We start from the raw sequence: 57433 nt of genomic DNA on the forward strand, positions 1-57433 counted from the left end.
ATGGAAACAAATGGTGCTGGAGGTAAGCATTTATACTTAACAAATTTATCAACTACCATGCATAGTTCTTCCTTGAGTACCTCTGGAAAGTTAGTTCAGAATGGTAGAGAAGTATATAAATGGGCAACACGTACACTTCCAAAAGGGATAGAGGAATTACTAAAACAAGCAAGCATGCCACTTGGTGAAATAGACTGGTTTGTGCCTCATAGTGCAAATTTACGAATGATTGAATCCATCTGTGAAAAATCTGGTATTAGCCTAGAGAGAACATTAACTAGTGTTGAATATATGGGAAATACATCTTCAGTTTCTATTCCATTAGCCTTACAGATTGGGATAAATGAAGGAAAGTTAAAAAATGGGGATACCTTATTAATCTATGGATTTGGTGGAGGACTTACACATGCGGGGCATATCATTAAATGGTGTGTAGAATAATTTGCAACCCCTCTCATTTGCCCCTTTTTCATTAGTTTTAAAAACTTAAACAAAGGACCGGTACTCAATATTTTGTTGCAAATGAGTATTCGGTTTTTTTTTAACTTGAAATTACCTGTGTATCATCGTAATTCTCTAATTTAAAAGAAGATAGATGAGTAGGTAATTTTATACAAATGGAAATGATATGATGTATTATTGGATTAAGATATTTATTTAATAGTCATCTAAAAATTTGTTACATTTATTGTTTCTACTATCACTTTATAAAAACCTAAATCGTATGAATCATTTATCATATCCTATTATTATCTATCAATTGAAAAGAGGGTAATGCGATGATGAACTCTTGCTGCAATTGTGATTGTCACAAAAATGTATTTCGTTTAAATAAAGTGTCTTCTTGTCCGATTTGTCTAAGTAGTTCAGTTCAGCCTTCAGTTCCTAACAATTTTACGACAGGAGCAATTTGGAGAAATCCAGCCACAGATAAGATAGTTGTGACTCTTTTAAATAAAACAGACGCACCCCAAACAGTGACAGTATCGGTAGTAGATTGGCAAAATTGTGCCCAAGCAGAGATGCAAAAAGAAGCCTTTTTATGCGGAGAATCTCAGCCTTCACTTTTTAACGGTACACCAACTCCTCTTACCTTTACTATTCCAGCTAAAAAACTTCTCATCGTTCATGCAACTCCGCAAAATGCTTGGCTACCTAATGATCCATGTTATGAAGTGCTTGTTAAACACCCAGGTGATCCTGTCTTTCCATCTGATCCAGTTATTTTTAATACGTGGGGGATTAATATTGATGGGGTGCCTCAAGAAGGAAATACAGTGCTACATCAACAGTTTCATCGAACTTTTTTCACTTGAACGTAGGGAAGTGGAACAACTTCTTATAAGCTAATAAAAATGACTAGAACTCATTTTTAAAGTGAGTGACTAGTCATTTTGTGCTTGAATTTAAGGAAGTAAAAGTAGTGTACGTAGTTAATCTATGATGAAGCTGGGCCTCCACCATTCTACCACCAAATTTGTAGGATAAACTTGTTGCTTTACAATATAAAAAATCATTCATGTAACTCTCACTCATTTTATATATAATTTAAAATATGGCTCATCCCAAAAGTTGTGGATGACATTTTAAAATATATGAGCTGTATATCAGTTGATTGTAGTGGAGACTGGGCGACTCCTTGGGATCAGCGTCAGAGATGAGACCCTGGGCGAGCAACGCAGTGAAGCGGCTCCATCGGACGCCCCAGGAAGCTCTGCTCTGCGCGAAAGCGAAGCGTCAGCAGCAACGCTGCCCAGTCGGAACGGAAATCAACCACACGTTTTGGCGAATAGCCTAAAATATAACATATATGGAAGTGGAGTGAAGAAGATGTTTCCTATTTTAGATACTGAACGTTTAGTGTTAAGAGAACTCACTGAAAATGACGCGCAAGATGTTTTCAATTGCTTCTCTAATCCTGATGTATTACGTCACTATGGCCAGAAACCATTAACAAGTTTAGATCAGGTTAAGCAAATAATAATTAATTTTTCAAAGAATTATGATGAAAAACGCGGTATTAAATGGGGAATTGCATTAAAAGGACAGAAAAGTATTATTGGTACTATTGGTTTTCAAGAGTGGTCCACTGAACATAAAAGAGCTGACATTAGTTATGCACTTTTTCCTGAGAACTGGGGAAAAGGGTATGCAAAGGAAGCTGTTCATAGAGTCATATCATTTGGCTTTCAAGAGATGGATTTACTGCGTATAGGGGCAATTGTTTTTACCGAAAATGATGCTTCAAATAAGCTATTAGAAAAATTAGGCTTTGAAAAAGAAGGGGTATTAAGAAATTATATGCACCAAAACGGTGTTCCATTTGATACGAATATTTTTTCTTTAATAAAGTAAAAACATAAAGGTCCAGGTACTCAAAATGATTGAGAATCTGGACTTTTTGTCTTCCATCTTTTTTAACTATATGGCTGGAACTTAATAGATTTTGCTTGATACATTTTGTCACGATATTCATAAACAATAACAATTTCCCCAATAAAACTGACAGGAGATACTTGTCCACTTACCTTTGCAATAAGTTGATTGTCTTGTACTTCGTAATGAATTATATTTCCGAAGGCGATATCATCAAATAAGTTTGAAGGCAGTATATCTAAAGGTGGTATATCAACTGTATAAGTTATATCACCAACTTTGATTTCGGCTGTAGTAGTCGTTAAACTTGTTTTTACGTTTTTATAGATAATTGCCATAGGATTATCAACAAGAACGTCCATCAATCCGTGTGTATCTCTATAAACATGAACCTCTTCATCTAATAAACCTGTGCCATATCCTTTTGTCAAAATAATGATTAATTCTTTTTCTCCATCTTTATTGATGTCTTCGTAATGTATTTGCGGGGCGTATGCGGGGTTAGTAACGTTTATCCAAAAAGGTCTGAAGTAAGTTTCCCCTTTAAAATCAATTTTAAAATCTTGATATAGGTCCCCTATTTTCTTTGCATACAAAGTTATTTTTTCATTGCTTAATTTTGAAACTAATTCATACTCTTCATTTTTTGCTTCTGCGATAGTAACAACAATAAGAAAAATGGTAAGCAGTAAAATAATGTATTTTTTCATAAGCAACACCTCGTTTTAGTGTTCCTTACTATAGCCTCTTTATGCTGATGGTTGAACTTATGAGCAAATATTTAGTCATCGTATTGTTAAATTTGAAAATTAATCTTCAAACAACAAAGCTTCTGCAATCTGCTATAAAATATGTAATTGCAATTGTCCATATTTAGAATGAAAAAATGAATAGGGTCACCCGGAGGAAAGTGACCCTTATTAGTAAATTTTGAAGGTGAAGGGGTAAATTATTATTACCCTTCTAAAATATGGGCAACAGAGATACTGGCGTTGGTGATAATTAATATTTCATGAAACTTGCGCCGACAATAATCAATAGAATGAATAGAACAACAATTAAGGCAAATCTTGAACTAGAACCACTACCATAACCTGAATAGTCCATACCTACTTCCCTCCTTTCTATAATCTATAATATGTATAGTTGTAAAAAGGATGGAAGGTAATCATCTAATCAATTAGAATAAAAAAAGGCCACCCTGAACAAGTGACCCCGAAATGAGGAAGTATTAGTAAAAATAACTTGCCCTTACTATTACAACATGTTTTACACATAAATGATCATATTGAAGGCTTTAACTTTATCCATAATGAAGATTTTGAATAAAAGCTAAAGCCTTTTATCAAAAAAATGTTAATTTAGTACAAGAAAGTAGCGCCGACAATAATTAGTAGGATGAATAGAACAACAATTAGTACGAATGTTGAACTAGAGCCACCACCATAATTAGAGCATCCCATAAAATATTCCTCCTTTCTACCACTTATAATATGTATAGTTGTGGAAAGAGGGGGAGTTAATCATCCAATCAATTGAATTTCCCTCCGAAAAAAATTAAATCAATCATATATTTTTTCTTTTCTCATTAAATTCACATCCTAAGGTTCAATACATACGTTTTAAATATTTAGGAATTACACAATAAATAACAGATAACTTTAGTTTGTTATCTGTTATTATTTCTTCATTCATTTTTGAGAGGGATCTACCATGTCACCTGAAAAATTATTCTCAAGATTCTCTTTTGTTTCAGCATTGACGGTTTTTTCTTTTGCTTCTGCTTGTTCACTAGCTGGAGCTTCATCTTTAGAAGAACATGCTGTTAATAGTAGAGCTGCCATTGCTCCGATATACAAAAAATTTTTCATTCCTGTAACCTCCGTTATTGTTAATTCGTTACGTTTAGATTGCGCACATTTCACTTGAAATATGACTGAAATGGCAATGATAAAATTTTGTTTTGTAACAAAAAATGAATAATTGTCGTTAAACAATAAAAGGGGGAAATAGGCATGAAGAGAATTGTAGGGTTCGTCACAATTTGCGGATTGGTATTAGTAGGTTGTTCATATAAAGAATCCAACGACATAATAAAACAGGATAATAGTCCGAAATTTGTTGGAGATGTTTTAGCCAAGGAAACTGAGTGGAAAGAAAGTGAGTATTTTACATCTGGAAATTTAAATTTGATTGGTGAACCGCAATTATTAGGATTTACGAATAGTAAAGAAGAAAAAATAATTGCTGGCAAAGCAGGGAAATATGCCTGGCACTTTTGGGGAGAAAGCATCAAAACAGGAGACTTCCTTAGCGTAAAAGGGACTCACCAATTAACGCAAAAAGAAATTGAATTGGTTACAAATGCTAAGTTACTTGGGCCAAACAGTGGGGCAGATAACCATGCTCCAACCAATATGACTTTTCCAAAGGGCGGTATGTGGAAGCTTGATGCTTATATTGATGGGAAGTTGTTTGGTAGCGTTTTTGTAAAAGTGGAAAATTAAATACATAACCACATTAAGCAATTGAAACATACCATGCTATCAATCGAGAGAGCCTGGTAGCTCACTATTAATGACAATAGACAATTTATAAATTGTTATTAGAAATATTATGGAAGCTGACAAGCATTGGACAAGCTTTATCAACGAAAGAGGAATCACTGCTCATGTATTCGTTCCAGAAGATGGTGAGGAATACAATAACTGTAGCTAAATCCTGTAAAGTAAATATAGGATGTTCTTTTTATAGAAAAACAGACAACATCATTAGTTATCTGTTTTTCTGGTTTGTTTAGTTATTAATTTCTAAGCGCATTTTACAACTCATTTCTTTATATCCATGTTTTTCATACAAAGTAAAAGCGCCATTATTTTCTGCCAGAACGCTTAACTCCAAATAATCTAATTTACGTTCTTCTGCCCATTTCTTTGCCTCTTGTAGCAAAAGTGAACCAATGCCCTTGCTCTGGTATTGACCTGCAACAATTACATCCATAATATATGCATAATTATGCTGGACAATACAAGAATAAGGAGGAGTAGTTAATTCTTGAATTAACAAAAAGCCGGCAATACTGTTATCTATTTCAGCAACAAAAATATCTGATTTTTCTTCTGAAATTGTGTTTGTAAGAAACTTCACATCCTGTTTTGCTGGAGCTATATACTTTGGTTGGAGTTTTGACATTTCTAAAAACAGTTCTTCATATAATATTTCTATTTGCGGGATATCTTCTAATGTTGCAACTTTAATATTCATAAATTCTACCTCCATTCGAATTTCATACCATTCCATTCTACTATATTCTGTAATTTTTATAAATGATATGCAAATTGAACAAAAAACTCGTATAGCTAACACCGTATAAACCGCATAGGAATTCCAATACTAAAGCTGTTTTAAACTTTCAGTATGAGAAAGGAGGAGTTCATCAGTGCGATTTTTAACATGGATAATTTTAGGCGCGGCTACTATTTATGGTGTCCTGAAACGCTTTGGGATATTAAATTCCAACAAAGCACAACAAATGATACCGTCTATGCAGCAAGCTACGACACCAGTACAATTAGTAGCAAACAGTAATCCACTTACCGCAAATACACCAAAACAATAAATAATGCACTATCTAGCTTATAGACAATTAACTGTAAAGGTCTATAAGCTTTTACATAAAAAATGAAAGCTTATTTCCCTCTTTACAAAAGTATCCAGAAAAATGTATAGTTGTGTTAAATATATGGTGAAACGGGGTTTTGATTATTTATGATGAAACTTATTAATGGCTAATAGAATTTTAAATAATTTTAAAGTGCAATAAGACAAATTAAGGTCTATACCTTAATTCTTTTTAGTTCGCCCATTTGCACAATAGCGATTAGAAGTCATCATATCTATTCAGATTATATATTCAATAATTTCTATAAGCCTCTAGTAGGGTCAAGGTAAAATCCGGACATATAGTTCATTTGTGCGGAAGCCGAGGCGACAACGGTAGTTTATCTATGTCCCAGCTACTATTACACTGAGGAGTATTGATCTATATTGAATTTAAATTTGACTATGAGAAGGATTTCTTCTTATAGTTTTTTTTTATGTCTTTTTGGGGGTGTGTAAAATGGTAATGTCTCAATTACTTACTTTGAGTTAACAAAATAGAGAAATGAGGCGTAAATATGACAAATTATCAATTAGTATATGATTACAAAGACAATCAAAAGTATAGAGAAAGTTTCAATGAATTAGCAGAGTTAGTTTTTGGATTAGATTTTAGCCAATGGTATGAAAAAGGCTGCTGGAACGATCAATATATTTGTTATTCATATGTGGATGGTGAAAAAGTAATTGCAAATGCATCAATAAGTAAAATGACTGTTGCTGTAAACAGCGAGGATTATAAAGCCATACAAGTTGGTACAGTAATGACGCATCCAAATTATCGTCATAAAGGTTTAGCAAAAAAATTAATGAATGACATTATTGATAAATATGAGAAACAATATGATTTTATCTATTTATTTGCTAATGAAACAGTCCTAGATTTCTATCCGAAATTTGGGTTTTCACGAGTACAAGAAAGTAGATATTTCTTAAATACTGATGGTTTACAAAAAAAAACAAACAGAACGATCCGAAAATTAAATGTTGAAAATATCAACGACTTATCTTTATTGAAATTGTATGCGAAGGAAAGAATTCCATTGTCGTCGGTTTTAGATGTGAAAGATAATGAAAATCTACTTATGTTCTATTTTCTTATTGCATTTCCTAATTCAATTTATTTTATCGAAGACAAAGACGTTATAGTATTATTCGAAAAAGAGGATGAAGAATTACATCTTTTTGATGTTGTTAGTCGTAGTGAAATTGATGTAATAGAGGTTTTAAGCTACATTACTACATCGGATATAAAAAGAATAATTTTTCACTTTATCCCTGATTGTCAGAATCTAGAGTCTGAAGTAATTGAAACTTAGGACGATGTATTGTTTATTCGGCCGATGATAGAATTCGGGACAGAACGACCTTTATTTCCATTAACATCACATTCGTAAGACCAGTTAAATGTTTGATTACAGTTATATTAAAGAGTTTTTTCTATTATAAGAATATGTGAAAAGGGTGATTCAACTTGATACAAATAAAAAGGATATATAAAGACAATTTCCCACAAGGCAAAAAAATTATTTATCAATACAGCTCTAATAATTATTATGATGTTTCCTATAAAGAGCGAGAAAATGGCTGGGCAATTGATTTTACGTTAAAACATTTCGACACTCCATTTCATAAATATTTAGAAGGAGAAATTTTTGAAGATTATATTGAGGATATTGAATGTTATATTGCTGAGTTTGATGGGAAAGAGGCGGGAATTGTTAGCTTCAGCCACGAGAAATGGAATAATGTGTTAAGAATTAATGATATTCACATTTATCAATCTCATCAACATAAAGGAATTGGTAGCAAGCTGATGGCATTGGTCAAAAAGCGTGCAGTAGAAATAGGTGTGAGGACAATCGTTTTAGAAACACAAACGTCGAATTATCCCGCCATACAATTTTATAGAAAGCATGGATTTCAGCTTATTGGATGTGACCTATTAAGTTACTCAAATAATGACATTGAAAAAAAGGAAGTACGAGTTGAAATGGGACTTGTTCTTGAAACGTAATTATCGAAAAAACATAGATATATTGCAATTCATTTTGACACCTTTCATTTGAAAAGATCAACATGACCTTTTCTACAGAGATAATAAAGCTGTTTAAAAAACGCCAGTCATTTTATTCAACAACCGAGCCAAATCGTGGAATAAAAAAAGGAATATTTGTAAGCGAGACAAAGTTGTTTATTTCCGGGGCAAAACATGAGAAAAGGTGTAATACTACATATCATTTGAATCTTTTTCTTAAAGGGAGATATTTGCGAAATAAAGAATGTGATTGTCCCAATAAGAACGAAATGTCGTTCGTTAGTAAAATGTTGAAGGGAAGAAATTCTTAAAGGAGAGAGAAATGATGGGGTTCGACGAATGTATAAACAAGGATTTTAGTGGGGTCATATCGGTTACTCAAAAAGGTGAAAATATATACCGTAAAGCCTTTGGATACGCCGATTTACCAAATAAAGTATCAAACGAGTTTGATACAAAGTTTGCAACAGCCTCAGCAGGAAAAGTATTTGTTGCCGTAGCCATTTTGCAACTGATTGAACAAAGTCGATTATCTTTTGATAGTTGTATTGGGGACATTTTGAATTTTGATTTAAAGAATATTGATCCTCATATCACTATCAGGCAGTTGCTTAATCATACATCGGGAATACCCAACTATTTTGATGAGTCTGTCATGGAAGATTATGACGAACTGTGGATAGATTATCCCAATTATAAAATACGTACATCGTCGGATATCATTCCATTATTTATTCATAAGCCTATGATGTATCCAGCAGGAGATAGATTTCAATATAATAATACAGGATTTGTTGTTCTTGGTCTTATTGTTGAGGCCATTACTGGCTCTTCGTTCGATGTATATCTTAATGAACATGTTTTTATTCCTTGCGGTATGTTGAATACAGGGTATTATGAACTGGACAGATTGCCTGCTCAATGTGCAAACGGGTATGTATATGATGACAGCAGACAAGAGTTTTATACTAATATTTACAGTGTAGACGTAAAAGGAACAGGTGCAGGGGGAGCATTTACTACAGTTATAGATGTTGAAAAGTTCTGGGTCAGTCTGATGAAGGGGCAATTGATATCGAAGGAAATGTTAAAAGAAATGTTAACTCCTCAAGTGAAAGAAGAATGCTATGGCTATGGGATTTGGCTGGATAAAAAAGAAGAAGGCACGTTTGATTACCACTTTGAAGGATGCGATCCTGGTATAAGTTTTTATAGTTCATACGACAAACAACAAGATTTGCTAATCACATTGGTAAGCAATTTTGGGTGTAACGTATGGAAGGTTTTCAGAGATATCAAAGGTTTGATCAAATGATCATATCGGTTCGCTTTAAGATAATCTTCAACAATTAGACGCTATTGTAACGTAGCGGCAGCGTCTCGAGGCTCGCTCATCGACCATTTCGAATGTATAAAAATGGTTAATCAACACGCATGGTATCTTATATGAAAATAAAACAAGCATAACCCCGACTTAAACTTAGGTCGGGGTTATGCTTTAAAAATGATAACTTTATTGTCTTTCTAAACCTTTTGCAATTACACAAATTTTTTAATATCAAGTATAGTTTGTAAATGTATTCCTTCATGGAAAATCGTTCGAATTAATACTTGCTCAATCGTATTCATTCCCATATCAATAGGAGGAAACTCTACATCTAATCGATCACCATACAATTCTTTTATTTGTATAGGCTGGGCTTTTAATAACTTCTTTAATTCTTCAAATGATGGAGTTTTCTCATTAAAATTAGCTGGAGATGTGCCATAGCCGAACCAAGATTGAAGTGATTCAAGTTCCTTACTTTTTTCGTTTGTTAAAGCCTCAATCCACAAATATTGGTCTAAATAAATATGACCCAAATTCCAGCGAATATTATTATGAAATCCAGATGGAATAGTATGAGCAATATCTTCCGTTACTGTTTCTAATACTTGTAATACTTCACTCCGATAACTATCCAACTGTTGAAATAGAATTTGATGACGTTGCTTCATATAAAATCTCCCCTCCTCTTTTTCATATAATATTGGATAAAATTACTCAAATTCCTTTTTATAGAAATAAAAAAGGGAGAACACGTTTTAAATCGTGTTTTCCCTATATTTATGGACTTTGAGTTTGAAGAGCTAATTTTACGCCTAACCCTATATAAACAAAACCTACAGCCTTTTCAATCCAACGTGAACCACTGCTTGTTGTTTTCGTAAAGATTTTTTCGCCAATGAAGCTTGTAATAATAGCTAACAAAATAGTATACAAAGCACTCATCACAACAAATGTAATCCCTAAAATCAATAATTGTACTGTGACTGATTGGCCATTTTGTTGAACAAATTGTGGTAAAAATGCTAAGAAAAATAATGCCGTCTTTGGATTTAAAATTTCCGCTAAAAATCCTTGTCGGAACGAAGTACTTGCAGGGCTTTGCTCAACAGTTGGCTTTTCTAATTTTTGTGGTTTTGTTAGTAGCATTTGAATACCTAAATAAACAAGGTACGCAACTCCGATATATTTCACTACTTCAAACGCAGTTGCAGAATTCATTAAAATGGCAGATAGACCTAGTACAGCAGCTAACGTATGAACTAAGTCGCCTAGTCCAATACCTAGTGCAGTATAAATACCGTTCTTTTTACCACTTTTCAGCGTTTGCGTAATAGTAATGATCACAGCAGGGCCAGGAATTAAAAATAAGAGAAAAACTATTGCAATAAAAGATAACATGCTTAACCATCCTATTCTAATAAACTAAACACTCAGCTAAGATGAATGCAAAAAATATTATATTCTATCTCTTGTATACCTGTCGATACTGAAAAGTGATGAATTCAACTTATAATGAAAAAACAAGGGGGAATAAGCTCGTCGCATTACGTGTGGTATTTCCGTTCAGACTAGACGCTTCCTTAGGGGTGTACGTTGGAGTCGCTTCACTAGCTCCATGGTCTCATCTGTGATGCTAACCCCTAATGAGTAAGCCTGCCTTCACTCCAAATGTTTTAAAAATGTCATTCACAATTTTGGATGATGAGATAAAAAATAGGGATATTTGTATAATATTGTTTTTTATTTAATAATAGAGAAAGGGTTGAGGTGATAAATTGAAAACTATGAGATGGAATTTATCTTTGGGCATTCAAATTATATTAACTGTTTTTGTTATGATTATTGGTATTTATTGCTTAATAACTAAAGATTTTACTTTATTGCCGCTATCACAGATTTTGTTAGGGTTTACCTTTATTATTATTGGGCTTCGAGAATGGAAAAGAGCAAAAAGAAAGTATGTAAGCATACTCTATTTCGCTGTTGCGATTTTTATATTATTTGTTTATGTAAAATCTTTTATTGCTTATTAGAAACATGTTCATAGGGAGTGGCAACAATGAAGAATGTTATTGAAATCGTTAGAAATGTAGACCAACTAATGATTCCAGAAAATTTTGTTGGGATAGGTTCTACTAGAAAGGTATTTCGTTTTAAACATTGGGTCATAAAAAAGCATTTACACGAAATTGGTTTTATACAAAGTCAAAATGAACAAAAAATTCATCATGCATTAAAAGAGAAAGGATTAGCAGATTCCGTAGCTCCTATTTTGTACTTTGATGAAAAAATCTCAATACAACCATATGTTCAACCATTACCATTAGTTAATGGTGAAACTTTTGACATAGATTTTAATATTGATTTGCGAATATCCGCTAATTTAAAGGCAGCAATCGAAGAAATTGATCGAGTTTATGATGGATTTGACTTTTTGGATAGCAGTAATTATGGCGAAGACAAGCATGGTCAATTGATGTTATTAGATTATGGCATGACGAAAACTTTGTATGAAACAAAATGGGTTCCGCTCGCAGAAGCTGGCGTGTTACCACAAATTTATTTTGAGCCATGTATAAAATGTGGTGTAGAAAAAGAGCTTAGAATGTATGGAGAACATGATACGGATAGAAGATGTTACGAATGTGGAAAAGAGTAGCAGTATTTCTATGATGTTATTTTTTTACAGTCATATCTTAGGGGGTGTGGCTTTTTTATTTTGCACATAAAAAGTTTATTATAGTACCAACTACTAATGTTTAGTGTTAGAATAAGGTGATAAATCCTTTGGAGGTTTTTTAATGTTAGATATTCAGCAAATACAAGAAGTCCTTAGACATCGTTACCCATTTCTTTTAGTGGATAGAGTATTGGAATTAGAGGAAGGTAAGAGAGCTGTAGCAATTAAAAATGTGACGATAAATGAAGAATTTTTTAATGGACATTTTCCTAATTATCCGGTAATGCCTGGCGTGTTAATTGTAGAGGCTTTAGCTCAAGTAAGTGCAATTATTATGCTTACAAAAGAAGGCAATCAGGGGAGACTAGGATTACTAGCAGGTATCGATAACTGTCGTTTTAAAAAACAAGTGAAGCCTGGTGATCAGCTCCGTCTTGAAGTGGAAATTACACGCTTAAAGGGTGCTATTGGTAAAGGGCGAGGAATTGCAACTGTAAACGGAGAAATAGCTTGTGAGACAGAGCTTATTTTTGCATTTGGAAGCTAAGCCAATACGTTTAAAAGTGCTGCAAAAATTCATTGCAGTACTTTTTTTTATGTTTAAAGGATATTAAAAATAGTTGTTGAATAATATAAATAAGTGACTTCGAAATGGAGATGGTTACATGAATTATTCCTTAGCTCTTTATATAGCCACTTGTATCATGCAATTCATCATCCTTACAAATATTACGCTATTAAACAGTCAATGGAATGGCATTATGATGTGGCTATGTACAGGGATTTTTATTTTCTCAACTGCGGTTTTCATCTCAAGCAGATCAAATAAAAGAGGTTCTAATGAAGGAAATCCTAAATAAAAAATAGAGTTGATAATCTCAAAATCAACTCTATTTTTTTGCCCACTTGAATTCTAAAGTAGGACTTACTTCATTTTGTTGTCGTGTTAAATTGTTGGCTCAACACCAAAAGTTGTGGGTGACATTTGTTAAAATGAATGCCATATAGGTTGATTGGAGTGAAGGCTGGACGCCCCCTGGAAGCTTTGCTCTGTGCGAAAGCGAAGCGACAGCAACAAAGCGCCCAGTCGGACCGGAAATCAACTACACGTTATGGTGATGAGCCAAATTGTTTTAAAATAGACATAAAAATCCATAAATAAAAAAATTAAGAGAAACAGATGGATGTATAATTAAACTAAAAAAACGGGGGAGATTTTATATGTCGGAAAGCACACCTTTTATTAAAGATGTTCCTGATGGAGATGTAAAATTTTCAGTTATAATACCTGCTCATAATGAAGAAAATTATTTAGGTAAGTGTCTAGAGTCAATTGCAAAGGCTGCACAACCATATAAAAATCAAGTTGAAGTCATAGTCGTGTTAAATCGGTGTACGGATAGAACGGAAGAAATTGCACAATCCTACAACTGTGTGACATTGAAAAATGAAGATAAAAATCTATCTAAAATTAGAAATGCTGGAGCTGCTTTAGCAAAAGGCAAAATACTGATTACAATTGATGCCGATACTAGAATGACAGAACACCTGTTATCTGATGTTGAAAGATATTTAGCATCCGATCAATACATTGGAGGAGGCGTGAACGGCAATTTTGAACGAATGTCTTTTGGTATAGTTGTTTCTAGCATGCTATTAATAGTTCCTTTACTGTTCAAGTATGGTTTTATCTCTGTAGGGATTTTTTGGTGCTATAAGAAAGACTTTCACGCCATCAAGGGTTTTAACGAAAATATGCTAATGGCAGAAGATGCTGATTTTGCAAAGCGCTTAAAAGAATGGGGTAAGAAAAACGGTAAAAAATTTGGAACGATTAAGAACGGAATGATTACTTCCTGCAGACGATTTGACCATTATGGGGACTGGGTATTACTAAAACGGCCTGGTTTGATTTTAGCTTATCTCAAAGGCAATAATCAAAAGGCTGCGAATGAAGCCTATTATGATGATCAAGCAAGATAGTGTAGTAAAGAATGCTTAATGGCTAGTATCCCAGATTAAAAATCACTAGACTAAAAGAGGTGATAAGCCATCTTTATTACATTTTCGAGTATTATTGGAATTGAAAGGGTGGTGGGGATGAGTAATAGGACAAAGAACATAATTATTTTTCTTCTAGGATTTTTTACGTTTTTTATTTTATCGACTTTATACCGTATCTTTTTCTAAAAGGAGAAAAAATGCGAATTTTCTTTGTTAATTTAATTTAAGGAATTTTATTACAACCCCCTACAACATACCACTTCATACGAAATCCAATCTAGTCTAAATGAAAAATCTCAAAATGCAAGCTGTAAGTTACTTAAGGTGTCATAAAAAATCAGGTGTGTTGATTAACCATTTTTATACATTTTAAAAGGCTGATTTCCGCTACGGGCTACTCGCTTTCCTGCGGGCGAGCGTCGAGCCGCTTCCTCCGCTCCGCTCCGTGCAGGGTCTCGTCTGTCTCGCTTTCCCGCGGGAGTCGAGTAGCCCTACGCTACAATCAGTTAAAATGGAAATATATTAGCAAAATGGTAACAAAAAATCCTTTTATCGCTCAATAATAAACCTATTTTTTCCTAATCAACACGCCTGATAAAAAATATAAAATGGATTTTGTCGAAAATAACATACAACGTTTATTCCTTCATATAATTTTAGTATCTGAAAGTTTGGGTGACTTTGTTCTGACTATCAACAAGTTTTCTAGTCAAAATACGTTCATTAAATCAGGTAAAACAGTATGAGAGGATGAGGGGGTTTGAAACATCCCAGCACAAATATTTTAGAAAATAAAGAAGAATTATTTATACCTGAAAAAGCATTAAATAAAGATTTTTGTGATCGATTAGTAAAAAAAATTCATAAAAATATACTGAATGAAAATATCGCAAACGATGTTTATATGTCATATTTTGTTATTTTTGATCAGCAATATACATTGAAAGAAGTATGGTATTTATTAGATGTTTTGAAATTGCAAGCAAATGAAATTATTAGATCTAAGCCAGTTTATATTACATTAAGTGGTGTGATATTATCATTGATATTAATAATTGCTTCTGCCATTAATACGAAGCTGGTAATTGGGATCTCGTTTGTCCAAATATTTGCCCTAGCAGTTTTGAGTTTTAATGTAGCGATATTGTTTATTTCCTATAAAATAGAAAAAGAATATAAAAAAATATATGAAGTCATTAAGTTAATTGACTATTATTTAATTTTTTATAAAAAGTAGCAAATCAAAATCAAGTATCCGAATTCGCTTCGCTTTCCGCGCAAGACGAGGCGTGAAACTTTACCATTTTTCATGCCTCCAATGGAAAACCTCAACTGGTTCACCGTAGTTCTCCGATTACTTCATTAAGAATACGCTAATTTTCATTTTTTATTCTGACGTAAATTGCAATATCAAGTTAGACACTTTTTTTAACATCTCATGTCCGTATATTTTCTGTTCCTTTTCACCTTCATGTTTATTGTCTGTCGGTCTGCCAATTGGTTAAAACAGGGTTCTGGCGTAACGGAAAGGGCTTGCCCCTTGAAGTGGAGCCAGGTTCCTGTTAAATTGGCGGAAAGACCGATAGACAATAAACTCCCATTAACCCTAGGGTAAGAGTTGGTTGATTCACGTCTTCTTACGCTGATTCTCTTAATCTCTTTAATTCTTCCTCAAACATCTCATGCGGTGTTTTGAATCCATGTATTCGTCGTGGCAAGTGGTTCATTTTATCTTCTACAGATTGGATGTAAGATCTACTGTAGTTCTCTATGGACGTTCCTTTTGGTAACCATCTACGAATCATTCTATTGTGGTTTTCATTTGTTCCTCGCTCCCATGATGAGTAGGGGTGTGTGAAGTAAATCCCCATCAACTCTTGGCATTTTTCCGCAAGCTCTGAAAACTCACTCCCGTTATCTGCTGTAATGGATTTGAATAGTTTAGGTGCTAACTCCCCAAAATTCTTTAGAATGGTTTCAATCGCATAGTTCACGGAATCCGCATCCTTACCGTCCATTTTGAAAATAAATTCTCGACGCGTTTTCCGTTCGATCAGTGTTAATAAAACATCATCTTCTTTGTCTTTTCTACCGATCACTGAATCGATTTCAAAATGACCAAATTCCTCTCGTGTTTCAATGTGCTGTGGGCGTTTTTCAATACTTTCGCCTAAACATTTTATATTTTTTCTAGCCCTACGTACTGTCTTTGTTTTACGCGATGTCTTGGAAACTAAGTCAGAATTTCTAGTTTTCAACAACCTAAGATCTATATACGCATAAAGAGTTTTTGCGCAAACCATTTCTTCACGACGAAACTTACCATCAAGCAATGTACGACCAACAACAGCGTCTGGAGACCACTCCTTTTCCTTCATTAATTGATCTGCGTATTCTAGAAAAGCCGATACTCGCTTCACCTTCAAAGGGTTACGAGAACGAGCCACATTTCGTTCAGTGATTGCTTGACCCGTTGTAGCGAAGTACTTCGTGGTATAGATTCGTTTACTATTTACTATCCTCACTTGTGTAGTAGTTCCACGCTTGATTTCGTTATATATAGTAGCACGACAAACACCCAATCTACGGGCAATCTCAGCTTTTGATAAATTCCCTTCATCAAGGTAAGCTTCTAACTTTCCACGTTGAATTTCAGTAAGTCTGGGTTTCTTTTGAGTTCCTTTTATGTTAAGCTTTTTTTGCATCAAATCGAAAAATCTCCTTTGTATATTGTTGTGTAGGAACTCCAATAATACACGATTTTTCCGATTTGATGCATTTTTTTATACAGTGTCTAATCTGATTTTACAATTCGCCTTTTTTATTCTGAGTAAAAATCAAAAAAAAAAGCATTTTTTTTATAAATCCTCAAATAATAAGTACGAAATATTATTTGGGGAAGTGAAGATTTGAAAAAGTTTTTCCTGTTAGTATTACCTATTTGTCTTTTAACTGTCTCCTTTTTTTATGTAAAAGTCAGCGCAGAAAAATATGAACATAAAGGAAGGAAGTATTATGAAGAAGCAGGGCAAATTGTTTGGGAAGTCAAAACGGATGAAAAGATTATCGCTCTTACCTTTGATGATGGGCCACATCGAAAGTATACATCTCAGATTTTAGATGTATTAGACAAATACAATGCCAAAGCTACTTTTTTTATAGTCGGTCAAAATGTAGATAAAAATGCTGAAGTTATTTCAAGAATGTATAATGATGGTCATGAGCTAGCCAACCATACATTTTCCCATCCTTTAAGGACGAATGTTCCAAACTTACTAAAGGAGATAGAGCAAACGAATAAAATCATTTATAATATCACAGGATTTACTCCTACTTTATTTCGACCTGTTGAAGGGCAGTATTCAGATGCAATGATTGAAGCGATTGCAAAAGAAAAATATAAGGTTGTGATGTGGTCATGGCATTTAGATACTTTAGACTGGAAAAGTCCTGGTACGGATAGAATTGTAAACACTGTGTTAAAAGGTGTGAAAGAAGGGAATATCGTTCTTTTTCATGATGGAGGCGGAAATCGTCAGCAGACTGTCAAAGCATTGGAAAAAATATTGCCTGAGCTTGAAAAGCAAGGATACCGATTTGTCACAGTTTCTGAATTACTTGACGTGCAGAGTAAAAAAGACAAAAACAAATAAGTATCGTAATGTTTTCACTACAACTAATGTGTAGAAATTAAATAATAAAATCAGGCTAAAAAATAGCCTGATTTTTTCATTTTCTAAGAGCAGTAACGCGCCCGGCCTAAAAGGAAATCAGCCCTTTATTATGGTTATGAAATCCATAAAAAGATATAATTACTATAATACATAGGGGGGATTGTCGTTGAGTAAAGTTGAATTGGTTGAATTAAATAATGAACTTTTAGAGGGTATTGGGAGCTATTGTCTTAGAAGTAAGAAGAAATCAACTGGCTACATAAATAAAAATAATTGGCTGAATAATAGATTTGAAGAGGGCTTAAAATATGTCCAAATAATCGACAATAAAAAACAAGTCGGATTTATTGAATATACTGAAGCTGAATATTCATCAAGAGTCGTTCACGCCGATGGTTATTTAGTGATTCATTGTTTGTGGGTAAGTGAAGTTGGAAAAGGTTACGGTACTCGGTTAATCCATAAATGTTTAGAAGACGCAAAAAAGCTAGCAAAAAAAGGTGTTGTTGTTATAACGAATTCCAAAACATCTTGGACGCCAAGTAAAGAGATATTTTTGAAAAACGATTTTCAACTTATTGATTCGGCGCCATATGATTTTGAATTACTTGTCTATCCTTTGACCAACGAAGTCAAACAACCTTATTTCCCAACCGATTGGGAAGAACGATTAAAAAAATTTACTAACTTAACTATTTTGCGTTCATTCCAATGTCCATACGTTGAAATTGCAACTGAAAACATTTTAGCTGGTGCAAATAAATTGAATATACCAGTTGAACTTATTGATTTCCAAGATAGAGAAGAGTTGATGGCATTATCATCAACCCCGTATGGTATTTTTTCTGTCATTTATAAGGGACAGCTTATTTCATTTCATAGGCTAACAGTTCATTCAGTGATAAAAAAATTAAGAGAACTTATTTAAAAAAACTTAGCGCAAATACATTAAAAATACTAGTGAATTCGGATGAAAATAGTGTGGTTATTAATGCTTATAAAAACACAGCGGAAGTTACAAAAGGTGCATAATATAGAGTGAAATCAATTATCTATCTTCGAACTAAAAACGATAAGATAGTTTGATTCTTTACAATGTATTATCAATCATCCTGCTTTTTGGCTATTGAACAAGGAGAAGGGGGGGATCACTTTTGGTAACAATTCGCCAAAAATTAGTAGCAGCTTCGCAAGCAGTTAAACTTACAAATGGTAAAAATAATGCAAAAAAATATATTGTCGTTCATGAAACCGATAATACGAGCATTGGAGCAGATGCGGATGCTCATGCTCGTCTACAGATCAATGGCAACAGCAGGCAAGCTAGCTGGCACTGGCAAGTGGATGATAAGGAGGCTATCCAATCATTTGAACATTTTTGGGAATGCTGGGGAGCAGGAACATATGTCGGAAATAATCAAGGTATTCAAGTGGAAATTTGCGTAAATAGCGATGGTGATTATTTTACAGCTGTGCAAAATGCAGCGAATTTAATCGGAAAAATAATAAAAGATGAAAACATCGCAATTCAGAATATTGTTCAACACAATTATTTTAGTGGGAAAAACTGTCCCCGTAATCTTCGCGCTGGAAAAGTATCGTGGTCTCAATTTATTGAAATGATAAAAAAAGCTGGAGATATTCCGACATCACCAGTAGAAACGTTGAAATATCGTATTATTACGGGAACCTATAGTACCCTTAAGGCAGCAGAAAGTGCTGCACAGGTGATGAAAACAACGTTTGGCTGGCTTGTTTACATTGAGCAAGATGGCACATATTATCGTATTAGAACAGGAACTTTTACTGGGAATAATGCAGCGAAAAATGCTGAAAACAAAATAAAAACTGCAAAATTGGCGCAAGTTACGTATATTATAGATGCATAAGAGAACATTTATCTTCATTCAGCTAATGTTCTCTGTAGCGAAAGCAAAGCGACAGCTACAATTACGCCAAGGCGAAATTTATTTCTATTAATCTGTGAGGATTTTAGTTGACTGCTTCTAGGAAACGGGTAAAATAGAAAAGCAGTACCATTATATACCTATAACTTAGCAGATAACAGAGGTGCCTCAGAAAGTGCTTCTGAAGCACCTTTACCTTAACTAAAATCTAAAGCAATAACTACTACATAGAATACAAAGCGACTAAAGTGAAAAGTTGCTTTAAAATGCTGGATTTTATGAAGATTGTTATAGGATAAGATTTGTCGTGAAATTTTGTCAGTCTTTTTCTTTTCGTCTTCTCTATAACCTGTTAAGATGGTAGTAGTGTGACAACAAGTTAGTGTATATGAGAGTGGTGACAATCAAGATGGATGAACAGAAAAAAGATGGTATAGAACAGCAGCAAGAACAAAAACAAGCTGAAGTAAAACCAGCAGGGAAATTTATACAATTAAATCCGTTTAAATTTATTATGCTAATGTTCTTTACAATCCTTATTACTGCAGGCTTAACGATCTTTGCGTTAACATTCGGTGAAAAGAAAGTAGTTGAAGTGAAAGTACCGAGTGGGCGTGCAGAATTTGCAAAATTATACGAAGCCTATGATTTACTTAAAAACAAGTATTACAAAGATATCGATGATGAAAAAGTGGTCGACGGCGCTATTAACGGCATGTTCGACGCATTAGGAGATCCGTATTCTGATTTTATGGTGAAGGAAGAAGCAGATCAATTTCAGTCTGGTTTGTCTTCTAGTTTCCAAGGAATTGGTGCGGAAATTCAAGAGCGTAATGGCTTTATTACAGTTGTGTCACCTATTAAAAATTCACCTGCTGAAAAGGCTGGATTATTACCGAAAGATATTATTTTAACGGTTGATGGGAAAAGCATTCAAGGATTAAGTGCTTCTGAAGCGGTGGCGCGTATTCGCGGTGAAAAGGGCACGCCTGTAAAATTAACCGTGAAACGGGGAACTAATGCTGAGCCTATTAATATGACGATTGTCCGTGACGAAATTCCGGTTGAAACGGTTTACGGTGAAATGCTTGAAGGGGACATTGCCCATATTCAAATCACGTCATTTAGTGAAAATACAGCAAAAGAATTTGAGAAGATTCTTGCAGATTACGAAGGCAAAGCAAAAGGTATCGTATTAGATTTACGTCAAAATCCTGGCGGTTACCTAGAAGATGCGATAGAGATTTCGAATCTATTCGTTCCAGAAGGTAAACCAATTGTTCAAGTACAACAAAAAGATGAAGAACCGAAAATTACAAATGCAATTGCTGGTAAAAAATATAATCTACCTGTGACAGTTATTGTCGATGGTGGCAGTGCTTCTGCTTCTGAAATTTTAGCTGGTGCATTAAAAGAATCTGTTGGTGCTAAAATTGTTGGAGAAACATCGTTTGGTAAAGGTACAGTGCAAAATGTTGCACCATTAAAAGATGGCTCTAACCTTAAATTCACAACAGCTAAATGGCTAACACCAAATGGTAACTGGATTAATGAAAAGGGCATTGTGCCAGATGTTAAAGTGTCATACCCACCTTATGCATCATTACCATACTTGGATCCATCTATGGAAATGAAATTGGGCGTGCAGTCTAACTCTGTAAAAGCGGCACAGGAGATGCTAGAAGTTCTAGGATACAAGCCTGGTAAAGCAGACGGCGTTTTTGGTCAACCGACTGAAAATGCAGTGAAAAAACTGCAAGCTGCAAATGGTCTTAAAGAAACTGGTGTATTAACTGGTGATACAACGTATGCTTTAATGGATGCGTTACGTGTAAAAATAAAAGCAGATGATCCTCAATTGTTAAAAGCAAAAGAACTGCTTACTGGTACGCCAGCAAAAACTGAGTAAACTACAAACTAACAAAGTAGCTGTCGCAGCAGGCGTTTCTAACGGCCTATTGCGACAGCTTTTTTCGTGGGAGGTAATGATTGTGAAAGACGTATACTTATTTAGTGGCTTTTTAGGAAGCGGTAAAACATCTATGTTAACGGACGTTATTCGACAACTGAAAGAAAAGAATTTAAAGCCCGCTGTCATTATGAATGAGCTTGGAAAGCTGCCATTTGACTCACAAGCTGTGGAAAAGGATATTCCGCTAAAAGAGATGCTAGAAGGCTGTATATGCTGCTCGGGCGCTGAAAAAACGGAGGCGCAAATTCAATCTCTTCTATTAGATAGTGATTTTGATGTCCTAATTATTGAAACAACAGGTGCTGCACACCCTGTAGAAGCACTAGACGCGGTTTATTCACCGTTATTTGCGGAAAAGTTAAATGTCAAAGGAATTGTCACAGTTGCTGATTCAAAGCTGTGGCTAGATCGTGCAACCTTAACCCCGCAAGTGCGCTCCTTATTTATGGAACAAATCCGTCATGCTCATTTATTATTGGCCAATAAAACGGATTTACTAACAGAGGCAGAGCAAGCGCAAGTCGTTTATGAGCTACAAGGTTTTAATCCACATGCTTTTATTTTACAAACAACAAATGGCCGAGTACCGTTACGTTTATTAGAAGATTTAAAGGCAACTGCACAGGTGGATGCTCAAGATATTGTGAAAGCCCCAATAGCATCGTTGCATCTCGGATCACGATTAGTTGAATTTAAGGACGCTGACTTTACACAAGAGCAATTTGAGGATTGGGTACGTACATTACCTGAAACCGTGTATCGAATGAAAGGCTACGTGCCAATTGAAGGTGTAAAAAATCCTATGTTGTTTCAATATGCTTACGGTATGGTCCAATGGCTTCCTGAGTACGTGAAAATGCCTGCAAAACTCGTTATTATTGGTGAGGATGTAGGAAGCTTAAACGTTTTAGGTCATAATTAAAAATTTGCTCATCGCCCAAATTTTTGGATGACATTTGTTAAACCTATACCTTGTATATAAGTTGATTGGAGTGGAGACCGAGCGACTTCTTAGGGATTTAGCGTCACAGATAAGAACCGGGAGCGAGCTTCGTGAGTGAAGCGGTTCATCTGACGCCCCTGGAAGCTTTGCTCTGTGCGACAGCAACAAATGTTTTATCTGTGCGAAAGCGAAGCGACAGCAACAACAAATGTTTTCTGTAGCGAAAGCAAAGCGCTCAGTCGGAACGGAAATCAACCACACGTATTGGTGAAGAGCCTAAAGATTTGCTGAGCTAGTGAATATAGACATTTTAAATCTGCTAATTTCTACTAGTTGGACGAAAGACCTGTTCTGTTGTCTTACTTATAGTAGAAATATTAGCAGATTTTTTTATGTGGAAAAGTAGAATAAAGGAAGCGTGTTTCGATATTTACATATTTTATTTCTCGGATAATCTACTTGAATATTGAAAAAAATTAATAGTTTTTAAGGGGTGTCAACCCTATTTGAAACGTAAGTATTTCATAGACTGGTGAAACTTACTAAAAATTATTGTAAATAAACCTTTATTTGACGCGAATCTAATTCACTGATGGCGTTGTTAGCAGATGCTGGTAAAAAAAATAATGAAATCGTCCTTTACGATTGGTTGCAGAGAAGGAGGAATTGCAAAAATGAAAAAAACACTAACTGCAATTTGTGCAACATTTCTATTAGCAGCTCCAATTCAAATGGCTTCTGCTGCATCTAATACTACAGAGGGGAACTCAGTAAAGGAGACAACAGACTGTAATAAAGTTTATTATTATAAATGGTCAAATCAATGGTCGGATCAATGGTCAAATCAAAAGTGGTATGTAAATCTACCACAAACACAAGTACCATCAAAAGAAACACAAGCACCATCAAAAGAAGTTCAAAAACCAAGTGACAATACACAAACAAAAAATAATAATACACAAACAACTCAAAAAGATAATACATCTCAATCAACAACTACTTCAGATGTGAATGCTTTTGAACAAGAGGTAGTAAAATTAACAAATGCTGAACGTACAAAAGCTGGTTTAGCACCGTTTAAAACAGATGATCAACTGATGGCAGCGGCTCGTGAGAAGTCACAAGATATGCAATCTAAAAACTACTTTTCACATACAAGCCCAACATTCGGTTCACCATTCGATCGTATGAAAGCTTTAGGTATTAGTTATAAGAGTGCAGGTGAAAACATTGCACAGGGTCAACGTACACCTCAAGAAGTAGTACAAGCTTGGATGGATTCACCAGGTCACCGTGCGAATATTTTAAATGAGAAATTTACGCATATCGGTGTGGGTTATGTGAAATCAGGTAACTACTGGACGCAACAATTTATCCAAAAATAATAGTGTAAATTAAATAGCTTCATTGAATAAAAGGATGTCTACTAAGTCATAACGCTTAGTGGACATCCTTTTTAGTTGCGAATAATTTTGACTAAAAACAAGTAAGTACACTACAGGGGATCGTTGAATACAGTAGATATGAAGAAAATGGGCTTCACTATGCGAACTAGCAGATAGTCGAATATTTTACAGTAGCGTTTTTAAAGGCTAACGAACCGAAAATGGAGAGTGATGTATGATATTAATAAAATGTGGAGAATGCGGTAAATTAATAATAGATAGAGCAAAAAGCATGTATAACACTCAAGAAGATAAATTTTACTGTAATGAAGGTTGTGAAAGGAAGGACTTGGAAGATATGGACAGTCAAGTTCCTACTATAAAAAATAATAATAAAGGGCAATTGTATTGGGATATTCAATAGAGTATCAGAGCTAATAGCTTTAATCAATACATGTAGAACTTACCTCATTAGATGATGTTGTTGAAAAAAACTAATGTAACGAGTGATACATCTATAGGGGAATTAATTTTTAACATAGAAGAATAACTACACAATGGGGTAAAGTTGCTAGAACACTCATAGCAGCTTTAGCCCCATTCTTAGAATCATTTTCTCAAGCTACATTAGCAAAATCTACAGTAAATTGATAGAAAAATAAGGTTTTTTTCATATATACATACCCTTCCGTATTTTTTAATATTTCATTATATATTTGGAGTATATAATGTCGTAGTAAATAAAAAGAAATTGACCAATATGTACACACCATTTGACGATTTTACTAGAGGAACTAAGAGCATTAATAGCAGTAGAGATTTACAAGAAAAGACAAAATATATAATCCCAGACGAAAAAGATGAGTCTAGATAATGTAAATGTAAAAGGGATTTATTCAATGCTGATAGATTCTTGAGCGTTTTTTACTTCTATAATGTAAAATAGCAAACTAGAACAATGTCTAGTTTGCTAATTCTACTTTGGACTTGCTTGTAATTCTTTTTTGAACAAGTAACAAACGTATTAATAAAGTAATCGCTCCTGTTGTCAGGCCTGCAACAAGGCCAATCCAGTAACCAAACGGTCCGAAATCTGTATGAGTCGCAAGGGTATATCCGACAGGTAAGCCTATTATCCAGTATGAAATTATGGCCATAATAAAAGTGATCATAACATCCTTATAGCCTCTCAAAGCCCCTTGTACTGGCGCTTGAATAGCATCGGATAACTGGAAAATGGCTGCGAATACTAAAAATTGTACGGCATACTCTATTACTTTGTTATCGGTTGTATACATATTGGCAACGGGTTCTCGAAGTAAAAAAAGGATACAAGCTGAAATAAAGCTAAATATTATCGTAGTACCAACACATAAATAGCTGTAGATTTTAGCATCATGCATACGACCAGCACCGATTTCAAAACCTACTAATATCGTAACGCCCATCGAAATACTAAGTGGTACCATGTACAGTAGGCTGGTGAAATTCAATGCTATTTGATGAGCTGCAATGATTTCTGTACTAAAACTACTCATCATCATAGTGACGGCGGAAAAAATACTCGTTTCTGCAAAGATGGATATTCCAATTGGCACACCAATGATTAATATTTCCTTCCAACGAAGCCATTCTAATTTTGGCCAATCATGGAATATGCGAAAGCGTTCAAAGGGCACGCGTTTTGCAATAATCCAAACTGTGATGAAGAAAATTAGCCAGTAGGTGATCGCCGTTGCAACGCCAGCACCGACCCCACCAAGCTCTGGCGCTCCAAATTTCCCAAAAATGAAAATATAATTTAACACAATGTTAATGGGTGTTGTAAGCAATGTAATAATCATTGTGACGCGTGTTTGTCCGAGCGCATCGATGAAACAGCGCATGACAAAAAATAAAAAGAGCGGCAAAAGACCAGCGCACATCGTATAAATATAGGACTTAGCTATAGTATGTACAGAGGCTTCTAAATTCATATTGCCTAGAATCCAATCAATACCAACGAATAACGCTATAAAAATAAGTACTACAAGAATGATAGCTACATAGATTCCTTGCTGAACTGCCTTCTTAGCTTGTAACTCTTTTTTAGCCCCGACAAGCTGTGAAACAATAGGTGTAATCGCAAGTAGAATTCCAGATAGTCCTGTATAAATAGGCATCCAAATGGAAGAGCCAATCGAGACTCCAGCTAGGTCAGTAGTACCGTAGCGACTCGACATTAAAATATCGAAAAAAGAAATAAAATAAATGGCTACTTGTGTGACTAAAATAGGTAGAATGATTTTTAAAATCAAGCTGTATTTTTCTTTTAACGTAGTTGTTTGTTTCATATTGTCTAACTTCTTTCATTAACATAATTAATTAGTATAGCACATGAAATAGGCGAAAGTGGAAAAATTAAAAGCTTCATCTATATCTTTTCGTCCGCATATAGTAAAATAAAAGACTGTAAACAAAAAGTAGTGACGCTTTTTAAGGAATAGGAGAATTTATGTGAAACAACAAACAATCATTTTAACCGGTGGAGGGACAGCTGGTCATGTATCGCTCAATCAAGCGATACTCCCGTCTTTACTAGAACTAGGTTATGATGTCCACTATATTGGGTCAGACCAGGGCATTGAAAAAGAATTAATAGGCGAGGCATTCCCTAATGTTCCGTTTTACGGTATTTCAAGTGGAAAATTGCGTCGTTATTTCTCAATGAAAAATTTTACTGACCCATTTAAAGTGCTTGCTGGAATTATGCAGGCTTTTCGTATTATCAAAAAAGTGAAGCCGCAAGTTATTTTTTCAAAGGGTGGCTTTGTTTCTGTACCCGTTGTCATGGCTGCGAAACTTGCTGGTGTTCCTGTGGTCATCCATGAATCAGATGTTACACCAGGCTTAGCCAATAAAATTGCGCTACCATTTGCATCACATATCTTTACAATTTTTGAAGAAACATTGCAGCACTTACCGAAAGAAAAGGCAACGTGCACAGGATCCATTATTCGCCAAGAGTTATTTATGGGAAATCGAGCGAAAGGGTTATCCCAATGTAGCTTTACAACATTAAAACCTGTCCTGCTTGTAATGGGAGGGAGTTTAGGTTCAGTTGTCTTGAATGATGCACTTCGTCAAAATTTACCCGAGCTTGTCAAACAATTTCAAATCATTCATTTGTGCGGTAAAGGGAATTATGACAAATCATTCGAGTCTATGCCTGGTTACAAGCAGTTTGAATATGTGACAACAGAATTACCGGATTTATTACATGCGGCAGACTTTATCGTCTCACGTGCAGGTTCCAATTCGATTTTTGAATTTTTAGCACTTCACAAACCAATGTTGTTAGTGCCTTTATCTGCACAAAAAAGTCGCGGCGATCAAATATTAAATGCCAACTTATTTAAAAGACAAGGCTACGCAGAAGTATTACAAGAGGAAGAGTTAACAAAGGAATCCTTTAAAAAATCGGTTCATGTGCTGACAGAGCGCAAAGAAGAAATGGTCGCGACTATGGAAAAAACGCAAAGACCGAAAACGCCAGATGAAATGGCGAAACTGATTTTACAATATAAAAAGTAAGCTCTTTACTTGATATGCTTCAGGCGAGTAGTTACAAAATAGAAGCCTTGCTGCATACAAAACCCGAAAATAAAAGCTATGTGCCTGTCACCATGACAGGACACATAGCTTATTTTTATAAAAAATATCTGGAAATTACATCGCTTGTTCTTCGCCTTCTGCCATTTGATGGGCTGTTGTAAGATAGAACAAGTCTTTTGGAATTTTAAATAAATTAAATTGCGCTTCGCCTCTGTTTACTTGTGCTAATAAAGTCGGGTGATCTTCATTTGCACTAACGACATAAGGTAGCTTTAAGGCTGCGCGTTGTGATTTAATATTTTCAACACGAATACGGAGAAAAACCGTATGGAAATTATAATCGAAAAATAGTTCGTTCAAAAAAAGCATTTTAGCTTTTTGGTTATAACCTAACCCTTGATAAGGGAGTCCAATCCACGTTCCTAAAAAGCCTGCACCATCCTCCACATCATGAATGCTAATGGTGCCGATTGGTTGACCCCAATCATCGGTAATAGTCCTAGAAATAGCGAATCCCTTCGCTTCTTCTTCAATCAGTTGTTTTGTCATAAACCAATATTCATCAGCTGATGTGGCTTTTTGACGGACAAATGGGAAAACAGAAGGGTGTGATAATAGCTCATAAAGCTCTGTACATTCATGTAGGTCTCGATGTTTAAGCATACGAAACGCCTCCTTTACTAGGGTAGTTAAAACAATTCCTTTAAAGCATAAAGAAGAAAACTAAAATTCGTACTGGAATTAAAACCCAAAGAACTAGACGTTACAACTATGATATCCATAATTTCCCGCTGTCTTACTGATTTTTCACCCATACCGAAAAAAGGGTAGTTTTTTTAATATAATATAACAATCATCATGCTTAATGCAATCATTTTTCTCGATAAAACAAAAAATAAGTTCATTAGTCAGAAAATTCCGGAAAGTATATTTTAAACAAAACAATTAAATTTGTTATATTCTAATTTTGGGAGAGTTAAGTCTAAAATATCAATTTTCTATATGAAGATATTCGAATAATGTTTCTTTAGCATCATGCTTTTTCTTCAAAAGAGGTAAAATATCAAATATTACCCTAAAAAGGATATAATTTTTTCGATTCAAAAAGGGTGATTCTTTGATGTTATGTTATAATAGTAGTATTGATTTTTTTTGTATAAACAATCTATAAAAATCCAATTTTAAATATGAACGACTTATGGGGGTGACAGCATGAAATATCTTTTAAGCGAAGATATATTTAATGAATTGTTTATGGGCAAAGATTTTGTCTTTCTAATGAAAAAAGTGGGAGACGATTATCAATATATTCGCTTAAATCAAGCAGCTCGAGCTTTGTTATCGCATGATGCGATTGGGAAAATGCTTTCTACCCTTACCTCAAGTCGTAATTTTCAGATAATTCTAGAAAATTACCATCAAGCAATTGAAAAGCATAGTCAAGTAGATTATGTGGATTATGCTTATTTTCAATCTGAAGTTCGTAAATATGAGACATCTGTTCGTCCGCTTAAAGATAATAATGAAGACTATATTTTAGCCATAACAAAAGAAATTCATTATGATCGAAGCATTGAAGATAAGTTTTTATTTATGCGCTCAATGTTTGATCATGCCTTTTTTTCTACGGTCATCTTATCAGCTGCCGGGGCTATTTATGAAGTGAATTCCTGCTTCATGGAGGACTTTGAATTAAATAATGAATCGGTCAAACACAAATTATTCGTGGATCTACCAATTGTTCCTAAAGATGAGGTAGAAAACATACAAAACTATTTACAAAGGGCAGCGATGGGCGAAAATATTGGAGAAAAACTCATCAAGTTTCATACACTGGATAAAAAAGAGCGCACGTATTTACTTTCACTCGCTCCTGTAATGCAGGGAGATAACTCTTCGGCTATTTTTCTAATCATGCAGGATTTCACACAATTCACTCAACAAAAAGCGGAGTTACGCTCAAAATCTCATGGTTTAGAAGTTTTTAAGGCTGCTCTAAATTCTGCAACATCAATTGCTGTTTTTGATATGGATGGAAAAATTATAGAAGTTAATGATTTATTTTTAAATGCGTCTGGTTTCACTGCAGAAGAACTAATTGGACAATCTTTTAATTTCATTAAACCTATATATCATTCCGTGGACATCATACAATCGATCAATATAACGGTTGGAGCGGGGGATATTTGGCGAGGGGAGTTGTGCTACCGTACAAAATTTCATGCGGATTACTGGGTAGAAGCAGCTATAGTTCCATTAAAAAATGAATTTGGCACGACAGAACAATATTTATCCATTAACTATGATATTACGGACAAGAAAAGAATGTTAACGGAATTGAAAAATATTGAACGAACATTTCGTCTTATTACAGAAAATACAAATGATTTGATTGTCATTACAAACGAAGATGGCATCATTATTTATGCCTCACCATCCTATAAGATTTTCTTAGGCTACGAGAATGTAGATTTACAAGGTCAGTTTTACAGTGACATTGTTGATGACGAAAGTAAGAAGGCTTGGCAAACGTTTCTAAATAATTTTTCAGGTCAAACAGATACACAGTTTGAGCTACTGCTTAAAGCAAAGGATGGTACACCAGTTTGGACTGAAGGAAATGTAACGGTTGTACATGATCCAGAGCGCGAAAAAGTTTCACAAATTATGATGGTGTCCCGTGAAATAACCCATCGTAAGGAGCGGGAAAATAATCTATTATATTTAGCGTATCACGATACGTTAACACAGCTGCCAAATCGTCGGTTTTTACAAAAGGAGTTCCCGAAATTAATGGCAGAAGCGCATGAACAAAATGTGTGTTTAGCTATGCTCTATATCGATGGGGATGACTTTAAGAATGTTAATGATTGTTATGGCCACGATACAGGGGATGATTTTATCCGGAAGTTTGGTCAGGTTTTAATTACTGCTGTACGTAGCCATGATTTAGTTATTCGTATTGGCGGCGATGAATTTATTGTCGTGTTAACGGGTTTAACCCAGGATGATAAGAAAAGACATACACAAATAATGCACATTATTAATCGCATCCGTAATGAACTAGAAAAAGGTTGGACCATCGAAAGTCATCACTTTGCTCCAACTGCCTCCATTGGGATCGCCTATTATCCGGATCACGGTAAAACATTAAATGATTTGCTAGAATTATCCGATCAAGCCTTATATAAAGCGAAGGAATTCGGGAAAAATAATCATTATATTGCGAATGCGCATTAAAAAAAGTCTGTACAAACAAGTAATTGCTTGTGGTACAGACTTTTTGTTTGATGTTATGCTATAACAGTGCTACGGGGAAACCCTCGTAGTTATTTTAGAAAAGAAGGTGATGGAATGCCTAAGATACTTTTGGTAGAAGATGAGAAGCATATCGCTCGCTTTGTGGAGCTAGAATTAAAGTATGAAGGCTATGATGTAATGGTTGCTTTTGATGGTCGTGAAGGACTTGCACTAGCTTCATCTGAAAATTTTGATGTACTGCTATTAGATGTTATGCTTCCGGGGATAAATGGTATAGAAATTTGTCGTCGAATACGTACGCAATCAAAAATACCTATTATACTGTTAACGGCACGAGATGCTGTGATGGATCGTGTAGCTGGCTTAGATGCTGGTGCAGATGACTACATAGTGAAACCATTTGCGATTGAAGAACTACTAGCTAGAATTCGTACTATTTTGCGTCGGGTGACACCTGATGAAAAAAGTGGTGAATCATTACAATTTCGTGATATCGAAATCGATATAGCGGCTTATGAAGTATCGGTACAGGGGGATAAGCTTGATTTAACGAAAACGGAATACGATTTACTTAAACTATTAGTAGAGCATAAAAATAAAGTTTGTACTCGAGAGCTCATTTTAACCTCTGTTTGGGGGTATGATACGGATATAGAGACAAATGTTGTAGATGTATATATCCGCCATTTACGAACAAAACTACCGGGAGATATGAATGCCTATATCGAAACAGTCCGTGGGGTTGGGTACGTGATGCGTGAATGAAAAAATTGAAAGATTATTTAGTCCATCAACCTTTACAAAGAAAATGGATGCTTACATCTAGTGCTGTTATATTTTTTAGCTATACGATTATATGTATTGTCGTTTATCTTTCACTTCATACATGGTTATTACATGATGAGGAAAGTAAAATCAAACGGACTAGCGATGATTTGGTGTCTTTTTTACAATCACAAGGACCCAATCTTACAATTCAGCAAATACAACAAAACACAGGGCTGTTAAATTCTATTGTGGATCGTGATCAAACCGTTAGAGTTTTCAATTTAGATGGTGTAGAGATTTTACGTATTAATAATGCTTCACAGGCTGCACCCCTTACAACGATGAATGAAATTACAGAAGTGTCGATTGATAAAAAGGATGCCTTTGTCATAAATGTACCAATTCAACTTGGGTTCTCTCAAGGTTATATTCAAGTTATTCATCCGTTGTCAGGGTTCCAGTCATTGATGCATTATTTATTAACTGCGATGCTCATAGCAGGTTTAGGCGCATTGTTACTATCAGCTTCGATTGGTTATTATCTTGCCAACTATTTAATGCAACCATTACATGCGTTGCGCTCATCCATGAAAACGGTTATGGATAAAGGATTTAATGAGCCAATTCAATTAACGTACACTTCTCATGATGAGATTGGTGATTTAATGAATATGTATAATGCGATGATGAATGAATTACAAATTTCATTTACAAAACAGCAGCAATTTGTCGCAGATGCTTCTCATGAGCTACGTACGCCAATTCAGGCCATCGAAGGACATCTCTCCCTCTTGAAAAGATGGGGGAAGGATGATCCGGAAATTTTAGAGGAATCTATTGATACTTCACTAACTGAAATTGCACGGATGCGGAAAATGATTGAAGAATTATTAGAGCTTGCCCGCCGTGAAGAAAAAGATACCATGAGTGAGGCAGACGCAGAAGCTGTTATTAAAGGAGTAATAGAAGAAATAAAGCATCTTCATCCAGAAGCTCGAATAACGCTGTCGAAAAATGAAGAAATAGGTCTTTTATTCATCACAGAAAATGCACTCAGTCAAATTGTTCGTAATATAATAGAAAACGCAATTCGTTATTGTGAAATAGTTCCGGACATTCAAATTTCATTATCTGTCTCTGAAAAGGAAGTGCTGCTGAAAATAGAAGATAATGGAATTGGGATAACAGAAGAAAACATTCCTTTTATTTTCGATCGCTTTTATCGGGTTGATGAAGCTAGAAATCGTCAAATAGGTGGAACGGGCTTAGGGCTTAGTATTACAAAAATGTTGCTTGAAAAATATAATAGTACTGTAGAAGTCAAGAGTGAAAAAAATGTTGGAACCGTTTTCTCGATGAAATTCCCGCTAAAATATTGAAGAAAATCCACGCTTTATTTAATTATTTTAGCCTTTACGAAAAAATTTGCTTAATTTTATAAAAAGAGTTGTATTTTTTGTGAAGAGTAGTAAGATTGAGATGGAAAAAACGTTCTTTAAATTATGGATAAGTTGTGTTAAACATCCTTTTAAAGAACGGAGAAATATTATATAATTAATTGTAATTTAATTAATGGAACTGCCGAAAGGCAAAATTTGGAGGTCATTTTTCATGTCGAACAACGTTACAACTGTAAGTTCTCCATGGTCAGCTTTCTCTGGTCCTAACCTAGGATATGTGATGGAGCAATACGACTTATTCTTACAGTCTCCTGAAGAAGTAGAACCGGAGTTAGTATTATTATTCCAACAATTTGGTGCACCAGTAGTAGTAGAAGGTGAAGTAGCTGTAGCTAGTAATGCAGCAGCTCCTGCTGGCGATTACAAAAAAGTGTTAGCAGCTGTGAAACTGGCAGATGCAATTCGTACACATGGTCATTTAGCAGCAGATATTTATCCTTTGAAAAACCGTGAACTACAAACAGCTCAAATTGAAGAAAGCGCGTTCAACCTTAGCGCTGCAGATTTAGCTGAAATTCCTGCAGCTATCTTCTTCAAAGATGTGCCAGCAAACGTGAAAAATGGTAAGGATGCAATAGATTACTTGAAATCTGTTTATACAGATAAAGTAGCATTTGAATATAACCACGTAGTAACAACAGAAGAACGTGATTGGATTCAAGCACAAATTGAATCAGGTTCATTTAAACAAGCATTAGCTTCTGATGAGAAGAAAGCTTTATTAGACCGTTTAACTCGTGTTGAAAATTTCGAGAAATTTATCCATAAAACATTTGTAGGTCAAAAGCGTTTCTCTGGTGAAGGTTTAGATACTCAAATCGTCCTATTCGATGAAATTTTAAAAATATCTGAAGCAAATAACGTAGAAAACGTACGTATCGGAATGGCTCACCGTGGTCGTTTAAACGTGTTAACACATATTTTAAATAAACCTTACGATATGATGTTCTCTGACTTTGCACATGTGTCTAATGACTTATTTTTACCAGAAGATGGTCGCCTTGAAATAACTAAAGGTTGGACAGGTGATGTGAAATACCACATGGGTGCTTCTTACAACCGTGAATCTGGTATGAATGTTAAACTTGCATACAACCCATCTCACTTAGAAGTAGGAAACCCAGTTGTTTTAGGTACTGCTCGTGGAGCACAAGATGATACTTCTAAGCCAGGGCAAGCTATCCATAACCGTACAAAAGGTTTAGGTATCCTAGTGCATGGTGACGCTGCATTCCCAGGTCAAGGTATCGTAACAGAAGTATTAAACTTTGCAAAAACTGAAGGGTTCACAACAGGTGGTACAATCCACGTCATTGCTAACAACATGATTGGATTTACAACAGAACTACAAGACTCACGTTCATCGGTTTACTCTTCTGACCCTGCAAAAGGTTATGAAGTACCGGTAGTACACGTAAATGCAGATAGCCCAGAGGCTGTTGTACTTGTAGGTCGTTTCGCAGCGAGCTACCGTCAAAAATTCGGTAAAGATATCGTTGTAGACTTAATGGGTTACCGTCGTCACGGTCACAATGAAACTGACGATCCAACTGTTACAAACCCTGAAACATACAAATTAGTTGCAAAACATGAACCAGTTCGTGCTTTATATGGTGCACAATTAGCAGCTGAAGGTGTTGTTTCTGCTGATGAAGTAGCAGCTTTAGATACAGCTATTTATGCAGAAATGCAAGCAGCTTATGACCACGTAAAAGAAATGGCAGATAAAGATGAGCACAAACATCTTGAAATGCCAGAAGAATTAAAAGTAGAATTCCCACAAATTGATACAGCAGTTGGTGCGGAACGTCTAGGGAAAATTAACGAAGAGCTTTTAGTATTTAAAGAAAACTTCGAGCCACAGAAAAAACTTGGCAAAATTTTAGAAAAACGCCGTGATGCATTTGCTTCTGCAAAAATCGACTGGGGTCATGCAGAAACATTAGCATATGCAACAATTATTCAAGATGGCACACCAGTACGTTTTACAGGTCAAGATGCACAACGTGGTACGTTCTCTCAACGCCACTTAGTGTTACATGATAAAAACAATGGCGAATTATTTACGCCACTTCACCATATTTCTGGTGCAAATGCTTCATTTACAGTGCACAACTCTCCACTGACAGAAGCAGGGGTAGTAGGCTTTGAATATGGTTATAATTTAGAAAATGACCATGTATTATCAGTTTGGGAAGCTCAATTCGGTGACTTTGCAAACATGGCACAAGTGATGTTCGATAACTTTATTTCAGGTGCACGTGCTAAATGGGGTCAAAAATCTGGTTTAGTAATTCTTTTACCGCATGGTTATGAAGGTCAAGGTCCAGAACACTCTTCTAGCCGTATGGAACGTTATTTACAAATGTCAGCTGAAAATAACTGGTTCGTTGCAAACTGTTCAAACGCAGGCAACTACTACCACTTATTACGTCGTCAAGCAGCATTATTAGGAACAGAAGGTGTTCGTCCGCTTGTAGTGGTATCACCTAAATTCTTACTTCGTCACCCATTAGCTGCTGCTAATGCTGATCAATTAGCAAATGGCTCATTCCAAGAAGTAATTGAGCAACCAGGTCTAGGTTCAAAAGCAGAAGCTGTAGAGCGCGTTGTATTAGGAACAGGTAAAGTAATGATCGACATCGCAGATCGTATTAAAGATGGTGAAGGCTTCGATCACTTACACATTGTTCGTGTAGAACAACTTTACCCATTCCCAAAAGAGCAAGTTGCTGGTATTATTGCTAAGTATCCTAATGTAAAAGAAGTTGTATGGGTACAAGAAGAACCTAAAAACCAAGGTACTTGGAATTATGCATTAGAAACATTATATGATCTTTCTGAAGGTAAAAAGCTACGTTATGTAGGTCGTCCTGCAATGAGCTCTACTTCTGAAGGTGATGCAGATTCTCATAAAGCAGCTCAAGCCGCACTTGTAGAAGAAGCAGTTGCTGAGCCTGTAAAGGTTAAATAAAATCACATATTAATTATTGAGAGCCGGGCTACTTGCTTAGGCAGTAGCCCTTTTATGTGCACACAATGCACGTTAATCAAAGGAGGAAATGAAAGTGGCTGAAATTAAAGTCCCTGAATTAGCAGAATCGATTACAGAAGGTAGTATCGCACAGTGGGTAAAAAAAGTGGGCGATCGCGTTGAAAAAGGTGAATTCATCGTTGAACTTGAAACAGATAAAGTAAACGCTGAAATCATTTCTGAAGAAGCGGGTGTATTAACTCAAATTTTAGCTGAAGAAGGCGATACTGTACTTGTAGGTCAAGTAATCGCAGTTGTAGAAGCTGGCGAAGGTGCAGCAGCAGCTCCAGCTCCAGCAGCAGCTCCAGTTGAAGCAACACCAGCTCCAGCAGCGCCACAAGCAGCTCCAGCTCCTGTTGCAGCAGCTCCAGTTGTAGAAGAAACTTCTGGTGAGCGTGTAATCGCATCTCCAGCAGCACGTAGACTTGCTCGCGAAAAAGGTATTGACCTTGCTGCTGTATCTCCAGTAGATCCACAAGGACGTGTACGTGTACAAGACGTTGCAGCTCATGGTACAGCTCCAGTAGCAGCACCACAAGCAGCTCCAGCAGCACCTAAAGCAGTTGCAGCTGTAGATGAATCACGTGTAACAGTTGAAAAAATGAGCCGTCGTCGCCAAACAATTGCAAAACGCTTACTTGAAGTAAAACAATCTACTGCAATGTTAACAACATTTAACGAAGTAGATATGACAAACGTTATGGCATTACGTTCTCGTAAAAAAGACCAATTCTTCGAGTCAACTGGTTCTAAACTTGGTTTCATGTCATTCTTCACTAAAGCTGTAGTTGCAGCACTTAAAAAATACCCATATGTGAACGCACAAATCGCTGGTGATGAAATTCACTTAAACAACTTCTTCGATATCGGTGTAGCTGTATCAACAGAAGAAGGTTTAGTAGTACCAGTTGTACGTGACGCTGACCGCAAAAACTTTGCTGAAATTGAAGATTCAATTGCAGACCTAGCTAAAAAAGCACGCGATAAAAAATTAGGTTTAGCAGATCTTCAAGGTGGCTCATTCACAATTACAAACGGTGGGGTATTCGGTTCATTAATGTCTACACCTATCATGAATGGTACACAAGCTGGTATCCTAGGTATGCACACGATCAAAAAACGTCCAGTTGAAGTGAATGGTGAAGTAGAAATTCGCCCAATGATGTACTTAGCACTTTCTTATGACCACCGTATTATCGATGGTAAAGATTCTGTAGGCTTCCTTAAAACTGTAAAAGAACTTCTAGAAAACCCAGAAGATTTATTATTAAATTCTTAATTCCTGAGTTTATTAAAACCCTGCGAACATTGTTTCGCAGGGTTTTTTGCTTTTTATGAAAATATTTAAGGATGCGACGGATAGAGCATTCAGAACGACGGAAAGAAGAGCCAGAGCGACGGATAAAGCAATCGAAGCGACTGAAAGAAGAACCAGAGTGACGGATAAAGTAATCGAAGCGACGGATAGGAACCGAAGCGACGGAAAAAAGAGCCGAGCGACGGATAAAGCAATCAAAACGACGGAAAGAAGAGCCAAAGTGACGGATAGGAACTGAAGTGACGGATAGAAGAGTTAAAGTGAAGGATAAAGCAATCGAAGCGACGGATAAAACAATCAAAACGACGGAAAGAAATGCCGGAGCGACGGATAGGAATCAAAACGACGGAAAGAAGAGCCAAAGTGACGGATAAAGCAATCGAAGTGACGGATAGAAGAACCGGAGTGACGGATAGGAACTGAAGCGACGGATAGAAGAGTTGAAGTGACGGATAAAGCAGTCCAAACGACGGAAAGAAAAGCTGGAGCGACGGATAGGAATCAAAGCGACGGATAGAAAAGCTAGAGCGACGGAAAGAAGAGCCAGAGCGACGGATAAAGCAAACGAAGCGACGGATAGGTTCCCCAAACCTTTACGATATGCTTCAGTAAAAAAAAATTATAGTGCAAAGGATATTATCATTACTGATTAATAGTATCTTTTGGATTACAAAATACTAGTTGAGTATTAAATATTTGCGGATTTACTAATAAATAAAATAAATAAAACAGGCGTGTTGATTAGGAGAATAGGTTTATTATTGAGCGATAAAAGGATTTTTTTGTTGCTATTTTGCTTATGCGTTACTATTTTACTATTTTAACTGATTGTAGCTTAGGGCTACTCAACTCCCACAGGAAAGCTAGTAGTCCGTAGCGGAAATTAACCTCTTCTAATTAATTAGAATGTATAATAATGGTTAATCAACGCAACTGAAAAAAACGATTGTCACCTTGGCAATTGTGCGAATGTAATGGATTTAATAAGGTTAAAAACCTAATATTGTAAACAGTCAGAATAATAATAAAATTATCTTGACGATTAACTTACTTTTATTGTAGTATCTATATATCAATTAAATAAACAAACCTCACATTTGTTCTATAGTGAGGTAGAGGCGCGGTATTTATTAGTTCATTGTTGAGTAAAAGCAAGCGAAGACGCAATGGAGAAGGAACTATCGCCGAAGTATAAAAGGAGCTCGTACTTTTATGCTGGGTCTGCAGTGAATAAGTGCAGGACTGTCCTAGTAAATTTCTTTCCAGGTTTACTAGGTTGTGCTATCTCGTAACATGGAAATTATAGTGAGGATTTGGGCAACTATCAATTAAAGGTAAACCTAAGTTCAATGCTTAGGTCTTTTTTTGTATAGTTGTCTTATTTTTTAACAGAAAAGGGGAGTTTTACATGAAAAGGAAATGGTTGTTATTAATGCTATCTGTAATGACTGTAATTGTGTTGGCCGCTTGTGGCGCTAAAGACAAAAAGAATGAGGCAACAGGTGATGCTGGTGCCGATAAAGGTGGAGGTGGTGAATTCCGTGTTGGGATGGAAGCGGGCTATGCTCCATTTAACTGGACGCAGCAAGATGATGCAAATGGCGCAGTAAAAATTGCCGATAATGCTGAATATGCAGGCGGCTATGATGTGCAAATGGCGAAAAAAATCGCTGAAGGCTTAGGAAAAGAATTAGTAATTGTGAAAATGGAGTGGGATGGTTTAGTACCAGCACTGCAATCAAATAAAATTGATGCAATCGTTGCTGGAATGTCACCTACTGATGAGCGTAAGCAAACAATTGATTTCACTGAAAACTACTATACTTCTGATTTTGTTATGGTCATTAAAAAAGGTAGCAAGTATGAAAAGGCAAAATCAATCCAAGATTTTTCAGGAGCTAAAATCACATCTCAATTAAATACATCTAACTATAATGTGATTGATCAGATTAAAGATGTACAAAAAGAAACAGCGATGGATAGTTTCCCAGCAATGCGTGTAGCATTAGAGGCTGGAAAAATTGACGGCTATGTAGCTGAGCGTCCAGAAGGGATTTCCGCTGCTGCAGCGAACGATAAATTCACATATGTAAAGTTTGAAAAAGGATTCAAAACAGATATTTCAAACACATCTATTGCAGTTGGTTTACGTAAAGATGATGCAAATATGGAAAAAATCAATGAAATCCTAAAAGGTATTTCTGAAGATGATCGCCAAAAAATTATGGAAGAAGCAATTCAAAAACAACCAGCAGCACAATAATATAAATGCACGGGCTGCCTGACAGTCCGTGCATTATCATAAGAATCTCTTAAAATAATGATAATGTCATAGCTAAAAGTTTCATAAACTAAAAGAAACAAATGCTCCAATAGAATACTGGAACGAGCAAGCAACACGACGTTGTTAGGAGGAACATCATGAGTCTTGAATGGATTATTTCTATTGTTGAGAACAACTGGCAAATGTTTTTACGAGGTGCGTATTATACATTACTTATTTCAATTAGTAGTACAATTATTGGTGCACTTATCGGATTTTTCATTGGAATTATGCATACCATCAAGGTTCGTAAAAAGGGTGTAAAATTCTATAGTTTAAAGCTCTTTAATTTTTTACTAACATGCTATGTCGAATTCTTCCGTGGTACACCAATGATTGTACAAGCAATGGTTGTATTTTACGGATTAGATATAGCATTTGGCATTGATATGCATTTTATTACAGCAGGTATTTTGGTCGTGTCACTAAACACAGGTGCTTATATGGCGGAAATTGTGCGTGGTGGTATTGTGTCAATTGATAAAGGACAATACGAGGCCGCTTCGGCAATTGGGATGAATCATTTCCAAATTATGCTGCATGTTGTACTACCACAAGTTGCGCGAAATGTATTGCCTGCAACAGGTAATCAATTAATTATGAATATTAAAGATACAGCAGTTTTAAACGTTATCGGGGTTACTGAATTATTCTTCCAAACAAAATCGATTGCAGGTAATAATTTCCGCTATTTTGAATCATTCTTTGTAGCTTGTGTCCTTTATTTCATCATGACATTTACCGCATCAAGAATTTTACTATATGTAGAAAAACGATTGGATGGACCAGATGCCTATCAAAAAGAACAGAAAGAAGCCATATAGGGGGACGGACAAATGACGGTTATTAAAATAGAGCATTTAAGTAAATCATTTGGGCGTAACCAAGTGTTAAAGGATGTAAATTTTCAAGTAGAAAAGGGCGAGGTTGTCTGCCTTATCGGTTCTTCAGGATCTGGTAAATCAACACTACTACGCTGCATTAATTTACTGGAAACGCCAAGTGGTGGTCAAATTATTTACAAAGGTGAAAATATTTTAGACGAAAAGCATAATATTCAAGAATATCGTACACATTTAGGTATGGTATTCCAGCAATTCAACTTATTCAACAATCATAATGTGCTAAAAAATTGCACTGTAGGCCAAATGAAAGTTTTAAAGCGTTCAAAGGCAGAAGCCGAAGAAGTTGCTTTGAAATATTTGCAAATTGTAGGCATGGACCAATATGTCAATGCGAAGCCACGGCAGCTATCTGGCGGTCAAAAACAGCGTGTAGCGATTGCGCGAGCATTATCAATGAATCCAGATGTAATGCTGTTTGATGAACCGACGTCAGCCCTTGACCCAGAAATGGTTGGCGAAGTGTTGAAGGTAATGCGACAGCTAGCGGATGCCGGAAATACGATGTTAATTGTTACACATGAAATGGAGTTTGCCAAAGAGGTAGCGGATCGCGTTGTATTTATGGATAAAGGTGTTATCGTAGAGGAGGGACCACCATCACAGGTTTTAATAAACCCACAGCATGAACGAACAAAAGAGTTTTTAAAACGTACTTTAAAATAAATTCAGCACAACTAAAAAAGTGAGTCCACATAGATGGATTCACTTATTTTCTAGAATTCCACTCTGCATATATAACAAAGCAAATTGCAAATGCTACAGCAAGGATGAAAAACCATTGTGGTACACCACCAAAGCTCATAATAACACCTCGAAGTTAAAATTTAAGTATAGAAATAGATAAGAAAATAGACTTTTACGGAGAAAATATGATCTTCTATGGTTTTTTTCTCCACAAAACATCTAAAATATTATAAAATAAGCAGTAGACATTAGCTTCATGCTAGTAAAGAGAGGTAGAGAGATTATGTTACATTTAAAATGGAAAGATGCACCAACACTACGCGCTGTCACTTGTAAGCATACAAATGCATCAAAATATTTAGTATCAAACGTATTAACAGTAGGGAAACAATATGATGTAAAAAATGAAACAGAAGAATTCGTTTTTATTATTGATAACACTGGTAAAATTGGTGGCTACTATAAAGATTATTTTGAATGAAAATACAAGGGTGGTTCAGATGATTTCTGAACCACCCTTGTTCATTGAAAAAACAGAATCAGTCTCTTGTATAACCCTTTAAATCAGCTACATCTTGTAAATGCTGTTTTTCCTGTTCTGTAGCTGTATGTAAGGCAAAGACATCTTTGATAGCCGTTTGAAGCTCATGCTGTGTTTCTTTGAATTTCGATACTTGCTGTTCAAAAGAGGGGCTTGCAAACCGATCATTCGTGCGAGATAATCGCTCCTCTAGCTGTGCATATTGATGGTCCATGTTCATGGATAACATCATGGCTAATTGATTTTTCCAAAGTGGGATAAGTGTCACAATTGAAAATTCAATTTTCTCTGCTAGCGTTTGATTGGACTGCTGAATCATACGTATTTGTGGCGCAGTTTGTAAGGCAACCTGCTGTGAAACTTGTAAGTCATAAATACGTTGATCTAGTCGTTCGATTTGAGCGGCAAAGTCATTCAGCTGTTGGACATCAAGTGGTTGATTCGTTGCCTGTACACTAGTTACCTTTGCAGGAAGCTCGACTTCGATTGCTTGCTGCTTCTTCATTTGCCCTGCTGCAATAGCAGTCGCTAACTCCTCAAAGAATCCTCTATTATGTGAATAAAGTTCTTCAAGCATTTCTACATCTTTAATCATTTGAAGCTGTGAACGTTCAAGTTGAACACCAATTCGTTCTACTTGGATACTAATACGTTCAAACTCCGTTAATGTTTGCTTAATAGGTCGTTCTGTTTTACCAAACATTTTTTTAAAAAAAGACTGTTTTTTTGGCTCTAACGCGTTAGGGTCAACACGGTCTAATGTTTGCATTAATGAATCTAACATTTGGCCAACTTTTGAGACGTCTTTCTGTTTTACTTGTGCAAGCATTCGATCAGCAAATTGCGAAAGAGCACGCTGTGAATCTTGCCCTAAAGACAGTACTGATTCGAAGTTTGTCAGGTCAAGTTGACTAGCATATAGAAGTGCACGACTTTGTGCAAGAGGCGATAGCGTTTCATACGTCGCCATCGCCTCGGTATTTGTAGTTTCTAAATAAGATTGCACTAGGGGAGAAAGACCTTGTATTGTATTAAGTTGAAATGCGTGATCATTTGCTGTCACTTATCATCGCCTCTCCATTCCAATTGTTCTCTTCGTCTATTATTGGAACGATTCGCAAATTCGATTTCCATTTGAAGATGGTCGATATCATTAGAAAGCGCATCCTTTAAATCAATTTGAATCGTATCATTTAAGTCTGTCAGTGTTTCTCGTGTTTTTGATAATGTAATCTGGATTTCCTTATCCTTTACAGGCTGTTTCGATAACATTGTATATTTATCCGTTAATTCGACAGCGGAAGGTAGGTGTGCGTAAAAAAATTGTTCAACATTATAAAATTTGCGCGGATCTGTTTTAACAATTTTCACGATATTTTTGGAAATACGTGTCATTTCGAGTAATTGCTTAAATGCTGAAACCGAACGTACACGTAAGTAGTTTTGACTTAATGTTTGAATGTTTTTATTTGCTGCTGTAAGTTGTGTTTCAATAAGTTTGTATTCTTCTTTTGTTATACCTGCAATTTGCATGACTTTCTTTTTCTGTCTATGTTTCAACAACGCTGTACTTGGCGCGTAAGTTCCAGCAAACAATAAACCACCAAGGAAGAATCCTGGATCTGCGGCTATGGCTGCGATAGAAACAGTTGATAGCGAAATAAAGAAGCTAGCGGTATGTCTAGAGAAAAACTGTCCGACACTGAGCATGTTTCTTCCTCCTAGCATTTAAATATGTCTATATTCTTATACGAAATAATCGACATAAAGTTTCAATGAAAAAATAATCCTTACATAAATTTTACTGCTATTTGTAAAGTTTCTCAATGATAATACATAAAAACGAGCAAATCCGTTGCTTTATAATAGAGAAAAGGGGCAAAAAAAATAGAAGTTAGACTAAATAATGTCCGATATGGCTGTTTCCTTTTTACTCGGATGTGTGTTGAAAGCCTAATTTATCAGGGGTTATTGTTTTTCATCTTTCATTATATTGTATTCAATCTTAACGTAATTCGCGAATTTTTGTATTGTTGTTAATTTATTTTTTATTGCTCTAATACCTAATAGATTTAATGTTATTATTATTGTTTTTTCTTCTGTTATTAATTCCTCGCCATTAAATTTCAATGATTTTCTGGTGACTCAATTTTAACATTCATCGTTGATTTTCAGTTAGTTAGCTCAAGTAGTCATTTAATAGCCGCTAACTAATTAAATTGTGTATATTGATTGTTGCTTTTATCACACAAAAATACATTGGGAGAATACTATATTTTTGGTATATAATACTAATGTATTGTGTTTTCTAAAAAAAGCTGAGGTGGAGAATAATGAAAAAATTTTTTACTGTGTTATTAGCAGCATTAGTAATAGCAGTAATAAATCCAACAAAATCAGATGCGAAAGTAATGTATGATGGAGCAGAAGTTGTAAAAGGTCAAACAGGAAAAATGACCTTTAAAAAAGACATAAAAGTATATAAGAAAAATCCAGATGGTACGTTTGATTCTTTAGTGGTTAAGCGAAATAACTTCTTTAAAACGTATGATATTGAAAAATATGATGGCAAAACTTTCTACCAGATGGGGCAATATCGTGTACAAGCAACCGATTTAGTGGTTTTCAAAGAAATATCAATCGATATTCGTTCATCTTTTTATGACAATCCCACCTATGTCATGATTAATCATCAGGGTGTGAAAATGCCAGGTCAATACAATGACATCGGATATGGTCAACCTTTAATAGTTGGAAAACGAAAAGATGTTTGCACTGGTCCAACATCAAGCTTAGTTTCTATTGAGAAAGGCAAAATATTTTACCATTATTGTAGTGGAGATATTGAAGGAGAGGATGTAATTGATACCGCCATTGTTGATGGGACTGATGTTCGTATTTTTGAAACTATAAATAAAGGTTCTTATGTATTAATAGAAGATACAGAACTTTTAAGTGCTCCAAAGAAGGGAGCACCTAGTTATACAAAAATGTTGAAGGGAACTATCTTCCAGTTATCAGGGATTGAGATCAATGGTTATGTTGAGGTGGGTCTCGATAAATATTATTTCAATTACATTCCAGCAAATCTACTGAAGCCAGTGAATGGCGAGTAAGGAACTAGGATTCAAACCTTATAAAGAGAAAATGCTTGCGTTCTGAGCTATCAGCGAATAAGTTTTCAAGAATATCCACATAAGAAAAGTCCTCAACTCGCACTATTTTGGTGGGAGTTGTGTTTTTCTAATCAATAGGTTTTGAAATTAATGGTCATTAATTTGAAACAGGGTGATTGGATGCCCTCGTATCGAAGAAAAAGGGGGCGTCCAGCCTCTGAAGAAAAACATGGCATCAACACTAATCGAACGTCGTGGAGGCACTGGAAGCACGCTAAAAAACCGAATTAAAAGATATAATTTCAGGTGTGTTGATTATCCATTTTTATACACCCCAAGAGGCTGATTTCCGCTACGGGCTACTCGCTTTCCTGCGGGCGAGCGTCGAGCAGCTTCCTCCGCTACGCTCCGTGAAGGTTCTCGTCTGTCTCGCTTTCGCGCGGGAGTCGAGTAGCCCTATGCTACAATCAGTTAAAATGGAAATTTATTGGCAAAACAGTGACAAAAAAACCTTTTATCGTTCAATAATAAACCTATTTTTTCCTAATCAACACGCCTAATATAATTTATCTGAAGTAGTTAGCTATTAAGTGAACTAATTTTTTGATGTAATAGAAAATCATGTTAAAATATTTATAGATTATTAACGTCAATTGGAGGAGCGGTGACTTGAAGAAGAAAGTAATAATTATTGTTTCTTTTTTGGTTGTAATTATATTGTTGCATTCAACACCAAGTATGGCATTAAGAACACATGTGTTTTTTATGGGTTATCCAAAAGCCGCAATTTCTTCAGGAATTATTGAAGATAAAGAACATAATGAAGTAGATAAAGATAAATTTGCTGAATTAAATGCCAAAGCATACACTCTAACAAATCCTCCAGTGGAAAAAGCTACTCAGGGCGAATTAAGAAACTTTCTTGTGAGGAAATTTGGATTTTTACATTTTGCAGAATACTTAGGTGATACTTAATAACCATTGTCAGTCAAACAGTGACTTAAGTTCATTAGGTAAATAAATTCTTACACAAAAAACACTCAGATTACTGAGCGTTTTTTTGTGCCGTTTATGTTGCTAATTTACTGTTAGGTTATAAATCAATACTGAAGTGTCTTACATGCTCCAACGATTGCATACAGTGTTTGGAAGCATACATTTGAAAGGATGTGGGGGCAAATGAAAGTAACGGTTAAAGAATGGCGTGTAATGTCTGATCGCAACAAACAATTACTTTTAAATGCGGTAGCAACTAAATAAAACATAGATGAAAAGAGGAATGAGAACATGCAGCAATAAACATAACACGTATTTGAAAAAAACAAGTAGTGCTAGAAAGTAATAACAATGTTTATAGTTTATCTGCACAAATAGTTCAATTAAGAGTTGTCCAACAGGCAACATCTCATTTAATGGATAAAATTGATGAAATCACTCTTAAAGTTGCTATCCCTCTATATGGCTACCCGACCTGGATTCGAATCACATGAATACGATCATTTAAATGGCGTGTTAATTTCTCAGATTGGAAAATGTATTGAGCAAAAAATCGTCCAATATAACGAAGAAGGGTAAAAGAGGTTTGGACATAAGTATATCTTCAAAGTAAAATTAAAAAATTTCACATCAGAAAAGCGCGAGAAATCAACGTTTCTAAAATTGATTTCTCGCGCTTTTTTAGGTTTTGCTCAGTTATGTCCCAGTCTCTTTTGTCTTTTGATTATGAAAAGAGGAATTATACATAACGATCCAAGGAAAATGAACAGAATTAAGGTGTTGATTGGATTATCTTTTAAAATTGTATCTTCTTTGTGTTTTTTTTCAAATTCTTTTACCTCTTCCGTTGTATTTACTTTTTTGTTTGGAACAAATTCATTTTTATTTACATCATAGTAGTAGAATCCGTGTTTGTTAAAGGTGAAAAAGTCATCTATAAGCGTTTTATATGAACTTGAAATCATCACTAAGTTCACTTTTTCTACATCTTGCAGCGTTGTTGCTTTTTTCAATCCTTCTTCAATAAAGGCTACTTGTTCCATTTTCATTTTTTCTTCAAATTCTTTTGTTTTTTGCTCTAATAATGATTTATCTTCTCTTGCTGTTTTAATCAGCACCGTTTTTGTTTCTTTTGTGCTAATATTTTGGCGGAGTCGTTTTTGTAATTATGAACTTCATTTTTGATTTTATTATTTACTGAATTCAGGTGCTCTTCTATAACGATTGTTGTTGCCATGCTAGCAGATGTAAAAACGATACTCAATATACACACTGACAGTCCGATCACACTTAATTTTTGTATAAATTTCATTTAAATCACTCCATTTTTTAGGCTCATCACCAAAGCGTGTGGTTGATTTCCGTTCCGGCTGGGCTGCTTTCCTGGGGACGTCTGATGAGCCGCTTTGTTGCTGCCGCTACGTTAACACTACGCTTTCGCACAGAAAACATCCGCTTCGCTCCAGGGTCTCATCTGTGCCGCTGATCTCCAAGGAGTCGCCAATCCAATCAACCTATATGGCATACGTTTTAACAAATGCCATCCACAACTTTTGGTGATGAGCCATTTTTTCTATTATTATCCATACGACGCTTTTTACATTTCTTCTTTTCTATTCAATTTTTTTCTATTTTATGAATGGTCAAGGAACTATATGAATAATAAAAAATATAATAAGGGAGGTTAAAATGAAAGAATATTTCTTAACCGAAGAACAACTAAAATGATTAAAAGAGGACGAATTCAAATACATTAAGACAAAAAATAATTTGGCATGAGAACAGTGGAATGGCGTATCCATCCACTTTAGAAATTCAAATCGTTGTAAGAATAGCAGCAAAGCGCATCATGTCAGGTGGTCTTAATTCGAAAACAAGCCAAACTTATGTGATTGAAGACATCAGGAATTAGTCTTATAAAAAACTAAAACCCCAAATAGGTTTACTTTTTCTAAAAGTGCTGTCTATTCGGGGTTCAGTTTATTTCCCTTTATAACTTTCCCTGCTTACTTAGTCTGTGTGTGCTACTGCGCTGATTTCGATCAGTTGCTCTGGAGATGCCAAATAATTCACGCCAATGAGGCTACCCGCTGGCCGATGCTGTTCCATGTATTCCTTGAAAAGTCGGATGACTGGCTCGGTGTGTTCTTTTGCATTTGTTAAATAGATTTCCATATAAGCGAGGTTGGACTTCGTTGCTCCAAACCCTTCCAGAACACTATCTAGATTTTCAAGAGTTTGTCGTGTCTGTGCTTCGATATCGCCATCACCAACGAGCGCACCCTCCGTATCGTGGGAAAATTGCCCCGAAATGTAGATAGTGCCGTTGACACTGTATCCTTGGGAAATACCGTGATCCCAAAGATCATGATTGTAGATTTTAACATTAGTCATTTTTTTCTCTCCTTTACTTCAAAGTAATGTCAGTATAAAATGAACGCAAACAAAAAAATAGTACGCACTTTTTTGAAAGGTACTACCAGAAAGGATAGTGTAAATATGGGTATGGCTGACTATAAAGAGAAGGGGAATATTCAAGAAACACCTTTTGGATATACATTGTCAGTGATCGGTGGTAAATGGAAAATGCTTATTATTTATATTCTTGCAGAGAACCAAACAGTTCGGTTTAATGATTTGAAAAGAAAAATAGGAGCTATTACCTTTAAAATATTAAGTTCACAACTTAAAGAATTGGAAGCAGATGGGATGGTTAGTCGTAAAGAGTATCCTCAAATTCCCCCTAAAGTTGAGTACAGTCTCACGCATAAAGCAGAAACTCTATTACCTGTTTTGGAGCAGTTATGTGAGTGGGGAGAAAAAAACTCTAATAATTAAGTGCTTTCTGTATAACTGATGTAATAAATAAACGTTCCATATTGTTCAGTAATTAAATAAATCATAAGCCTTTCACAATCATTTGTGTGGGGCTTTTATATTGAATTCTTTAGGATATAGGCGGAATTAAAGATAATACAATTTGATATTGAAACTATTAAATCGATGGTCTCTATTTGATTAAAATATTGGCTCTTCACCAAAACGTGTGGTTGATTTCCGTTCCGACTGGACGCTTTGCTTTCGCTACAAAAAACATTTGTTGTTGCTGTCGCTACGCTTTCGCACAGAGCAAAGCTTCCTAGGGGCGTCCGATGAGCCGCTTCACTCGCGTTGCTCGCTCCGGGGTCTCATCTGTGACGCTGATCCCCCAAGGAGTCGCCCAGTTGGAACGAAGATCAACTTATATATACAGGACATATATCAGGCGTGTTGATTAGGAAAAAATAGGTTTAATATTGCGCGGTAAATGGATTTTTTTGTTACTATTTTGCTGATATATTTCTATTTTAACTGATTGTAGCGTAGGGCTACTCGACTCCCGCGGGAAAGCGAGACAGACGAGACCCTGCACGGAGCGAAGCGGAGGAAGCGGCTCGGCGCTCGCCCGCAGGAAAGCGAGTAGCCCGTAGCGGAAATCAGCCTCTTCGAATGTATAAAAATGGTTAATCAACACACCTGGACATATATTTTAAAAAATGTCACCCGCAACTTTCGGTGATGGGCCATATAAAAAACAGACAACCAATATTAGCTATCAGTTTTTTAATTGGCATCCTATCTTAAAAGCCGTATTTGTAGGAGCGTATAGTAAGGCTGTTGAGCGTTTAAATAGCAAGTCGACTAAATCATTATCTGTGGAGGACAAAACACACAGAGAACGTCCAGTACCTTTCTACAATTGGTTAAAAGAACGTGATAGCCTTCCACAATCAATTAGTAGTAGACTATATAATTTAGAGAACTGGGTAGAATGGTAGGTGGGAGAAATAATGTTATGGAAAAACACTATACTTTTGTAGGGTTTTTGACATCTGTTGGTAGAATATTAAGTTATTGGTATATAATACTATGATATTATGTTTTCTAATATAAAACTGTATAGGGGGGAATAATGAAAAAAATATTTACTGTGTTACTAGCAGCATTCGTATTTGCAGTAGTAAATCCAACAAAATCAGAAGCGAAAGTGATGTATGATGGAGCAGAAGTTGTCAAAGGGCAAACAGGAAAAATGACCTTTAAAAAGACATAAAAGTATATAAGAAAAATCCAAATGGTACGTTTGATTCATTAATGGTTAAGCGAAATAATTTCTTTAAAACGTATGATATTGAAAAATATGATGGCAAAACTTTCTACCAGATGGGGCAATATCGTGTACAAGCAACCGATTTAGTGGTTTTCAAAGAAGTACCAATAAAAATTCGGGCATCTTTCTATAATGATCCATCTTATATTGTTATTAATCGTGATGGTATTTATAATATGGGATATTACGGTTCGTACTTCAAAGAAATTGGTGAATTTGGTCGTGTTGATTTCTTGGATACAAATAACGGACAACTGCTGAGGTATTGCGTGAGCGAAGAAATTGAAGGGAAATGGTGTGATAAGTATCCTGGTACAGATCTTAAAATCACAGAGACAATATATAGAAAAATAACACGTTTTGAGTTAACAAAGGATGCAGAAGGGAAATCCCGTCCATTAAAAGAATCTAAAACTGAAAAAATTATGGAAAAGGGAAGCATTGTTATTTCATGGAGTAATGAAATTAATGGTTATATATACGTATCCAATGAGTTAGAAGAAAGATTCGAAAGTGATGTTTGGATTCCGGTGAATTCACTAAAGCCAGTTGGAGATAAGAGATAGATTAAGAATTATATAAAGCCCTCTTATTTATTTGATAAGGGGGCTATTTTTTATGGTTGATTGACATGTGGATAGGATGTTTGTCTATGTCTTGGGCTTAGCTGAATAAAATATATAAAGACCATTGTGGAAGGCAAAATAAAAAGGACTGTGGAATTAATCCCAATCCTAATTAAACTTGCCCCCAGCAACGTCTTTTTTTATAAACCGTATTCATTCAATGTTGAAAATAGCCAAAAACCTTGAAATACATAGCTATAATAACACTACAAAAAAAGAAGAGCCAGACTAAACAATGTCTGACTCCATACGTACATAACCTTTTAACTCATCGTAAAGCTCTAACGTAAATGAGTTGGAATCTGCTTGAGGGCTAACTCCTTTTTGAACAAATACTAGGAATTCATCAATCGCTTTTTTGGCACCTTCTACTTCAACCTCAATTTGATCTTCAGCATTTAGTTTGCAATATCCTTTTAATCCTAGTTCGATCGCTTTTTGTTTAATGAAAAAACGGTAGCCAGTTCCATAAACATCTCCGAAAAATTTAATTAATGCTCGCTTCTTCAAGCTAAAACCTCCTACTAGATAAGAGTGAAGAAATCACCCTGTACTTAGTGCATAACACGTTCTTTTTCTAAGAATAAAATTAAATTATTGATAAAGTAGAGAACTTGCTTAGAAGCTTGGTCTACTTCTTTTAAATGAATTTCTGCCTGTTGAATTTTACCAGCCTTGTGAGCCTCTGCTGCTAATTTTGCAGATTCGTGAACACGTTTATGATAAGCGTCTAATTCACGATAGTCTTGTAAGTGTCCGAAACGTTCTACAGAGCGTTGAGATGAATACCATTTACCAAGACGACATTCTTTATGAGAAGATACATCACTTGGCTCTACGTGTTCAAGGCCAAGGAACATATTATAAATTCGCCATTTCCATAAAATATGATCAGCCTTTGATAATTGTAAAAGTGCGATAGATGATAGCTGAACATTATTATTCGCAATAATATCATTGCGGAAACGATTAATTTCCTTCCCTAATAAGTGAATATCGCTAGAAGTGTTATGGCTATAGTCACGAATATCATCCTGAAGGCTAGAAATTTCAATCATTCTTGCTGAAACTTCGTCTATCGCTGCTGCTTGTTCTTGTGAGATTGCTGCTGTATTTGTGACATCCATATTAATACCTTCAATGGCACTAACAATTGCGTTTAATAATGGTAACGATTCTTTAGCCTCCACGGTTGCTTCTTTAATAATCTCTGTTGTTTCTGTAATGGAGTTTGATACATCATTCGAATAACTTTGTAAATGATGGACATTTGTAGTTACCTCACTAAGTGCCGATACAGTTCCCTCAGCAAGTTTACGAACTTCCTGTGCAACTACAGCAAAACCTTTGCCATGTTCACCTGCACGAGCAGCCTCAATAGAAGCGTTCAAAGCAAGTAAATTCGTTTGATCAGCAATTTGGTTAATTAACGTTACAACATGTTCAATATCATTCACACGCTTTTGTAATTCTGAAAAGGACTCAACAATACTTGTAAATGTCTCTTCTGTTTTAAAGATTTCAGATAGGGCATGTTCAATTGCATTTTTACCTTGTACAGCGTGATCTACAGATTCAGTTGTTTTTTCAGAAATACGTGAAGACATTTTAGCAACTTCATTAATAGAAGCAGCAATTTCTTCCGTTGCGGCAGTAGAGGATTGTATTTCTTCATTTTGTTTATCTAAATTAAATACTAAATCTTTCATATACATGATTTTAGCGTTAACATCCATTAAGGAAGAAACTTCAGCAACGACATTTTCAATAATTCGTTCCGTTAATACTTCAACAAGTAATTCCTGATCGACATTGACAGCTGATTGGAAAGATTTCATATATTCAAAAGCTTTATAGGGTTTTAAACCGAAATTATGTAATATGTATGTAGTAATGTAAAATGCAAATTGATTGAATACGACAATTAGTTTACCAGGCTCGTATTGATTTTTTCGGAATAAGTTGAAAAATTTAACGGTTTCATCCACATAGTCATCATTACGAGTACCTAAGAAAAATTGCGTTAAGTATCGATTAATATATTCTTCACTAATCGTTAGCTTAGAGGTTGGGGAAATTTCACTTAGATAATTATGAAAAATTGCATTCATAGAAGGTGTGATATCTTTTAACTTATTGTAGAGAGTTTTTAAATTTTCCTCATCTTGAGAATTAAAATGGTTAAATGCTAGTGTTTTATTGAAACGGCCTGTTGCATTTAAATTTGTGCCACGCTTTAATAATTCCTCGAGCTCGGCTTTAGGTCGAATACTTGAAAACATAAAAAAATACCTCCCGAAAATAATGAATAATAAGGCAATAATAGCATATTTCGGGGTGTTTTAATAGACATTTCAGGTGTCTTTGCTAAAATGAAAATATCTTATTACAGCAGGGAATGTGGCAAATATGTATACAATTATTTACATGAAAGCTGATTATGAGCCTTGGTGGAAATTCGAAGGCTGGGAGACTTTTATTCAAACAAATGAAACATTTGAAACGGTAGAGCAATTTGAGTTGGCATTACAAAGTAAGTTACAGCACTTCCGATTAACATATGACAATGAGGCAACTAAAGAAGGGAGATTTTGGGCCTTTTGGTCAGAGGATGAAAGTGTTTTTTGCGAAGCCTGTGATGATGATGTGCAAATATATCACGGTATTATCGCTACCAAATCTGAGGAATTGAAATAAAATTTTGAAATTATTAAAAAAAACATTTTTCTTTATTTGACAAAATTATGAATGATGGTTATACTTAGGTTAACAATTTAATTGCTTCACCGGAAACATGAATTCACATATTACAAAAAGTGATCGCGTTAGTTCGGTACTCTTTGTAATATGTGAATTTTTTTCAATCGCTGAAGAAATTACATATTGTTCACTTTTATTTTTTGGAGGTTTTTTTAAATGAAACAAGGTACAGTAAAATGGTTTAACTCAGAAAAAGGTTTTGGATTCATCGAAGTTGAAGGTGAAAACGACGTATTCGTACACTTCTCAGCTATCCAAGGCGAAGGTTTCAAAACTCTTGACGAAGGTCAAAAAGTGGAATTCGAAGTTGTAGATGGCAACCGCGGACCACAAGCTGCTAACGTAACTAAACTTTAATTCTCAGTAATTAAAATTACTTTCGTTAAACCTAAGACATCCTATTTATTTAGGATGTCTTTTTTTGCATTCTTTGAACGTTAAAGGATTAGAAATCTCTAATTTTGGTTAAAAGTATAAAGATGTCGTTCACCGGATGTGTGAGAAGAGCCGCATTATGCTCGTAGAAACAAAAGAGATTCGAACAAATGGAAAGAACATTAAAGGGAAGAGAAGTAGCAAGTATGTTTGAGGAAGCCTCGTATTGTGCCTTACCGTAATATTTGATGTAGAATCAAGGAAGTAAAGGAGGATTAACACATGAATACATCTACAGAAATTCCTAGTGAACAGGAACAGCAAGATTTCTATAAAAAGCTACGTGCTAAATTGGAATCTTTTCTCACATCAAAATCGGGGAAGAAAAGTAAATTCACTCAATATTTAATGTTTGTGCCGGATTTATTTCACTTATTAATAAAACTCTTACAGATCCTAAAATCGATAAGAAAAGTCGTACTTTAATAGGTGCTTCAATAGCATATTTTATAATGCCAATTGATTTTTTACCAGAAGGGTTTCTAGGCTTTGGTGGATATTTAGATGATCTTGTTATTGCAACCTTCGTTGTTGATACCGTTATGAATAAATTAGGATCAGACGTTATTGAAAAGCACTGGACTGGAGACGACAAACTTTTAAACGTCCTTCAAAAAATTGCTGAAGTCAGTGATAAGGTTACAAATAAAATCCCGGTAAAATCAGTTTTAGCCCAATTTATTAAACATGAAAGCAAAGGTGACAAATAATTTTATTATGTAAACTAAAATAAAGCTGCTCGTCCGCTCTAAGTAGAGGACAAGCGCTTTTTTTATTTTAATATCCGATTTAAAACTTGAACAGGAACAAACAAGCCGACACGCCCATATGGCTCTTTTTTCATCGTTGCAAAGACGATTCCGATAACCTCACCATCAGCATTTATGACGGGGCTCCCACTATTTCCTCGATACACAGGGGCATCCATCATCATAACAGGTTCCTGCCAATCCTCAAGATATGTTGATTCAAGCAAAGTTCCTTCATTAGCAATGCCCGTAAAGGCTAGTGGATTGCCAATGAAATAGACATGCTCATTTTTACTATAGCTAGGATCTTCTGCGAGTGGAAGGGATGGTAGCTCATCACCGGATACTCGCAACAACGCTAAATCAACATCTGGGAAGCTTTGTAGTAATTCAGCTTCCATTAATCCCTCATCAGGAAAAATGACTAATAATTTTTGACCATCTTCTACAACGTGTGCATTCGTAACGATAAGTCCATCTGGAGAAATGGCAAATCCAGTGCCTTTACTAGAGCCTGTAGAGACCTCAACCACAGCCTTTTTATATGTTTTTATATCTTCTTGCGCTGATAGTCGTGCAGACACCTTTAAAAATTCAATAGCTGGGATAGAGTAAATTTGAAAGATAAGTGCAAATGTATTCAAAAATAACACAAATGCCATACTCCAGACAATCCACTTTACAATCGGTTTTTGCTTCTTTGGCTTTTTATCTTGCTGACGTTCTTCTTGTTCTTGTGCTAACGCCTTTTGCTGTTCAGCGAGGACAAGCTCAATGAATTCTTCTTCCGACAATTCTTCATCTGTTGTTGATCTATGTATATCATTCATAAAACTACCTCCTAACTCAAAATGAAAGACGCCCAAGCAGGACGCCGTGAAGTAATTCTTATTCAATTTTTTGTAGGGTCGAGGTAATGACAAAAGGTTCCTTATTAGTTGTTGTCACCATCGTGTCCTCTATACGGATAAGACCAATACTTCTTGCAAAATATTTCGTCGTCGTCATTGTATCCTCTGAGCGTGTTAGCTGTATAACATCATGATACATAGTTGTCCCAGTAGTGATAGAAGCCGTCGTCGATTGAATAGTCCAACCATTAAAGCTATTTCCTACTTTTAAAGGTTTTTGTAAAATTGTTTCAATAACTGGAAAGGTGGCAGCTTCTTGTGCTGTAGGGAGGCTGGGTTTAGCATTTACAGCTTCCTTATAGACAAGCTCAATCGCTAAATCTGAAATCCGGTACACCTTTAAAAGTGTGACACCGCCGTTATCTTCCACTTGCGCGATATGATGTGCATCGATATAAGTTGTGTGGAGTGTGAAACTAGCAAATTCATTGCCTTCACCTTGAAAAGAAGCAGTTGAACCATCCGGTGGGAAAAAGGATGCGAGTTCACTTTCGTTTGTTGGTTGTTCAACAGGGTGTTTGACTTCAGTTGTATTGTCCACACCTGGCACTGTTCGGTTTTCTTCACTACAGCCAAAAAGCAATATTGCAAGAGAAAGTATGACTACATTAAGTCTCATATACAAACTCCTTCAGCTATTTTCTATCATTATACGCGAAGTCCATAGGTTATACGAATGTTATGAAAACCAGTTTTCTAGAAAGGTAATCTGTTTATCGGTCGCATCGACGCGAACTCGTAAGCCGATGGGCATGGCATGAAGTGGATGCGTGTGGCAGCAATCGACATCAGCGATAATAGGGATAGCACATCCATCGAGCTGCTCAAGCAACACATCATAAGGCTTTCTGCCAGAACCTAAATCATCATATTGTTCATGTTTACCTAAAATAATCGCAGAAGCTTTGTCAAATAGGCCGTGTAGTTTTAACATCGCAAAGTTTTTCTCAACAACAGCAATGGTTTTGGATGTATCTTCAAGTAGTAAAATGTCTCCCTCATTAATGTGAGGGAAATAAGGTGTTCCAATAAAGCCGTACATCGTATTAATATTTCCACCTATTAAACGACCTTCAGCTATACCAGGTTGTACAGTAATCCATGAATTGTGATGCTGCGTTTTTTCAGTCGTTTTTTCTAACCAATTTAGGCGATCATCTGTCCAAATAGGTGGGATTGGCATGTTGTAGGGAATCGATAATGAATGTAAAAACAAATCTTTAAAATATTGCTCTGTATAATGGACAAAAGGCGGAAATTCACCAAAGGTAGAAGCAACAGAAGGTCCATAAAAGACAGGAACTCCAGTCTTTGCATACATGGCAAGAAGTATAGCGGTAACATCAGATAACCCAACAAGTATTTTGGGGTCCTGCTGAAAGGCTTGGTAGTCTAGATATGGCAGCATACTATTGGCGTTCGTACCACCCATTGTTGGTAAGATCATTTTGATGTTGGGATCACGCAGTAGGGCATTAAGTTCTTCTGCTCGTTCTTTCGGTGTACCGGAGCGGTAAAAGTCTTGTTTTCCAGTTAACGAACCTTCTTTTATTGTAAAGCCGAGTGCTTGCAGACGTTCTTTGCCTCGTTCATAGCGAGCTTTTGCAGTAACTGTAGCTGGTTTGGAAGGCGAATAAATACCAATTGTATCGCCTTTTTTTAATGGGGAAAACATAAAATACCTCTTTCTATTTAATATCAAATGCTATTATACATGATTTTACAATTTAAAGAGTCGTATACTTGATTTCATGAAAGTCATGTAAAAAGTAACTGAATTGAATAGGTATAACAGAATAAAAGATAATAATATTATGTAAACTAAATGCCAGA

At 35.5% G+C, this 57433-nt stretch carries 63 protein-coding genes, 1 pseudogene and 1 riboswitch (1 of these 65 only partly in view); of the genes and pseudogenes, 43 read left to right on the forward strand and 21 right to left on the reverse strand.

Annotated elements, in window-relative coordinates; genetic code table 11:
• The 4 genes from QUF91_RS13370 to QUF91_RS13385 form a co-directional block, all read left to right on the forward strand.
• On the forward strand, positions 1-441 hold the 3' end of the coding sequence (locus QUF91_RS13370; RefSeq protein WP_289418088.1) for a ketoacyl-ACP synthase III. The gene continues 552 nt to the left of window position 1, outside the view; 441 of the gene's 993 nt are visible here — the last part of the coding sequence; its start codon lies off the left edge, out of view; it ends in the stop codon at positions 439-441.
• A gap of 338 nt (positions 442-779) precedes the next feature.
• On the forward strand, positions 780-1316 hold the full coding sequence (locus QUF91_RS13375; protein ID WP_289418089.1) for a hypothetical protein: 537 nt from the start codon (positions 780-782) through the stop codon (positions 1314-1316).
• A 341-nt stretch (positions 1317-1657) separates the two neighbouring features.
• The gene (locus QUF91_RS13380; RefSeq protein ID WP_289418090.1) at positions 1658-1798 is read left to right on the forward strand and encodes a hypothetical protein; all 141 of its coding nucleotides are present in this window, start codon (positions 1658-1660) and stop codon (positions 1796-1798) included.
• Between the two features lie 32 nt (positions 1799-1830).
• Positions 1831-2355, forward strand: coding sequence for a GNAT family N-acetyltransferase (locus QUF91_RS13385; protein WP_289418091.1), 525 nt, complete (start codon positions 1831-1833; stop codon positions 2353-2355).
• A gap of 62 nt (positions 2356-2417) precedes the next feature.
• Here the strand turns inward: QUF91_RS13385 and QUF91_RS13390 are convergent, their stop codons facing one another.
• The 4 genes from QUF91_RS13390 to QUF91_RS13405 all read right to left on the reverse strand — a co-directional run bounded on the left by QUF91_RS13390 (position 2418) and on the right by QUF91_RS13405 (position 4247).
• Positions 2418-3086 carry a hypothetical protein gene (locus QUF91_RS13390; RefSeq protein WP_289418092.1) on the reverse strand — a complete coding sequence of 223 codons (669 nt, stop codon included), beginning with the start codon at positions 3084-3086 and terminating at the stop codon, positions 2418-2420.
• Positions 3087-3378: 292 nt separating this feature from the next.
• Positions 3379-3483, reverse strand: coding sequence for a YjcZ family sporulation protein (locus QUF91_RS13395; protein WP_285396919.1), 105 nt, complete (start codon positions 3481-3483; stop codon positions 3379-3381).
• 254 nt (positions 3484-3737) lie between these two features.
• Positions 3738-3839, reverse strand: a complete 102-nt coding sequence (locus QUF91_RS13400) for a YjcZ family sporulation protein (RefSeq protein WP_285396918.1) — start codon at positions 3837-3839, stop codon at positions 3738-3740.
• A gap of 228 nt (positions 3840-4067) precedes the next feature.
• Positions 4068-4247: a hypothetical protein gene (locus tag QUF91_RS13405; RefSeq protein WP_285396917.1), complete on the reverse strand. Its 180-nt coding sequence runs from the start codon at positions 4245-4247 to the stop codon at positions 4068-4070.
• Positions 4248-4391: 144 nt separating this feature from the next.
• Between QUF91_RS13405 and QUF91_RS13410 the strand changes: the two genes are divergently transcribed.
• The gene (locus tag QUF91_RS13410; RefSeq protein ID WP_289418093.1) at positions 4392-4883 is read left to right on the forward strand and encodes a hypothetical protein; all 492 of its coding nucleotides are present in this window, start codon (positions 4392-4394) and stop codon (positions 4881-4883) included.
• Between the two features lie 289 nt (positions 4884-5172).
• Here the strand turns inward: QUF91_RS13410 and QUF91_RS13415 are convergent, their stop codons facing one another.
• Positions 5173-5640 carry a GNAT family N-acetyltransferase gene (locus QUF91_RS13415; RefSeq protein ID WP_285396915.1) on the reverse strand — a complete coding sequence of 156 codons (468 nt, stop codon included), beginning with the start codon at positions 5638-5640 and terminating at the stop codon, positions 5173-5175.
• A gap of 175 nt (positions 5641-5815) precedes the next feature.
• On the opposite strand from QUF91_RS13415, the gene QUF91_RS13420 reads away from it, so the two are divergent.
• The 4 genes and pseudogenes from QUF91_RS13420 to QUF91_RS13435 all read left to right on the forward strand — a co-directional run bounded on the left by QUF91_RS13420 (position 5816) and on the right by QUF91_RS13435 (position 9389).
• Positions 5816-5995 carry a hypothetical protein gene (locus tag QUF91_RS13420; protein ID WP_285396914.1) on the forward strand — a complete coding sequence of 60 codons (180 nt, stop codon included), beginning with the start codon at positions 5816-5818 and terminating at the stop codon, positions 5993-5995.
• 559 nt (positions 5996-6554) lie between these two features.
• Positions 6555-7433: pseudogene (locus QUF91_RS13425) on the forward strand (GNAT family N-acetyltransferase).
• Positions 7434-7510: 77 nt separating this feature from the next.
• Positions 7511-8053 carry a GNAT family N-acetyltransferase gene (locus QUF91_RS13430; protein ID WP_285396913.1) on the forward strand — a complete coding sequence of 181 codons (543 nt, stop codon included), beginning with the start codon at positions 7511-7513 and terminating at the stop codon, positions 8051-8053.
• A gap of 346 nt (positions 8054-8399) precedes the next feature.
• Positions 8400-9389, forward strand: coding sequence for a serine hydrolase domain-containing protein (locus tag QUF91_RS13435; protein ID WP_289418094.1), 990 nt, complete (start codon positions 8400-8402; stop codon positions 9387-9389).
• A gap of 224 nt (positions 9390-9613) precedes the next feature.
• Here QUF91_RS13435 and QUF91_RS13440 read toward each other — a convergent pair whose 3' ends face one another.
• Together QUF91_RS13440 and QUF91_RS13445 are read right to left on the reverse strand one after the other, a co-directional pair.
• Positions 9614-10072 carry a DinB family protein gene (locus tag QUF91_RS13440; RefSeq protein ID WP_285396911.1) on the reverse strand — a complete coding sequence of 153 codons (459 nt, stop codon included), beginning with the start codon at positions 10070-10072 and terminating at the stop codon, positions 9614-9616.
• 109 nt (positions 10073-10181) lie between these two features.
• Complete coding sequence (locus QUF91_RS13445; protein WP_285396910.1) at positions 10182-10802, reverse strand: LysE family translocator; 621 nt, start codon at positions 10800-10802, stop codon at positions 10182-10184.
• Positions 10803-11188: 386 nt separating this feature from the next.
• Between QUF91_RS13445 and QUF91_RS13450 the strand changes: the two genes are divergently transcribed.
• The 7 genes from QUF91_RS13450 (at position 11189) to QUF91_RS13480 (ending at position 15325) form a co-directional block, all read left to right on the forward strand.
• Positions 11189-11437, forward strand: a complete 249-nt coding sequence (locus QUF91_RS13450; RefSeq protein WP_285396957.1) for a DUF3953 domain-containing protein — start codon at positions 11189-11191, stop codon at positions 11435-11437.
• Between the two features lie 26 nt (positions 11438-11463).
• Positions 11464-12063 (forward strand): protein kinase family protein, encoded by a 600-nt coding sequence (locus QUF91_RS13455; protein ID WP_289418095.1) that lies wholly within the window; start codon positions 11464-11466, stop codon positions 12061-12063.
• Between the two features lie 142 nt (positions 12064-12205).
• Complete coding sequence (gene fabZ, locus QUF91_RS13460; RefSeq protein ID WP_289418096.1) at positions 12206-12631, forward strand: 3-hydroxyacyl-ACP dehydratase FabZ; 426 nt, start codon at positions 12206-12208, stop codon at positions 12629-12631.
• Between the two features lie 118 nt (positions 12632-12749).
• Positions 12750-12944, forward strand: a complete 195-nt coding sequence (locus QUF91_RS13465; RefSeq protein ID WP_289418097.1) for a hypothetical protein — start codon at positions 12750-12752, stop codon at positions 12942-12944.
• A 149-nt stretch (positions 12945-13093) separates the two neighbouring features.
• Positions 13094-13246 carry a hypothetical protein gene (locus QUF91_RS13470; protein WP_289418098.1) on the forward strand — a complete coding sequence of 51 codons (153 nt, stop codon included), beginning with the start codon at positions 13094-13096 and terminating at the stop codon, positions 13244-13246.
• 59 nt (positions 13247-13305) lie between these two features.
• Positions 13306-14067 (forward strand): glycosyltransferase, encoded by a 762-nt coding sequence (locus tag QUF91_RS13475; RefSeq protein WP_289418099.1) that lies wholly within the window; start codon positions 13306-13308, stop codon positions 14065-14067.
• A 781-nt stretch (positions 14068-14848) separates the two neighbouring features.
• Positions 14849-15325 (forward strand): hydroxymyristoyl-ACP dehydratase, encoded by a 477-nt coding sequence (locus QUF91_RS13480; protein WP_289418100.1) that lies wholly within the window; start codon positions 14849-14851, stop codon positions 15323-15325.
• 400 nt (positions 15326-15725) lie between these two features.
• Here QUF91_RS13480 and QUF91_RS13485 read toward each other — a convergent pair whose 3' ends face one another.
• On the reverse strand, positions 15726-16793 hold the full coding sequence (locus QUF91_RS13485) for an IS30 family transposase (RefSeq protein WP_289420036.1): 1068 nt from the start codon (positions 16791-16793) through the stop codon (positions 15726-15728).
• A gap of 204 nt (positions 16794-16997) precedes the next feature.
• Between QUF91_RS13485 and QUF91_RS13490 the strand changes: the two genes are divergently transcribed.
• From QUF91_RS13490 to QUF91_RS13520, 7 genes are all read left to right on the forward strand, one after another.
• Positions 16998-17741, forward strand: coding sequence for a polysaccharide deacetylase family protein (locus QUF91_RS13490; protein WP_285396903.1), 744 nt, complete (start codon positions 16998-17000; stop codon positions 17739-17741).
• A gap of 187 nt (positions 17742-17928) precedes the next feature.
• Positions 17929-18690, forward strand: a complete 762-nt coding sequence (locus QUF91_RS13495; protein ID WP_289418101.1) for a GNAT family N-acetyltransferase — start codon at positions 17929-17931, stop codon at positions 18688-18690.
• A gap of 226 nt (positions 18691-18916) precedes the next feature.
• Positions 18917-19651: an N-acetylmuramoyl-L-alanine amidase gene (locus QUF91_RS13500; RefSeq protein WP_285396901.1), complete on the forward strand. Its 735-nt coding sequence runs from the start codon at positions 18917-18919 to the stop codon at positions 19649-19651.
• Between the two features lie 427 nt (positions 19652-20078).
• Positions 20079-21578 carry a lmo1851 family serine protease gene (locus QUF91_RS13505; RefSeq protein WP_285396900.1) on the forward strand — a complete coding sequence of 500 codons (1500 nt, stop codon included), beginning with the start codon at positions 20079-20081 and terminating at the stop codon, positions 21576-21578.
• An 82-nt stretch (positions 21579-21660) separates the two neighbouring features.
• Positions 21661-22563 (forward strand): CobW family GTP-binding protein, encoded by a 903-nt coding sequence (locus QUF91_RS13510; protein WP_285396899.1) that lies wholly within the window; start codon positions 21661-21663, stop codon positions 22561-22563.
• 695 nt (positions 22564-23258) lie between these two features.
• Complete coding sequence (locus QUF91_RS13515) at positions 23259-23969, forward strand: CAP domain-containing protein (protein WP_285396897.1); 711 nt, start codon at positions 23259-23261, stop codon at positions 23967-23969.
• A gap of 235 nt (positions 23970-24204) precedes the next feature.
• Positions 24205-24393 carry a hypothetical protein gene (locus QUF91_RS13520; RefSeq protein ID WP_289418102.1) on the forward strand — a complete coding sequence of 63 codons (189 nt, stop codon included), beginning with the start codon at positions 24205-24207 and terminating at the stop codon, positions 24391-24393.
• A 538-nt stretch (positions 24394-24931) separates the two neighbouring features.
• On the opposite strand, the gene QUF91_RS13525 is transcribed toward QUF91_RS13520, so the two are convergent.
• The gene (locus QUF91_RS13525; RefSeq protein WP_289418103.1) at positions 24932-26302 is read right to left on the reverse strand and encodes an MATE family efflux transporter; all 1371 of its coding nucleotides are present in this window, start codon (positions 26300-26302) and stop codon (positions 24932-24934) included.
• A gap of 163 nt (positions 26303-26465) precedes the next feature.
• On the opposite strand from QUF91_RS13525, the gene QUF91_RS13530 reads away from it, so the two are divergent.
• Entirely contained in the window at positions 26466-27542 is a 1077-nt protein-coding gene (locus tag QUF91_RS13530; protein WP_285396894.1) for an undecaprenyldiphospho-muramoylpentapeptide beta-N-acetylglucosaminyltransferase, read from the forward strand.
• 135 nt (positions 27543-27677) lie between these two features.
• Here QUF91_RS13530 and QUF91_RS13535 read toward each other — a convergent pair whose 3' ends face one another.
• Positions 27678-28226, reverse strand: coding sequence for a GNAT family N-acetyltransferase (locus QUF91_RS13535; protein WP_285396893.1), 549 nt, complete (start codon positions 28224-28226; stop codon positions 27678-27680).
• Positions 28227-28775: 549 nt separating this feature from the next.
• On the opposite strand from QUF91_RS13535, the gene QUF91_RS13540 reads away from it, so the two are divergent.
• The 5 genes from QUF91_RS13540 (at position 28776) to odhB (ending at position 37365) form a co-directional block, all read left to right on the forward strand.
• Entirely contained in the window at positions 28776-30803 is a 2028-nt protein-coding gene (locus QUF91_RS13540; RefSeq protein WP_285396892.1) for a diguanylate cyclase domain-containing protein, read from the forward strand.
• Positions 30804-30917: 114 nt separating this feature from the next.
• Positions 30918-31589, forward strand: a complete 672-nt coding sequence (locus QUF91_RS13545) for a response regulator transcription factor (RefSeq protein ID WP_289418104.1) — start codon at positions 30918-30920, stop codon at positions 31587-31589.
• Complete coding sequence (locus QUF91_RS13550; protein WP_285396890.1) at positions 31586-32971, forward strand: HAMP domain-containing histidine kinase; 1386 nt, start codon at positions 31586-31588, stop codon at positions 32969-32971. The genes QUF91_RS13545 and QUF91_RS13550 overlap by 4 nt, the downstream gene beginning before the upstream one ends.
• Positions 32972-33203: 232 nt before the next feature.
• On the forward strand, positions 33204-36026 hold the full coding sequence (locus tag QUF91_RS13555; protein ID WP_285396889.1) for a 2-oxoglutarate dehydrogenase E1 component: 2823 nt from the start codon (positions 33204-33206) through the stop codon (positions 36024-36026).
• 94 nt (positions 36027-36120) lie between these two features.
• On the forward strand, positions 36121-37365 hold the full coding sequence (gene odhB / locus QUF91_RS13560) for a 2-oxoglutarate dehydrogenase complex dihydrolipoyllysine-residue succinyltransferase (RefSeq protein WP_289418105.1): 1245 nt from the start codon (positions 36121-36123) through the stop codon (positions 37363-37365).
• Here the strand turns inward: odhB and QUF91_RS13565 are convergent.
• Together QUF91_RS13565 and QUF91_RS13570 are read right to left on the reverse strand one after the other, a co-directional pair.
• A complete protein-coding gene (locus QUF91_RS13565) occupies positions 37310-37705 on the reverse strand; it encodes a hypothetical protein (protein ID WP_289418106.1) in 396 nt (131 codons plus the stop codon). The two genes, odhB and QUF91_RS13565, sit on opposite strands and share 56 nt — an antisense overlap.
• Before the next feature lie 36 nt (positions 37706-37741).
• Positions 37742-37993 (reverse strand): hypothetical protein, encoded by a 252-nt coding sequence (locus QUF91_RS13570; RefSeq protein ID WP_289418107.1) that lies wholly within the window; start codon positions 37991-37993, stop codon positions 37742-37744.
• Positions 37994-38509: 516 nt separating this feature from the next.
• Positions 38510-38696, forward strand: a riboswitch (Lysine riboswitch).
• Between the two features lie 116 nt (positions 38697-38812).
• Between QUF91_RS13570 and QUF91_RS13575 the strand changes: the two genes are divergently transcribed.
• The 4 genes from QUF91_RS13575 (at position 38813) to QUF91_RS13590 (ending at position 41797) form a co-directional block, all read left to right on the forward strand.
• The gene (locus tag QUF91_RS13575) at positions 38813-39667 is read left to right on the forward strand and encodes a transporter substrate-binding domain-containing protein (protein WP_285396886.1); all 855 of its coding nucleotides are present in this window, start codon (positions 38813-38815) and stop codon (positions 39665-39667) included.
• Between the two features lie 158 nt (positions 39668-39825).
• Positions 39826-40551: an amino acid ABC transporter permease gene (locus QUF91_RS13580; RefSeq protein WP_285396885.1), complete on the forward strand. Its 726-nt coding sequence runs from the start codon at positions 39826-39828 to the stop codon at positions 40549-40551.
• 12 nt (positions 40552-40563) lie between these two features.
• The gene (locus QUF91_RS13585; RefSeq protein ID WP_285396884.1) at positions 40564-41295 is read left to right on the forward strand and encodes an amino acid ABC transporter ATP-binding protein; all 732 of its coding nucleotides are present in this window, start codon (positions 40564-40566) and stop codon (positions 41293-41295) included.
• A gap of 304 nt (positions 41296-41599) precedes the next feature.
• Positions 41600-41797, forward strand: a complete 198-nt coding sequence (locus QUF91_RS13590; RefSeq protein WP_285396883.1) for a DUF6501 family protein — start codon at positions 41600-41602, stop codon at positions 41795-41797.
• Between the two features lie 58 nt (positions 41798-41855).
• Here QUF91_RS13590 and QUF91_RS13595 read toward each other — a convergent pair whose 3' ends face one another.
• Together QUF91_RS13595 and QUF91_RS13600 are read right to left on the reverse strand one after the other, a co-directional pair.
• Positions 41856-42920 (reverse strand): toxic anion resistance protein, encoded by a 1065-nt coding sequence (locus tag QUF91_RS13595; protein ID WP_285396882.1) that lies wholly within the window; start codon positions 42918-42920, stop codon positions 41856-41858.
• Entirely contained in the window at positions 42917-43567 is a 651-nt protein-coding gene (locus QUF91_RS13600; protein ID WP_285396881.1) for a 5-bromo-4-chloroindolyl phosphate hydrolysis family protein, read from the reverse strand. The genes QUF91_RS13595 and QUF91_RS13600 overlap by 4 nt, the downstream gene beginning before the upstream one ends.
• A gap of 623 nt (positions 43568-44190) precedes the next feature.
• On the opposite strand from QUF91_RS13600, the gene QUF91_RS13605 reads away from it, so the two are divergent.
• Both QUF91_RS13605 and QUF91_RS13610 read left to right on the forward strand, forming a co-directional pair.
• Positions 44191-44973 carry a hypothetical protein gene (locus tag QUF91_RS13605; RefSeq protein ID WP_285396880.1) on the forward strand — a complete coding sequence of 261 codons (783 nt, stop codon included), beginning with the start codon at positions 44191-44193 and terminating at the stop codon, positions 44971-44973.
• Positions 44974-45642: 669 nt separating this feature from the next.
• Entirely contained in the window at positions 45643-45948 is a 306-nt protein-coding gene (locus QUF91_RS13610; RefSeq protein ID WP_285396879.1) for a hypothetical protein, read from the forward strand.
• A gap of 713 nt (positions 45949-46661) precedes the next feature.
• On the opposite strand, the gene QUF91_RS13615 is transcribed toward QUF91_RS13610, so the two are convergent.
• Together QUF91_RS13615 and QUF91_RS13620 are read right to left on the reverse strand one after the other, a co-directional pair.
• Entirely contained in the window at positions 46662-47087 is a 426-nt protein-coding gene (locus QUF91_RS13615) for a hypothetical protein (RefSeq protein ID WP_289418108.1), read from the reverse strand.
• A gap of 892 nt (positions 47088-47979) precedes the next feature.
• The gene (locus tag QUF91_RS13620; RefSeq protein WP_289418109.1) at positions 47980-48363 is read right to left on the reverse strand and encodes a RidA family protein; all 384 of its coding nucleotides are present in this window, start codon (positions 48361-48363) and stop codon (positions 47980-47982) included.
• 105 nt (positions 48364-48468) lie between these two features.
• Here QUF91_RS13620 and QUF91_RS13625 point away from each other — a divergent pair, with 105 nt between their 5' ends.
• The 4 genes from QUF91_RS13625 (at position 48469) to QUF91_RS13640 (ending at position 50685) form a co-directional block, all read left to right on the forward strand.
• A complete protein-coding gene (locus QUF91_RS13625) occupies positions 48469-48807 on the forward strand; it encodes a winged helix-turn-helix transcriptional regulator (RefSeq protein WP_285396956.1) in 339 nt (112 codons plus the stop codon).
• 698 nt (positions 48808-49505) lie between these two features.
• Positions 49506-49787 (forward strand): hypothetical protein, encoded by a 282-nt coding sequence (locus QUF91_RS13630; protein WP_289418110.1) that lies wholly within the window; start codon positions 49506-49508, stop codon positions 49785-49787.
• A gap of 134 nt (positions 49788-49921) precedes the next feature.
• A complete protein-coding gene (locus QUF91_RS13635) occupies positions 49922-50062 on the forward strand; it encodes a hypothetical protein (protein WP_289418111.1) in 141 nt (46 codons plus the stop codon).
• A 41-nt stretch (positions 50063-50103) separates the two neighbouring features.
• Positions 50104-50685 (forward strand): hypothetical protein, encoded by a 582-nt coding sequence (locus tag QUF91_RS13640; protein ID WP_289418112.1) that lies wholly within the window; start codon positions 50104-50106, stop codon positions 50683-50685.
• A 288-nt stretch (positions 50686-50973) separates the two neighbouring features.
• On the opposite strand, the gene QUF91_RS13645 is transcribed toward QUF91_RS13640, so the two are convergent.
• Positions 50974-51255 (reverse strand): acylphosphatase, encoded by a 282-nt coding sequence (locus tag QUF91_RS13645; protein ID WP_285398848.1) that lies wholly within the window; start codon positions 51253-51255, stop codon positions 50974-50976.
• Between the two features lie 44 nt (positions 51256-51299).
• Positions 51300-53027, reverse strand: coding sequence for a globin-coupled sensor protein (locus QUF91_RS13650; RefSeq protein ID WP_289418113.1), 1728 nt, complete (start codon positions 53025-53027; stop codon positions 51300-51302).
• Between the two features lie 127 nt (positions 53028-53154).
• Here QUF91_RS13650 and QUF91_RS13655 point away from each other — a divergent pair, with 127 nt between their 5' ends.
• The 4 genes from QUF91_RS13655 to QUF91_RS13670 all read left to right on the forward strand — a co-directional run bounded on the left by QUF91_RS13655 (position 53155) and on the right by QUF91_RS13670 (position 54650).
• Positions 53155-53442, forward strand: a complete 288-nt coding sequence (locus tag QUF91_RS13655; RefSeq protein ID WP_285398850.1) for a DUF1033 family protein — start codon at positions 53155-53157, stop codon at positions 53440-53442.
• Positions 53443-53661: 219 nt separating this feature from the next.
• Complete coding sequence (locus QUF91_RS13660) at positions 53662-53862, forward strand: cold-shock protein (RefSeq protein WP_004230088.1); 201 nt, start codon at positions 53662-53664, stop codon at positions 53860-53862.
• Between the two features lie 300 nt (positions 53863-54162).
• Positions 54163-54366 carry a hypothetical protein gene (locus QUF91_RS13665; RefSeq protein WP_289418114.1) on the forward strand — a complete coding sequence of 68 codons (204 nt, stop codon included), beginning with the start codon at positions 54163-54165 and terminating at the stop codon, positions 54364-54366.
• 26 nt (positions 54367-54392) lie between these two features.
• Entirely contained in the window at positions 54393-54650 is a 258-nt protein-coding gene (locus QUF91_RS13670) for a YkvA family protein (protein ID WP_289418115.1), read from the forward strand.
• A gap of 62 nt (positions 54651-54712) precedes the next feature.
• Here QUF91_RS13670 and QUF91_RS13675 read toward each other — a convergent pair whose 3' ends face one another.
• The 3 genes from QUF91_RS13675 to QUF91_RS13685 are packed head-to-tail and all read right to left on the reverse strand — an operon-like array spanning position 54713 to position 57275.
• Positions 54713-55519 carry a S1C family serine protease gene (locus QUF91_RS13675; protein ID WP_289418116.1) on the reverse strand — a complete coding sequence of 269 codons (807 nt, stop codon included), beginning with the start codon at positions 55517-55519 and terminating at the stop codon, positions 54713-54715.
• 58 nt (positions 55520-55577) lie between these two features.
• On the reverse strand, positions 55578-56219 hold the full coding sequence (locus tag QUF91_RS13680) for a hypothetical protein (RefSeq protein WP_285398866.1): 642 nt from the start codon (positions 56217-56219) through the stop codon (positions 55578-55580).
• 60 nt (positions 56220-56279) lie between these two features.
• The gene (locus QUF91_RS13685) at positions 56280-57275 is read right to left on the reverse strand and encodes a S66 family peptidase (protein WP_285398868.1); all 996 of its coding nucleotides are present in this window, start codon (positions 57273-57275) and stop codon (positions 56280-56282) included.
• Between the last annotated feature and the right edge of the window lie 158 nt (positions 57276-57433).

This window comes from Lysinibacillus sp. G4S2, assembly GCF_030348505.1.
Taxonomy (GTDB): domain Bacteria; phylum Bacillota; class Bacilli; order Bacillales_A; family Planococcaceae; genus Lysinibacillus.

What these genes read in the sequence shown, in the direction of transcription:
- QUF91_RS13635 (WP_289418111.1), top strand. Translation starts at nt 49,922, where the DNA reads ATGAAAAAAATATTTACTGTGTTACTAGCAGCATTCGTATTTGCAGTA.
- QUF91_RS13410 (WP_289418093.1), top strand. Translation starts at nt 4,392, where the DNA reads ATGAAGAGAATTGTAGGGTTCGTCACAATTTGCGGATTGGTATTAGTA.
- QUF91_RS13455 (WP_289418095.1), top strand. Translation starts at nt 11,464, where the DNA reads ATGAAGAATGTTATTGAAATCGTTAGAAATGTAGACCAACTAATGATT.
- fabZ (WP_289418096.1), top strand. Translation starts at nt 12,206, where the DNA reads ATGTTAGATATTCAGCAAATACAAGAAGTCCTTAGACATCGTTACCCA.
- QUF91_RS13395 (WP_285396919.1), bottom strand. Translation starts at nt 3,483, where the DNA reads ATGGACTATTCAGGTTATGGTAGTGGTTCTAGTTCAAGATTTGCCTTA.
- QUF91_RS13435 (WP_289418094.1), top strand. Translation starts at nt 8,400, where the DNA reads ATGGGGTTCGACGAATGTATAAACAAGGATTTTAGTGGGGTCATATCG.
- QUF91_RS13655 (WP_285398850.1), top strand. Translation starts at nt 53,155, where the DNA reads ATGTATACAATTATTTACATGAAAGCTGATTATGAGCCTTGGTGGAAA.
- QUF91_RS13540 (WP_285396892.1), top strand. Translation starts at nt 28,776, where the DNA reads ATGAAATATCTTTTAAGCGAAGATATATTTAATGAATTGTTTATGGGC.
- QUF91_RS13380 (WP_289418090.1), top strand. Translation starts at nt 1,658, where the DNA reads ATGAGACCCTGGGCGAGCAACGCAGTGAAGCGGCTCCATCGGACGCCC.
- QUF91_RS13505 (WP_285396900.1), top strand. Translation starts at nt 20,079, where the DNA reads ATGGATGAACAGAAAAAAGATGGTATAGAACAGCAGCAAGAACAAAAA.
- QUF91_RS13390 (WP_289418092.1), bottom strand. Translation starts at nt 3,086, where the DNA reads ATGAAAAAATACATTATTTTACTGCTTACCATTTTTCTTATTGTTGTT.
- QUF91_RS13550 (WP_285396890.1), top strand. Translation starts at nt 31,586, where the DNA reads ATGAAAAAATTGAAAGATTATTTAGTCCATCAACCTTTACAAAGAAAA.
- QUF91_RS13675 (WP_289418116.1), bottom strand. Translation starts at nt 55,519, where the DNA reads ATGAATGATATACATAGATCAACAACAGATGAAGAATTGTCGGAAGAA.
- QUF91_RS13585 (WP_285396884.1), top strand. Translation starts at nt 40,564, where the DNA reads ATGACGGTTATTAAAATAGAGCATTTAAGTAAATCATTTGGGCGTAAC.
- QUF91_RS13405 (WP_285396917.1), bottom strand. Translation starts at nt 4,247, where the DNA reads ATGAAAAATTTTTTGTATATCGGAGCAATGGCAGCTCTACTATTAACA.
- QUF91_RS13545 (WP_289418104.1), top strand. Translation starts at nt 30,918, where the DNA reads ATGCCTAAGATACTTTTGGTAGAAGATGAGAAGCATATCGCTCGCTTT.
- QUF91_RS13465 (WP_289418097.1), top strand. Translation starts at nt 12,750, where the DNA reads ATGAATTATTCCTTAGCTCTTTATATAGCCACTTGTATCATGCAATTC.
- QUF91_RS13375 (WP_289418089.1), top strand. Translation starts at nt 780, where the DNA reads ATGATGAACTCTTGCTGCAATTGTGATTGTCACAAAAATGTATTTCGT.
- QUF91_RS13445 (WP_285396910.1), bottom strand. Translation starts at nt 10,802, where the DNA reads ATGTTATCTTTTATTGCAATAGTTTTTCTCTTATTTTTAATTCCTGGC.
- QUF91_RS13680 (WP_285398866.1), bottom strand. Translation starts at nt 56,219, where the DNA reads ATGAGACTTAATGTAGTCATACTTTCTCTTGCAATATTGCTTTTTGGC.
- QUF91_RS13475 (WP_289418099.1), top strand. Translation starts at nt 13,306, where the DNA reads ATGTCGGAAAGCACACCTTTTATTAAAGATGTTCCTGATGGAGATGTA.
- QUF91_RS13515 (WP_285396897.1), top strand. Translation starts at nt 23,259, where the DNA reads ATGAAAAAAACACTAACTGCAATTTGTGCAACATTTCTATTAGCAGCT.
- QUF91_RS13555 (WP_285396889.1), top strand. Translation starts at nt 33,204, where the DNA reads ATGTCGAACAACGTTACAACTGTAAGTTCTCCATGGTCAGCTTTCTCT.
- QUF91_RS13590 (WP_285396883.1), top strand. Translation starts at nt 41,600, where the DNA reads ATGTTACATTTAAAATGGAAAGATGCACCAACACTACGCGCTGTCACT.
- QUF91_RS13525 (WP_289418103.1), bottom strand. Translation starts at nt 26,302, where the DNA reads ATGAAACAAACAACTACGTTAAAAGAAAAATACAGCTTGATTTTAAAA.
- QUF91_RS13385 (WP_289418091.1), top strand. Translation starts at nt 1,831, where the DNA reads ATGTTTCCTATTTTAGATACTGAACGTTTAGTGTTAAGAGAACTCACT.
- QUF91_RS13665 (WP_289418114.1), top strand. Translation starts at nt 54,163, where the DNA reads ATGAATACATCTACAGAAATTCCTAGTGAACAGGAACAGCAAGATTTC.
- QUF91_RS13625 (WP_285396956.1), top strand. Translation starts at nt 48,469, where the DNA reads ATGGGTATGGCTGACTATAAAGAGAAGGGGAATATTCAAGAAACACCT.
- QUF91_RS13605 (WP_285396880.1), top strand. Translation starts at nt 44,191, where the DNA reads ATGAAAAAATTTTTTACTGTGTTATTAGCAGCATTAGTAATAGCAGTA.
- QUF91_RS13535 (WP_285396893.1), bottom strand. Translation starts at nt 28,226, where the DNA reads ATGCTTAAACATCGAGACCTACATGAATGTACAGAGCTTTATGAGCTA.
- QUF91_RS13575 (WP_285396886.1), top strand. Translation starts at nt 38,813, where the DNA reads ATGAAAAGGAAATGGTTGTTATTAATGCTATCTGTAATGACTGTAATT.
- QUF91_RS13670 (WP_289418115.1), top strand. Translation starts at nt 54,393, where the DNA reads ATGCCAATTGATTTTTTACCAGAAGGGTTTCTAGGCTTTGGTGGATAT.
- QUF91_RS13600 (WP_285396881.1), bottom strand. Translation starts at nt 43,567, where the DNA reads ATGCTCAGTGTCGGACAGTTTTTCTCTAGACATACCGCTAGCTTCTTT.
- QUF91_RS13685 (WP_285398868.1), bottom strand. Translation starts at nt 57,275, where the DNA reads ATGTTTTCCCCATTAAAAAAAGGCGATACAATTGGTATTTATTCGCCT.
- QUF91_RS13650 (WP_289418113.1), bottom strand. Translation starts at nt 53,027, where the DNA reads ATGTTTTCAAGTATTCGACCTAAAGCCGAGCTCGAGGAATTATTAAAG.
- QUF91_RS13660 (WP_004230088.1), top strand. Translation starts at nt 53,662, where the DNA reads ATGAAACAAGGTACAGTAAAATGGTTTAACTCAGAAAAAGGTTTTGGA.
- QUF91_RS13400 (WP_285396918.1), bottom strand. Translation starts at nt 3,839, where the DNA reads ATGGGATGCTCTAATTATGGTGGTGGCTCTAGTTCAACATTCGTACTA.
- QUF91_RS13440 (WP_285396911.1), bottom strand. Translation starts at nt 10,072, where the DNA reads ATGAAGCAACGTCATCAAATTCTATTTCAACAGTTGGATAGTTATCGG.
- QUF91_RS13620 (WP_289418109.1), bottom strand. Translation starts at nt 48,363, where the DNA reads ATGACTAATGTTAAAATCTACAATCATGATCTTTGGGATCACGGTATT.
- QUF91_RS13450 (WP_285396957.1), top strand. Translation starts at nt 11,189, where the DNA reads ATGAGATGGAATTTATCTTTGGGCATTCAAATTATATTAACTGTTTTT.
- QUF91_RS13415 (WP_285396915.1), bottom strand. Translation starts at nt 5,640, where the DNA reads ATGAATATTAAAGTTGCAACATTAGAAGATATCCCGCAAATAGAAATA.
- QUF91_RS13520 (WP_289418102.1), top strand. Translation starts at nt 24,205, where the DNA reads ATGATATTAATAAAATGTGGAGAATGCGGTAAATTAATAATAGATAGA.
- QUF91_RS13485 (WP_289420036.1), bottom strand. Translation starts at nt 16,793, where the DNA reads ATGCAAAAAAAGCTTAACATAAAAGGAACTCAAAAGAAACCCAGACTT.
- QUF91_RS13580 (WP_285396885.1), top strand. Translation starts at nt 39,826, where the DNA reads ATGAGTCTTGAATGGATTATTTCTATTGTTGAGAACAACTGGCAAATG.
- QUF91_RS13630 (WP_289418110.1), top strand. Translation starts at nt 49,506, where the DNA reads ATGTCACCCGCAACTTTCGGTGATGGGCCATATAAAAAACAGACAACC.
- QUF91_RS13640 (WP_289418112.1), top strand. Translation starts at nt 50,104, where the DNA reads ATGGTTAAGCGAAATAATTTCTTTAAAACGTATGATATTGAAAAATAT.